Below are 54,234 nucleotides of genomic sequence, written 5' to 3'. Positions count from 1 at the left end.
GAACTGGATAGCCGCCGAGATCGTGGGGTTGCTGGCCCACAGCGTTGTCGGCCAGGTCTGATTGTCGGCCGCCCAGTGGGGGGTGGTGACGATGGTGTTCGACGACATGAGCAGCACGACGATCACGACTTCGGCGAGTACCCACGCTGGTTTGCGACCGAACCCGCGTAAGTAAGCCACCGCGCACGCCGCGCTCCAGCCGATCAGCACCGCGAACAGCACCCAGCCCAGCGCGGGCCGACGCAGATCCGGGTTGATGGCGATCTGGAACCCTGCGGCGTAAATGCAGCTCAGCAGCCGGAACACTTGCGCCGCACGCCATAACGGCGTGGTGGGATCAAGGCTGTTTTTCGCCATCGTGGTCAGCATAAATGTGGGGCCTGATGGCGGTGGGGAAGACTGGCGTGTGACGCAACGTCAGTCGGCCGGCAACCGTGCAACTTCGTGCCGCCAGGCGGCCTCGGCGATGAACGAGGGCCCCAGGTCGGGCAGGTCTTCCCAGTCGGCGTCGTCGATGTCCCGCAGGGTCCCGCCCGCGCCTCGCACCCGCAACGACATTCGGGCCAGCGCGTCGAGGCTGATGGCCTGCAGCACCGCCTCCGGCACGGTGGCGGCCGCGCTGGTGATCCCGTGTCCGCGGCAGATGACCACCGGCCGCCCGCGCATGGCGGCCACCATCTCCTTGCCCAGCGCCGGGGTGCGGATCAGCGCGGCGCGTTCGTAGACGGGCACGCCGCCGCGTGCGAGCCACGCGCCGGGAATGTCGTACGCACCGTAGATCGGCCGGATCGCGATGCCGGCCAGGTCGGCGGCGACCACGGCGGGCGGGTGCAGATGCGCCACGGAACGATGCCGGGGATCGGCCAACATGGTCTCGACGTGGATGGGCAATTCGTTGGGCACGCGATAGCCGTCGAGTTCGCCGTCGGCGCCTGCGCCGCCGTCGAAGGTGACGAGCCGGATGTCGCTGGGCCGGGTGAAAGCCACCCCGGTATCGGTGTCGCTGCGGCAGCGGACGAGCAGGCGCTCGTCGTCGACCCGCATGCTCAGGTGGCCGAGGATGCCGTCGACGAGGCCGCGGGCCGCGGCCACTCGGCAGCCCTGCGCCACCAACGCGCGCTGCTCGTCAAGGGGGGTCATCTTGGCGCACCCAGCCCGAATCCCCCGTCGGGACGGACGGTTTCGCCGGTGATCCCGCGGGCCCGGTCGGAGGCCAGAAACGCGAAGCTCCACGCGTGGTCCTGCCCGGAGAGCGCGACGTTCAGCGGCGTGCGCGCGGCCAGCTGTTGTGCCCGGTCGGCGGTGTCGTCCAGGCGGACGCCCCCGAGCCCCAGGCTGGCAAGCCCACGCAGGTCGGTGCCCAGCGTGCCGCCGGGCGCCACCCCGTTGACCCGGATCTGCGGCGCCAGCTCGTGGGCCAGGGCGGCCACCAGGCCGCGGACGGCGAATTTCGACGACACGTACAGCGCGCCACCACGTCCGGGATAGAACGACGACGCGGACTCGGTCAGGATGATCGAGGATCCCGTTCCGTCCCGCAGCCGGGGGAGCGCCGCCTTGACGGACTGCAGATGGCTGAGCACGTTGGTGCGAAACATCTCGTCGAACGCGCCGGGCAGGTCATCGGCGTCGATGTCGCCGATGCCGCGGTAGAAGTCGAAGACTCCGACGCAGTTGACCAGCGTGTCCAATCCGCCGTAGGCGTCCACCGCGGCGGCGACCGCTTGGTCATTGGCTTCCCGGGTGGTCGCGTCGCCGTCGACGACCGGAACATCGGGCAACTGCCGGCGCAAGTTCTCGCATTTTTCGTGATCACGTTCCAGCGCAGCAACTTTCGCGCCCTCGCTGCGAAACACGTCCACCACGGCCCGGCCGATCCCGGAACCGGCGCCGACGACCAGCGCGCGCTTGCCCTCAAGCCAGCCGGTCATCACCCTCCTCGGCTTCATCGGGCAGCAGCGGCGCGTGGGAATTGCCGACCATTGCCGCCAGGGTGCGACCGTTCTGCCATGTCAGGGCCTCGACCTCGAGCGCGTCCAAGGTGATCCATTGCCCGGATCGCGGTGCGCCGATCAGCAGCCTCGACCCGTTTCGGGTGTCGACCCGGCGCACCACCACCTCGGTGAACTCGTTTGCGACGACGAGGGGTTCGCCGACCGCGCCGTCCAGCAGCCGCTGCAGTTCGTCATTCATAGGAACACCGCCAGGTTTTGCATCCGGAGCACCGACTCGTCGGCGATGATATTGCGCCGGGCCAGCTTCCAGCGATCATCGCACCAGCGCAGCACGTCCTCGCGCCCGCACGACAGCAAGGCGCTTTCGTTCACGTCGCCCCGGCTGCGGAACAGCAGTTCGGCCGATTCGACCCACAGTTGCGCCGGGTCGTCGTGCTCGAAGGTGCGCACGTTGGTGACGAAGTGGCGCAGCCGCGACGGCGGATCCTCGGCCCAGGCGTGTTCGGTGCCCATCCGCGCGACGCGCTGGCTCAGCGAATATCTGTCCTCGTCGAAGTGCGCCATGCCCGGGGAGGCGTCGAACCCGGCTCCGCGCGCGGTGGTGACCCGCACGGGCATCACGTAGCGGACATCGTCGGTCATCGTGTCCAACCACGCTTCGTACTGCTGGGCATCCAGCAGATATGCCTCGTCCACCAGGAACTGGTGCGCCTGCAGGTGCCGGGCGTCATGAAACGGCAAGGACGGCAACGCCTTTCTCATGCGCCAGCCCCCTGCAGGTAATCGGCCCACATGTTCAGCAGCGCGCGCTGGTTGTATTCGTTATAGCCGACCTGCGCGCGGCCCGGCCCGTGGAAAGCATCGGCGGCCAGCGGCTCGACCACCGGGCTGCCATCGGACAGCAGCCCCATCCGGCTGTTCAGCAGCAGCCGCCGGGCCATCGAACCGCCCGCGGTGGTGGTCAGCGACACCCAGTTCTCCACGTCGTCCTGCTCGAACATGCCGGTGGATCCGAAGCACATCAGATATGCCTTGTACGAGTCCTGTTTGTACTGCGGGGGAGCGGCGGAGTCCACCGCGAACCACGAGCAGACCTCGGTCTCGTTCTCGCTGATGGGCTGCCACAGCCGGATCGAGATGAAGGGCAGCACTTGGTCTTCGCGGTCATGCACCTTCGGCCAGTTATGCACGAAGCTCAGATTCGGAAAGCAGGTGGCAGCCGAGATCATGAAACCGTCCTCGCCGACCATCCGCTGCTGCCGCGACGTCCACACGCCTTTGATCCGGCCGATCATCTCGTCGGGATAGCCGACGTAGCGCATCCGTTCGTCGAAGCCACCCGGCGGAAGTTTGTAGGTGGTGCCGCCGCCGCGGTGCGCCCAGTAGGTGGCGCCGTCCTTGCGTTTCTGCGCTTTCGGCTCGCGGAACAGGCCGATGTCCACGATCGACGCGTGCGTGTGCGGCGTGTGGTACATGTCGCCGGCGAAGTTCTCGGCGCCGATCTTCCAGTTGGCCTTGATGCGCCAGCGCTGCGGCCCCCGCACTTCGAGGCCGCCGGCACTCTGTTTGGTGTAGAAGTCCAGATAGAACTTGAAGTCGCCGAGGAAGTCCTCGAGCGGCTCGGCGTTCGGGTCCATGCTGATGAACAGCAGACCGTTGTAGCTCGCGAATTTCGGTGCGGGCAGCAGGGTTTGGGCATTCCTGGCGAACCCGTCCTCGCCGCCGTAGGCCTCCCGATGAAACGGCAGGCCGGTGAGCTGGCCGTCGTTGCGGTAGGTCCAGCCGTGGTAGGGGCAGCGGAAGTTGGAGGCGTTTCCCATCTCCGCGCGGCAGACCTGCATGCCCCGATGCAGGCACATATTGAACAAGGCGCGCACATCGCCCGTCGAGTCGCGAGTGATGATGAAGGAGTCGTCGAGCACCCGGCGCACCACGTAGTCGCCGTCCTGCGGGATCTCGGACTCGTGCGCCGCGAACATCCACGCCCGTCCGAACAGCCGTTCCTTCTCCAGTGCGAACAGTTCACTGTCGTTGTAGATGTAAGCGGGGATCATCCCGTCGCGGACGCTGGCGAACACGCCATCGCGGGCATCGCGATGGGCCGTCATGGTGACCCCCTCACACCCTAATTGTCTGCTGTGCAGAGAAGTATTCCGCTAAGTAGAATCCCGCATCTACCCGCCGCCGGTCAATCGCGACGCTTGCCGGGCCCGCTCCGCGGTCAGGGTTTTACAAGAATGCTTTCTGGTAACTCACAGGTTTCTGACAACTAAGCGGCCAGAAGCCCGGGCTACGGTGGTCACGTCAGCTCCGCTGCGCATGTGAGCGTGCGGTAATCAAGGGGTAAACGGTTCGATTTTGCGTGCGCGGCCGAATTATGGCGACGTATGTGAGGAAGGCGGGTGCAATGGCTGCTCGGTCACTGGATGGTCGATTGCAGAAACTCGGATCGCGAGTGGTGTCCGCCATCGGGCGTCAAGAGTGGCTGGATCGGCCGAGCTACCGGTTCGAACACGTGTTGAGCTTCGCCTTCAACGGCCTGGGCAGCGCCCGCAACACGGTGACCAACGCGCTGCATGGGGTCTGGCTCGGCCACCCGGTGCACCCGCCGCTGGCGTCGTTGACGAGCGGCGCGCTGGGAACCACCGTCGCGTTGGACGCCCTGAGCCTGCTGCCGGGCCAGCCCGCCACCGAAGTCCGCGACGCGTCGAAGTTCGCGTCGCGCGCCCTGGGGGTGGGCATTCTGGCCAGCATCGGGTCGGCCGTCACCGGCGTCACCGATTGGCAGCACACCCACGAATCCGATCGCCGGGTCGGTGCCGTGCACGGTCTGGTGAACCTGGTGGCCACGGGGCTGTACGCGCAGTCGTGGTGGGATCGGCGCCGAGGCCGGCACGGACGCGGCATCGCGCTGACCGCACTGGGTTACGGCATCACCGTCGCGGGCAGCTACCTCGGTGGGGCGCTGGTGTTCGAGTCCGGCATCGGAATCGACCAGTCGGGCGCGCGGCTGCGCACCGCGGAATGGACGCCAGTGCTGCCGGCGGCTTCGCTGAACGGAAAGCCGGTGCGTGTCGAGGTCGACGGGGTGGGGCTGGTGGTGTGCCAGACCCGCCCCGGGGAGGTCGCGGCGTTCGGGGAGTTGTGTCCACACCTGGCCGCCCCGATGGCCGATGGCTGGATCGACCGTGGCCGGCTCGTATGCCCTTGGCACGGTTCGTGGTTCGCGGCCGAGACGGGTGACGTTCGGCGCGGCCCGGCGGCTGCCCCGCTGCCGTGTTACCAGGCGAGGTTGGTCAACGGAATGGTCGAAGTTCGGGGCGAACCCGAGCCCGGGCTCGGTGCAGCGGTGGGAATCGGAGAAGGGAAAGCGCAATGAACGCCTACGACGTGCTGAAGGAACACCACATAGTGATCAAGGGCCTCGGCCGCAAGGTCAGCGAGGCGCCGGTGAATAGCGAAGAGCGGCATGCCCTTTTCGACGACATGCTGATCGAGCTCGACATCCACTTCCGCATCGAGGACGACCTGTACTACCCGGCCCTCAAAGACGCCACCAAGCTGATCGCCGTCGCTCATGCCGAGCACCGCCAGGTGGTCGACCAACTCTCGGTGCTGCTCAGGACCCCGCAGAGCGCCCCGGGTTACGAGGACGAGTGGAACTCCTTCAAGACGGTGCTGGAGGCGCACGCCGACGAAGAGGAGCGCGACATGATCCCGGCTCCCCCCGAGGTCAAGATCACCGACGCGGAGCTCGAGGAACTGGGCAACAAGATGGCCGCGAAAATGGAGCAATACCGCGGGTCCGCCCTCTACAAGATGCGCACCAAGGGGCGGGCCGCGCTCGTGCGCTCGCTCTAAGTCCGGCCGCGTCGCCGATTTGCGCGGCGTGCGGGGTCATCGAGAGTAGCGTCACGGCACATGAACCCCGAGTGTCTCGCGTCCCAGCGGGACATCACGGCCGAGATCGCCAGCATCGCAGCCGAATACCGGGAGAGCGAAGCGCAGCCCCGGCTCGACTACCCGCCCTACCGCAGCACCACCCTGCGCCACCCCAAACAACCCCTGGTGCCGGTCGATCCCGAGGAGGTCGAACGCTGGGCGCCGTGCTTCGGCCACCAGGACGTCGACCCGGTCGAGGCTGACCTGACGGCCGGCCACCCGGGCCAACCCCTCGGAGAACGCGTCGTCGTCGCCGGGCGGGTGCTCGACGGCTCGGGCAAACCGGTGGCGGGTCAGTTGATCGAGATCTGGCAGGCCAATGCCGGCGGCCGGTACCGCCACCAGCGTGACCAGCACCCGGCTCCGCTCGACCCGAACTTCACCGGCGCCGGCCGGTGTCGGACCGGGCCGGACGGGTCGTACCGCTTCCTGACCATCAAGCCCGGCCCGTATCCCTGGCGTAATCACCGCAACGCGTGGCGCCCGGCGCACATCCACTTCTCCCTCTTCGGCACCGCCTTCCCGCAGCGCCTGGTCACCCAGATGTACTTCCCCGGCGACCCGCTGTTCGACCTGGATCCGATCTTCCAGTCGGTCCTCGACCCCGCCGCGCGTCGACGGCTGATCGCCCGCTACGACCACGACCTCACCGAGCCGGAGTATGCGACCGGGTATCGGTGGGAGATCGTGCTCTCCGGTGGCGCCCGAACGCCGGTCGAGGACTTCGATGGCTGAATTCGCTTGTACCCCAGGGCAAACGGTCGGGCCATTCCTGGACCTCGGGCTGCCGTATCCCGGGGACAGCGCCCTGGTCGACGATGGTCATCCGCACGCCGTCCGGCTACACGGTACGGTCTACGACGGCGCAGGCGACGGCGTCCCGGACGCCCTGGTCGAGCTGTGGCAACCCGATGGCACCGGACGAATCCCGCGGCAGGCCGGCTCGCTGCGCCGCAATGTCCCGACGTTCACGGGCTGGGGCCGGTCGGCGACCGACGCCGCCGGTCATTACGGCTTCACCACCGTAACGCCCGGTTCGGCGAGCGTCGGGCGGCCGCCGTTCTTCGCCCTGACCGTCTTCGCGCGGGGCCTGCTGGACCGGTTGTTCACCCGGGCCTACCTGCCCGGCGGCGACGTGAGCGCCGACCCGCTGCTGACGAGCCTCGATGCCGAGCGGCGCGCCAGCTTGCTCTGTGACGCCGAAAGCGGTTGCAGGCAATACCGTTTCGACATCCACCTGCAGGGTCCGCGCGAGACCGTGTTCTTGACGTACCGGGACGGTGGGCGATGACCAACCTGCTGTGGCCCGGCGACCACCGGGCCCGAGACCACATGACGGATCGGGCCCTGCTGGAATCGATGGTCGCGGTGGAGGCCGCCTGGCTGGACGCCCTCGTCGCCGGAGGCCTGGCCCCGGCCGAGTGCGCCGGGATGGACCTGCCAATGCTGTTGACCTTCAACGATTGTGAATCCCTGGCAGCCGCCGCCGAGGACGGCGGCAACCCCGTCATCGGTCTCGTCGCCCTGCTGCGGCAGCGTGCGGCGCCGGCCGTCGCGCCGTGGATCCACCGGGGACTCACCAGCCAGGACGTCCTGGACACCGGCCTGATGCTCGGAGTGCGCGACGTGGTCGGCGAGCTGAAAGCGCAGCTCGCGGAGCAGATCTCGACGCTGACCGAGCTCGCCACCCGGCACCGGGCGACGCCCATGGTGGCCCGCACCCTGACCCAGCACGCGGCACCGACCACGTTCGGCGCGAAGGCGGCCGGCTGGCTGAACGGCGCCGTCGACGCCGTCGAGGGGCTGTCCGCGGTGGTAGCTCCGATCCAGATCGGCGGGGCCGCCGGGACACTGGCGGCCAGCACGGAGCTGGCAGCGCTGCTCACCGGCGCCGACGACCCCGCCGAGGTCTCGATCGGCCTGGTGCAAAGCGCGGCGACGGCTTTGGGTCTGACCGTCCGACCGCCCTGGCACACGACGCGAACGCCGGTCACCGCGGCCGCCGACGCGTTCGTCGGCTGCACCGACTCCTGGGGCCGCATCGCCTCGGACATCGTCACCCTGGCCCGCCCGGAGATCGGCGAACTGAGCGAGCCGGGCGGCGCGAACCGCGGCGGCTCGTCGTCGATGCCGCACAAACGAAACCCGGTGCTGTCCATCCTCATTCGCCGGGCCGCGCTTTCCGCGCCGCAGCTGGCGGCGACCCTGCACACCGCCGCGGCGCTGGCCAACGACGAACGGCCCGACGGCGCCTGGCACGCCGAGTGGGATGCACTGCGTACCTTGGCCCGGCGCACCGTGGTCGCCGGATCCCAATGCGCCGAGCTGCTGGCGGGGCTGGTGGTGCACGCCGATCGGATGTCCGAAAACCTGGCTGCGGCAGACGTTCTGGGGGAGCAGAAGGCGATCGCCGACTTGGCGGGGAGGCCGGCGTCGCCGAGCTACTTGGGAGCGGTGGACCGGCTGATCGACGAGAGCCTGGACCGAGCCCTCCGGGCGCTGGGTCAGCGCTGATAGATGCTGGCCAGCCAGATGTGCAGCAGCGTCTCGATCGCCCGGTCCTCGGGCATCGCCTCGTCCTCGGCGGTGAATGTCGCGGCCATCACCCGCTCGCTCAACATGTTGAGGGCCACCGACAGCTGCTCCGCCGGGACGGTGTCGGGGGCGGCGCCCCGGCCGCGCTCCGCCTTGATGGCCGCCGTGGTCAGCAAGATCCACCTCTGCATGAGCGTGGACCACAATTGCCGCACCTCGGGGTTGGTCGCCTTCGCCGAGGCGCCCGCCACCGCGACCGCCGGGTGAGCGCCCGACACCTCGAAGAACGCCTCGATGCGGGCCCGCCAGAGCTCCGCGGGGTCATCGGTCGATATGCCGCCGAGCGACATGAGGGCCGCATGCGCCTTGGCGTTCATCTGGTCGAGCAGCGACAGCAGCACCGCGTTCTTCGATGGGAAATAGAAGTAGAAGGTGGGACGCGAAATCCCGGCGCCTTTTGCTAGGTCGTCGACGGAAAAGTCCGCGAGCGGCCGTTCCTGCAGCAGGCGTTCGGCCGTGGCCAGTATCGCCTGTTCGCGGTCGTCGCCCGAGTGCGGAGCCGACCGGCGGCCCCGCGAGGCATGCAGGTACTTGGTCTGTGTCGGGAGGTCGGACACGCCCGTTACTGTTGGGCACGACGATATACGCGAACGAAACTGTCGATTAAGCCCAGCAATAATGTCGATTAAGTTCGACATTTTCTTCGTATGCGTCAACGTATTTGCTGGCCGTTTCAACCCACCGACCCGGCGTCGCGGCGGGTCGACGAACGACCTCACGATTCGGGACTTCCGCCCCTACTCGGGCCCTGGCTCGGAATGGTCGCATCTGGTGGTGACAAAGAACGACGACGGCACCAAGACATGCCGCATCGACGTGCTGGTCGAGGATCGCGACGAACGGACCCGGGCGAAGGCGCGGTTGTCCTGGGCGGGCAAGACCCTCGTCGGCGTCGGCCTGGCGCGACTCGACCCGGCAGATCAGCCCGTGGCCGCGATCGGCGACGAGCTCGCGATCGCCCGCGCGCTGTCCGATCTGGCGAATCAGCTGTTCGCTGCGACATCCGTCGACATCCAAACCAGTACCCACGAACCCGTCACGGGTCTGCATCACTGAGCGATCAGCGAAGAAGCAAGAAAGCCACCATGAGACACCGACCCGATTTACCGGGCGCCTTCGACGTCCAGATAACGACGCACGGTCAGCTGCCCGACGCCGAGGAATACGCGCGCACCAAGATCGGCGAGCTCGGCCACCTCGCCCACGAACCGGTGCTGCGCGCCCACGTCAGGTTGGCCGAGCACCGCGACCCCGCGGTGACCCGCCGGGTGATCGCGCAGGCAAGCCTGGACGTCAACGGCCGGCCGGTGCGCGCACAGGTCGAAGGCGTCACCGCGCGCGAAGCCATCGATCGACTCGAAGCGCGACTGCGTCGCCAACTCGAGCGTGCGGCCGAGCACTGGGAAGCCAAGCGAGGCGGCATGCCCCGGCCGCATGAATGGCGGCATGAAACCGAACACAACCACCGGCCCAAGTACTTCCCGCGACCGGAAAGCGAACGCCGGATCATGCGGCACAAGTCCTACAGCCTGCCCACCTGCACAGTCGAAGAGGCCGCGCTGGAGATGGAGCAGCTCGACTACGACTTCCACCTCTTCACCGAGGAGGGCACGCAGCAGGACAGCGTGCTATACCGCGAAGGTCCGACCGAATACCGCCTGGCACAGGTCAATCCGGGCTCTGCTGATCAGCTGGCGCCGTTCCAGTTGCCGCTGACCGTCAGTCCGCAGCCGGCACCGCGGCTGGACGTCCAGCAGGCCATCGAGCGGATCGGCTTGCTCGGCCTGCCGTTCCTGTTCTTCGTCGACACCGCCCGGGATCGTGGCAGCGTGTTGTATCACCGCTACGACGGCCACTACGGACTCATCACGCCGGCGAGCGAACACCAATAGACCAACCGAAGCCGCGGCGGTCCCGGCAATCCCCCCGTCCGGGACCGCCGCTCCAAACCTATTGCAGCGCGGGCGGTTCGCGCCTACGCGCCGCGACGACGAATCCGGTCGCCCGCGGCGTAGCGCAGCAGGGCGCCCACTCCTTCGGCGGGTGCCATCAACTGACCGGCCCGGACCAACGAGGCGCCCACCGCGATGGCGTTGAAAGGCAACGCCTCATCGGCCCGTGCCACCCGTGCCACGGGTTCGCCGAGTTCGGACAGCGCGTCGGCGTCGGCCGCGATGGTGGTCAGTGCCGTGCCGGTGACCACGGTGGCATCGCCGAGCTCGCCGACGATCAGCGTGTCGACGTTACCGTCGCGAAGGGCCCGGCAGACCTCGGCAAGGCCTTCGGTCGCCCGCCCGGATCCGCGGCCGATCTCCGCTTCGAATCGTTGGGCCAGGGCGGACATCTCGATTCCACGACGCCGGGCGAACTCCTCGCCCTTCAGCTCGCTCATCTCTTCGTCGTCGCAATGGCTCTTGCGGGTTCCGGCATGCAACTCCGACACCCGTTCGCCGACCCGCTCGGGCAGTTCGGCAACCAGATCCGCGAGCGAACGCACTTCCCCGCACAAGAACACCACTTCGGGATCCGCGTCGTCCACCAGGCGCGTGAGTTCGTCGGCGACCGCACGGCAATTCATTCGAATGGCTTCCTCGGTCGTGTGCTGAAAATCGCCGTAGCCGTTCCAACCGGCAGTCGTCGGCTTGTGCACCGGATAGCCGCCGCCCTCAACGCTTTCGGAGCTGACGGCACCGCCTCGATACAGGCTGATGTCCGCCCCGGCACGGTCGATCGCGGCGAACACGTAGGTGGGGCGCCGAATTTCCGAATCGATCAACGGCACGAGGTAGGGATACTCCGACACCCGAATCACCGTGGCCGGCGGCGGATTGATCAGGTGCTCGTTGATCAGCACATGTTCGGCGGTCGCGATCACCGCGCGGCCGCGCCGTCCGACAGCCGGTCGATGATGCAGCACCGCATCCTCGAGCATGCCGACGATTGCCCCGTCGGCGCCCATCTCGTGCAAATGCTGACGGATGCCGTTCCATTTCGCTTCGAGCTGCTCGGCGGCGTCCAGGCTGTCGTGCGAGTCGTCGAAATATACCGAGGCGAATGGGCCTTTCACTTTTACCAGCCACCTGAGGCGATCTGATTGCATGCCATCCCTCTTCACTGTTGCCGTTGCCGATATCCGCCCACCGTATGGACGGTGGACGTGGCTCCACGAGAGTCGTTAGCCCCCAGCACCGGGTCTTAGGTCCCGGGCCAAGGCCCGGTTGTCAATGCTCGTAGAGGGCCTCGAGGCGGTCGGAGAATTTGTCGATGACCGCCTTCCGGCGCAGTTTCATGCTCGGCGTCAGATCGCCCGACTCAACGGTCAGTTCGCGGTCGGCGATCGTGAACTTCTTGATCTGTTCCCAGCGATTCAGTTCGGCGTTCAGGGCGTCGATGTATCCGGCGATCAGCTGCTGTGTCTTGTCGTCACGCGCTATCTCGGCGAAGGACTTGCCCGCCAGGCCATTCTTATTGGCCCAGTCGGAGATCGCCTCGCTGTCGAGGCTGACCAGGGCGACACAGTATGGCTTGCCCTCGCCGTAGACCAGCAGCTCGCTCACGTACGGGCATGTGCCTTTGAACCGGGCATCGATCGCCGACGGCGCCACGTACTTGCCCTGGGAGGTCTTGAACATGTCCTTTTTGCGGTCGGTGATCCGCAAAAATCCGTCGGGGTCGACCTCTCCGATGTCGCCGGTGTGGAACCACCCGTCCTCGTCCAGCGCCTCGGAGGTGGCGTCCGGCAGGTCGTGGTAGGCGGTCATCAGGCCCGGCCCTTTGAGCAATACCTCGCCGTCGCCGGCGATCTTCACATCGGTGGCGGGGAATGGCCAGCCCACGGTCCCGAGCCGATAAGCGTTGGGGCGGTTGATGAATGATGCCGCCGCGGTCTCCGTCAGCCCGTAGCCCTCGAGCACGATGATGCCCACGGCGTCGAACCACTGGGCGACGTCGCGGTCCAGCGCGGCGGCGGCGGAGACGAAGAACCGCAGACGTCCGCCGAACCGCTCGCGGATGTTGGTGAACACCAGGCGGTCGGCCACCTTGTAGGCCAGCGATGTCGTAAGCGAGGGCTTTCTACCGGTCTGCCGGGCTTCCGACACCTTGATACCGACCTTGATCGCCCAGTCGAACATCATTTTCGTGAGGCCGCCCTGTTCGGCGACCATGTCCTGGACGCGGGCGTGCGCCTTTTCGAAGATGCGCGGTGCCGCGCCCATCAGGGTGGGCCGCAGGGCGGCCAGGTTGTCGACGATCCGCTCGACGCGGCCGTCGATGGCGGTGGCAAAGCCGATCTGCAGGGGCAGTGCCAGCATCACCTTGCCGAACGCGTGCGCCAGTGGCAGCCAAAGGAAATTCAGGTCGGTGGGGCCGAGGATGTCCAGCGAATCGATGGCCGCGGCGGTGTACGTCCACGCGCCGTGCGTCAGCCGCACGCCCTTGGGCCGCCCCGTGGTGCCGGAGGTGTAGATGAGGCTCGCCAGGTGATCGGGGCCGACGGCTGCGACCCGCTCGTTGACGGCCTCGGGTGAGTCCGCGAGCAGTTGCTTGCCCAACAGATCCAGGTCGGCGAGGGTGATCACCCAGTCGCCGTCGCCGTTGCCGTCGATGACGACGACCTTGCTGACGTCGGGCAGTTCGTCCCGGTGTTCGATCAGCTTGTCGAGCTGGGCCTGGTTTTCGGCGACCACCACCCGGCTCCCGGAATTGGCGACGATATACGCGACATCGGCGGCGTTCGTCGTCGGATACACGGTGGTGGTGGCGGCGCCCGCGCACATGATCGCGAAATCGACGAGCACCCACTCGTAGCGCGTCGCCGAGGCGAGCGCCACCCGGTCCTCATGCTCGATGCCCAGCGCGATCAGACCCGCGGCGAGATTGCTGACGCGTTCACCGACTTGCTGCCAGGTCACGCTCGCCCAGGTGTGGTCTTGCGGATAGCGGAAGGCCTCCGCGTGCGGGGTGGCGGCGACACGGTTGACGAACATCTGTGCCACCGAGGGCGCGCGGTTTTCTATCTTGTGGAAATCGGGCCTCTCCATTGAGGCCAGTGGTGCTTTCATAACGCGATCCATTGCTCCCGAAACGTTTACCGATGACATAGGCGAACCGGTATACCGTTCGATCCTGCGGAGCGCGGTGGCTACTCGGTAGTGACGAAAGTCATGTGGGGATCGGCAAACGTCCCCGGGACGCGGGCCCCCGTGCCGGCCGTCAGTCGGCCAGGGCAATCTCGATGGAGAGGCACTCGCCGAGGGCGTGCGCCGCGGACCAATCGCCGCCTTCGACCGCGCGTTCCAGGTCGTCGACCAAGGGGCTGTGGGCGCCGAGCTCCGCCAACCAAGCGGACACGGTCGCGGGTATCTGATGGGCGGGCACTCGGGCAACATGTCCCTCGTGGAGGCGATCGGTCAACTGATAGATCGTGGCTGTCGACCTGCGCTGCGACCAATGCGGCCGCCACTTCGCTGTATTCATGTTCCCTTCCCGCTAGCCCTAGCGATCCATCCGACCAGCCCTAAAGGTCCGGCCGTAGAGGCCAACAGCACGACTACCGAAAGGCTTTGGTCTTCCTTCCGGCCTGCCGAAGTCCCAGTCCGACAGGGTCTTTTGTCACTACCGTCACCTACTTACTTCTCCGGCGATGGCGGTGCAGGTCGCGTACCGTACATCGGGGAGGGTGCATCGCCACGTTACTCGTTTCGGGGGCACCGGATTACGAAATTGGCGAGATGACCGATTTAGCAATGGATTCGCAATCGGGGCGTGATTCGGGCCGCAGTCTCGGGCTGACGGGTGGGCCGGCGTGAGTGCTATCGGCGCCGAGGAGCTGGCGGCGCTTCCGGTGTTCGCCGACATTGCGGCGGAGGACCTCACGGCGCTGGCCGCCCTGCTCGAGCCCCTGCACGCCGCCGCCGGGGAAGTCCTGATGCGGCAGGGGGAACGAGCGGAGTCCTTCGCGATCATCGCGTCCGGTCGAGTCGTGGTGAGGCACGTCGGTCCGAAGGGCCGGGTCACGACCACCGAGCTGTCATCCGCAATGATCGTCGGCGAGATCGCGTTGCTGCGGCACGCGACCAGAACGGCGACGGTGACCGCGCGGGAGGATGTGCGCGGCTATACCGGATACAGCGCGGCCTTCGACTGCATGCTGGCCATGCCGGCGATCGCCGACCGGATGCTGCGCACCGCGCGGCAGCGGTTGGCCGCGTACATCGCCCCCATCCCGGTGTCGTGCAGGGACGGCGCCGCGCTCTTGCTGCGGCCCGTCCTGCCCGGCGATGCCGAGCGGTTCAAGAGCAGTGGTTCCTTCTCCAAGGAGACGCTGTACCGGCGGTACCAGGGTGGCACCCCAACCGATGCGCGCCTGACGTACCTGTTCGAGGTCGACTATGTCGACCACTTCGTCTGGGTCGTCACCGACGGCCCGGCGGGGCCGGTCGTCGCCGATGCCCGCTTCGTCCGGGATCAAGACGACCCCGTCTCCGCAGAGGTTGCGCTGACCGTGGCGGACGGCTACCAGGGGCGCGGGATCGGTACGCTGCTGCTCGGCGCGCTAGCGGTCGCGGCGCGCGTCGACGGCATCAAACGCTTCCATGGCCGCGTGCTGTCGGAGAATCCGTCCGCGCGCGCGTTGGGCGAGAAGGTGAACGCGCGCTGGGAGCGCGAGGAACCGGGCGTGGTCACCGCGACGGGGGAGATACCGCGCTTTCGCGACCTGCCCCTCGATCGCGGTGTGTACGAGCAGATTCGGCAGGTGGCCCGCCAGGTGATCCAGGCATTCGACTAGCGGCCGAAATGACAAACGCCCCGCCACCTGATGGCTTTGCGCCCTTATCGGAAGGCCGGATTCGGCCGCGGGCGCCGACCATGACCTCGGGCGACAGCTGGGCCGCCGCGGTCGAATGCAGCGCGCCGTGCGAAACGCGGTCCTGGTGCTATCGGGAGAGTTGGACGTCGAATAGCCTGCGGCACCGGTCTATTCGTCGTCGTGCTTGCTTACGGCCTGGCCGGCGCTGCGCACCACGTTGCGGAAGAATTCGATGCGGGCGGTGACCAGGTCGTCAGCCAGGTCCAGTGCGGCGTCGACGACGGTCTTGCGCCGCGACTGCTCGGGGAGGACCGGACTGATCTGGTCGACGAACTTGCGGACGGCCTCGATGGCGTGCTTGCGGCCGGATTCGACGGATTCCAGCACATCGTCGGAGAGCTCGGCCCAACGTGGCTCGGTCTTGTGCGGTGCCTCGGTCATGGTCCCACTCCTAATCGACAAGGGGTTTTCGGAGATGCTTGTGACGGCTCCGAGGTTACGACTGGCCGGACATCGGCGCGAGTGACAAAAGACCCTTCAACCCCGGTCATATGACCCAGACCGGGCGCCTGCCCTCGGCTTGCCGGCCAAGGACTTTCGCGGCCCCGACCGGGCCGTAAGTCCCTAACACGCCGGTTTCGGCACCTGCTAATTTGCCACCATGGCGGTACCGACCAACAACGGCGCTTCCCGGCGTCCGGGCGCTTTGCCGTTGACCCCGCCCGGGGGCGTCGGCCTGGGCAGTGCCGTCAAACCGTTCACGAGCACCGGTCGATATTTCGCCGAGTCTTGGCGCGAATATCTCGGCCAAGCCCCTGACGAGCTTCCGATCGCGCGACCCACCCTCGCGCTGGCGGCCCAGGCGTTCCGCGACGAAGTCGTCCTGATGGGCCTGAAGGCGCGGCGCCCGATCAGCCGCCCGGAAGATTTCGAGCGCATCACGAGCGAGGTGACCGCGGGGCTGAAGTTCTATGGCGACCGGGGATGGCTCACCCATCCGAGGCGATTTTTCGGTGCGCCGCCGCCACTTTCGGACGTCGCGGTGCGAAAGGTCAAAGGGGGCAGGCGCTCCTTCCACCGCATCTTCTTCGACAGCGGATACCGGCCCCGGCCGGGTGAACCCGGCGCAGAGCGGTGGATGGGCTACACCGCGAACGATCGCGAGTACGCCCTGTTGCTCCGCCATCCGCAACCGCGCCCCTGGCTGGTGTGCATCCACGGAACCGAAATGGGTCGGGCCGCACTGGATCTCGCCTTGTTTCGCGCCTGGCGGTTACACGAAGACCTCGGGTTGAACGTCGTCATGCCGGTCCTGCCGATGCACGGACCCCGCGCCCGGGGCCTGCCGAAGGGTGCGGTGTTTCCGGGCGAGGACATCCTCGACGACGTGCACGCGACTGCGCAGGCGGTGTGGGACATCCGCCGGTTGCTGTCCTGGATACGCCGAGAAGAGCCGGAATCGCAGATCGGGTTGAACGGTCTGTCGCTGGGCGGCTACATCACGGCGTTGGTCGCCAGCCTCGAAACCGGGCTCACCTGTGCGATTCTCGGCGTGCCGGTCGCGGACCTGGTCGGGCTGCTGAGTCGGCACTCCGGGCTTGGCCCCGACGATCCGCGCCGTCGGACGATCGAAGCCGCCGAGCCCATCGGACGGATGACGTCGCCGCTGTCGCTCGCCCCGCTCGTGCCTATGCCGGGCCGCTTCATCTACGCCGGCGTCGCCGATCAGGTGGTGCACCCACGCGAGCAGGTGGTCCGCCTCTGGGAACACTGGGGGAAACCGGAGATCGTTTGGTACCGCGGCGGTCATACCGGCTTCTTCCGGGCGCGGCCGGTACAGCGGTTCCTCGAGGCGGCGTTGCAGCAGTCGGGCCTTCTGGATGGGGCGGTGCCCCGGCGCGACCGCCCCGCCTAGTCGGGGAGGTGGAGAATGAACCCGCTGGATCCGCTGGACGCGGCGATGATGACCGCGGAGTGGGTGTCCAACCCGATGCACGTCGGTGCCGTGCTGATCCTGTCGCCGCCTGACGACGCCGGGCCCGGCTACGTCGACGAACTGCACCGGAAGACGCTGGGCGGGAATCATCCGATCGATCCGAGGCTCAGCAGGTATCCGCACCGCGGTGTGGAGACCGGTGGCATGTGGGTCTGGCGGCACATGGATTCCGTTGATGTGAGCCGACATTGCCAGCGCCGCACGGTGTCCGGGGATGGGTTCTGGCGGCTGATCGGGGAGCTGGACGCGATGCGGCTGGACTGGAGCCGGCCGATGTGGATGTCGTATCTGATCGACGGCCTCGACGGGGGCCGCTTCGCGTTCTACATCAAGGTGCATCACAGCGTGACCGACGGGGTGGCCGGTTTTCAGATGATCACCGACGCGCTCAGCAGTGATCCCGACCGCCGGTCGATGCCGCCGTTTTACGCCGACTGCCGGCCCGAGCTCTCGCCGCGGGCTTCGGCCGGGTTGGTGTCTCGTCTGGTCGCGCCGCTGCGGTCGCTGACCGATGCGGCGGCGTCGAGTGCGGGGCTGGTCGGGCGGGTGGCCACCGGCGAGGTTGCGACCGTGCTGGATGCCCTGATCGGGCACACCACGGCGCTGCCCCTGGGGGCGCCCTACATCCGGTTCAACGGCCGCGTGGGCCCCGAGCGCGCGGTCGCCGCGGGCAGCTGGGCGAAAGATCGCATCCAAGCCGTGCGGCAGGCGGCCGGCGTGACCGGCCCCGACGTGCTCACCGCGATGGCGGCCGGCGTGGTGCGGCGGTGGCTGAGTGATCGCGCGGAACTGCCCAACCGGTCACTGGTGGCCGCGTGCCCCATCACGGTGCGCGACCCCGAGCACGAGACGCCAAACGATCAGCACGGCAACAGGTTCGGACTGTGGATGTGTCCGCTGGGCACCAACCTGGATGACCCGCTGGCCCGGCTGGACGCGATCCACCGATCCATGTCCGAGGGCAAGCACTGGGTAGCCAAACGGGGAGCGGCGGCGTCACTGCTGACGAACGCCGGCAGCATCGCAGCGACGGCGATCGGCCCGCTGCTGCCGTTCACGCCGAAAATCCGGACCGGATACAATCTGCCGATTTCCCACGTTCGCGGCCCGGTAGCCGACATGTATTGGAACGGCGCTCGAATCGAGGAGATGTATCCGGTGTCGACGGTCTACGACGGTCACGCGCTCAACATCACGACGTGCGCGTACGCCGACCGGATCGGGTTCGGCTATGCCGCGGGGCGCGACGTGGTGCCCGATATCGAGACGTTCATCCCGTCGACCGAGGAGTGCTTGGCCGAGCTCGAAGCGGCACTGGGCGTTGCCAACTGAGCGTCGGCTACTGGCCGCTGGCACAATCAGCCGCGCGCCCGCTGCGAGGAGCGGCCGACGTGGGCCATGATGCGTTCCAGGACGGTATGGGACAGGTCGCCGTCGTCGGCGACACGCGACAGGCCGCGGCGTCGCAGGAAGGTGTCGAGGCGTCGATCTGGGGACCAGTCGGCATAAATCGGGCCGAGATAATGCGATTGCAGGAATTCCGAAGCCAGGGCGTCCACGTCAGAGTCGGTCAACGACAACGTCGGGGTACCGCCCATAGCCGCCATGCTCCTTCGTTCAGCCGCAACCGCACCAGCCAAGTTACGTCAGACGTCGCCACTATTCCGTCACGCGCAGATTGCGGATAGGGTCCAAAGTCATCACCGGAGCCGGCGCCCGCAATAGCCGTGGTGGGCCCGGGGCGATGCCACCCGGGCCGGCAGCGACATGGTGCGGACGACCCGCCGCCGCCACATTCAGCGGCGGCTGCCTCGGACGCCGGTGCGAATTCTGACCGTGTCCCACGCAGGCCGATTGGCCGCCCGCGCGGGGTCCTAGTGCCCTAGCGGTGGCCGCGGCGGTGTCCTACTTTCGAGCCAGAGGCGGCAGTTGAACCGGCTCTCTTCAATGACTTTGGAGGTTTGACGTGCGCGACGCGATCCCGATAGGGCGGCTCGCCGGATTTCCGGTGAACGTCCACTGGAGCGTGCTGGTCATCCTGTGGTTGTTCACCTGGAGCCTGGCAAGCACGCTGCCCGGAACCGTCAAAGGATATTCGCACGGCGCCTACTGGTTGGCCGGAGCGTGCGGCGCGCTGGTGCTGCTGGCCTCGCTAGTGGCACACGAGCTCGCGCATGCCGTCGTCGCCCGCCGCGCCGGGGTGTCCGTGGGGAGCGTGACGCTCTGGCTGTTCGGCGGCGTGACCACCCTCGGCGGCGAGGCCAAGACGCCCAAGGCGGCCTTCCGGATCGCGATCGCCGGGCCGGCCACCAGCCTGGCGTTGGCCGCCGCCTTCGGCGGGCTCGTTGCGGCGCTGCATACCGTGCGCGCCGCTCCCATCGTGATCGGGGTCGCTTCCTGGTTGGCCGTCATCAATCTGCTGCTGGGCCTGTTCAACCTGTTGCCCGGCGCGCCCCTGGACGGTGGCCGGGTGCTTCGGGCCATCCTGTGGCGCCGCCACGGGGACAGCGTGCGAGCGAGCATCGGCGCGGCGCACGCCGGACGGGTGGTCGCCTTCATCCTCATCGGGCTGGGGCTGGCCGAATTTCTATTGGGCGGTGTGGTCGGCGGTGTCTGGCTGGCGTTCATCGGCTGGTTCATCTTCGCCGCCAGTCGCGAGGAGGAGACCCGGCTATCGACCCAGCAGATGTTCTCCGGCGTCCGCGTCGCCGACGCGATGACCGCGGGGCCGCATACCGCGCCCGGTTGGATCACCGTCGACGATTTCGTCCAGCGCTATGTGCTTGGTGACCGGCATTCGGCGTACCCGGTCGTCGACCGGGGCGGGGCGATCACCGGTCTGATCACGTTGCGTCGGTTGCGTGAGGTCGCGCCAGGCCAGCGCGCCACCGTCACCGTGGGGGAGGTCGCGCAACCGCTGCAAGAGGTGCCGTCCGGTGCACCGCAGGAGCCGCTGACCGCCCTGCTGGAGCGGATGGCACCGGCCGGTCCACGCAGCCGTGCCCTGGTATTCGATGGCGCGCAGGTGGTCGGCATCGTTACGCCCACCGATGTGGCGCGCCTCATCGAGGTTTATCGGCTCGCCCACCCAGAAGACGCGAAACCGGCTTCGGCGCAAAGCATTTAGTCGCACTCGTTTTTACAAGCAATGTTGTGTAAACTCTAGCCCATGACGTACGTGATCGGGAAGCCATGCATCGACGTGATGGATCGCGCCTGTGTGGACGAGTGTCCCGTCGATTGCATCTACGAGGGTGGCCGCGCGCTGTACATACATCCCGATGAATGCGTGGACTGCGGCGCGTGCGAGCCGGTGTGTCCGGTCGACGCCATCTACTACGAAGACGACCTGCCCGAGGAGCTCAGGCCGTACCTGGCCGACAATGAGGCTTTCTTCACCGAAACGCTGCCGGGCCGCGACGCCCCCTTGGGATCCCCGGGTGGGGCGGCCAAGATTGGTCCGCTCGGTGTAGACACGCCTTTGGTGGCCGCTCAGCCGAGGGCTGACCAAGCGGAAGGAGCGTGAAGGTCCCGTGAAGTTGTCGCCGACGTCGATCGGGGAATCCGCCAGCCGCCGCCGCGCGGTCCTGCGGGTGCTGCGGGCGTCACCCGATCCCATGAGCATCGCCGCCATCGCCGACGTGCTGGGCGTGCACCCGAATACCGTCCGCTTCCACCTCGACAGCCTGGTCGGCGACGGGCAAGTGGAGCACGTCGAGCTGGATCGCAAGGGGCCGGGCCGCCCGCCGCTGATGTTCCGCGCGGTCCGGCAGATGGACCGCGGCGGCACGCGGCACTATCGCCTGCTCGCCGAGATCCTGGCCGTGGCGTTCGCCGGAGAGCGTGATGCCGGTGCCAAGGCGTTGGCCGCGGGCCGGGCCTGGGGGCAAAAACTGGAAGCCAGCCTGGAAGCGGTGCCTACGGAACCCGCCAGCGCCGACGACGCGATCGACCACTTGGTCAACATGCTCGACGAGCTCGGCTTCGCGCCCGAACGCCGGGCGACCGACGGGGAGCAACAGGTCGGCCTGCGGCACTGCCCGTTCCTGGAGTTGGCCGAGAACCGGACCGCCGTCGTGTGCCCGGTGCACCTGGGCCTCATGCAGGGCGCCATGGAGGCATGGGGGGCGCCGGTGTCGGTCGACCGGCTCGACGCGTTCGTCGAACCGGACCTGTGCGTGGCGCACCTGGCGCCGCGGACCGCGGCCAAATGAGCACCGGCCCGGCGATCGCCGTTGCGGTCACCTTCGTGTGGCTCGGCATGGTGCTGGCGATCTCGTTCCTGGAAGCTCCGCTGAAATTCCGCGCGCCCAACGTGACGTTGCAGATCGGGCTCGGCATCGGGCGGCTGGTGTTCCGGGCCCTGAACACCGTCGAGGTCTGCTTCGCCCTGGTCCTCGTGGCGCTCGTGGTCGGGGGCCCGACGACGACGGGCGTCACCGTCGCGATTTTCGTCGCAGCCGGCGCGCTGGCCGTCCAGTTGATCGCGGTGCGCCCCCGACTGGCCCGCCGCTCGGACCGGGTGCTCGCCGGGTCAGACGGTCCGCGCTCCCGAGCCCACTACGTGTACGTCGGCTTCGAGGTGGTCAAGGTAATCGCGTTGGTCGTGGCGGGGATACTGCTACTGACGGCCTGATCGTGTCGTTCAACCGCAAAGGACTCTGCTATGGAATCGATCTCGTTGACCAACCTCGCGTCCGAAAAGCTGGCCGAGGCCAAGGAATCGCACAGCGGGCGGGCCGCCCACACCATCCACGGCGGCCACAGCCACGAACTTCGGCAGACCGTGCTGGCTTTGCTTGGCGGCCATGAGCTTTCCGAACACGACGGTCCCGCGGAGGCAACGCTGCAGGTGTTGCAGGGCCACGTGCGCCTGACCATCGGCGGTGACGCCTGGGAGGGCAAAACCGGCGACTACGTCGCGATCCCAACCGAACGGCACGCCCTGCAGGCGGTCGAGGATTCGGTGGTCATGCTGACCGTGCTGAAGACCATTCCGTCGGTTCACTAGCCGGATGCTTTCCACGCCCTGGTCAAGGGAGTTCGGGCTGCGGGTGCCGATCGTCAACGCGCCCATGGGCGGCGTCGCCGGCGGTCGGCTGGCCGCGGCGGTGACCGCGGCCGGCGGCCTGGGCATGGTCGGCATGGGCAGCGTCGCCACCAGGGAACTGCTGCGAACCCAGCTGCAGCACGTGCGGGGTTCGTTCGGCATCGGCCTGGTCGATTGGGTGATGCGCACCGAGGCGGGTCTGCTCGAGGATGCCCTGGCCGCGCGGCCGGCCCTGCTGTCGGTCAGTTTCGGGACCGACTGGTCCTGGGTCGCCAAGGCGCATGACGCCGGGATCCCCACCGCCACACAGGTATACGACGGTGTGGGGGCGCGTCAGGCGGCCGATGCCGGCGTCGACATTCTGGTCGCCCGGGGGTCCGAGGGCGGCGGTCACGGTGAGACGAAGCTCGCGACGCTGCCGTTGCTCGACACCGTGCTCGACGCCGTCTCGGTGCCGGTCCTCGCGGGCGGCGGTGTCGCTTCGGCGCGCAGCCTGGCCGCCGTGCTGGCCGCCGGTGCGAGCGGGGCATGGGTGGGCACCCGCCTGGCCGCTTGTCCGGAGGCGCTATCCGGCGACGGCAGCCGCCGCGCGCTGATCGCGGCCCGGGCCACCGACACCGCGGTCACCCGGGCCTTCGACGTCGCCCAGGCCCGGCCGTGGCCCGCGCGATTTCCGTCCCGGGTGCTGACCAACGACTTCGTCGAGCGCTGGACGGGTAAAGAGGACACGCTCAACCCGCAGGCCTGCGACGACCTCGCGGCCTCCATCGCCGCCGACGACCGCCGGGTCGCGCCTGTGGACGCCGGTCAGGGCGTCGGGATGATCCGCGACGACGCGTCGGTCGCCGAGGTGATCGACGAAATGTGTTCGGGCGCACAGCGTTTGCTGAGTGCCTGGGGCTCCTAGCCTTCGCCGGGGGTGAGCACGACGCAACAGCGGTCGGGCCCGGGGCACAGCTGGGCGTCGGGCCCGTGCGGCGCCAGGGCATCGGCGACACCGGTGATGAGCGCGTGGTTCATGTTGCAGGCCAGCTCGGTCTGCTCCCGCGCAAGCGCGTGGAACGGGCAGTTGGCGAGTTCGATCCTGCGGCCGACGGCGCGAGGTTCGTAGCCGTACCTGCTCAAGACCTTGACGGCAAGCCTCAGTCCCGCTGCCGGGCTGGTGGGCCGGCGCGGCGTGGCGGCGATGGTCTGCCCGTAGTCGTGCGCCACCCCGTTGAGGACCTCGACAACGGGCGCACCGGTGGAGGAGGACTCGGCGATGGCTTTTGCCATCAGGCGTCCCGCCAATTCGTACTCACGCTGGGGGAGGCTGACCGCGATGTCGCGGCCCGCCCGGCGATACAGCTTGGACGTCCGCCCCGCGCCCGGCCCGGATCGGCCGGTCACGCGCGCGTAGTCGCTTTCCAGCAGGCCCTCGGCGGTCAACCGATCCAAGTGAAACTTGGCCTGGTGGTTCGCAATCCCGACCGCGTCGGCCGCCTGGTCGCGGCTCACCGGCGCCGACTGGGCGCAGACGAACCGGTAGAGCTCGCGGCGCACGGGGTCGGCGAGCGCCCCGATGCCCGCGGCGTCGCGTTCCAGAGAGTCGTCGTCCACGTCAACGGTCATTTCTAACGGATAAAAGTCTTGACGCTACAGTCTACAGATTCTAACGTTCAGATTATTATCTGTTAGAAGGAGGAATTCATGAGCACCACCAACGCCACCCCAGCGCTCACCGCCCAATTGAAGGACCCGGCGCTGTCGGCCTACTACGCGCTGCGCACCGTTTTCACCATCGCGCCCATAGTCTTCGGGCTGGACAAGTTCTTGAATGTGCTGACCCACCCGCATCACTGGAGCATGTACCTGGCCGGCTGGATCAACGACCTGGTGCCCGGTACCGCCGACCAATGCATGTATCTGGTGGGCGTCATCGAGATCGTGGCCGGCGTGCTGGTCGCCGTGGTGCCGCGGTTCGGCGCATGGGTGGTCGCGGCCTGGCTGGCCGGGATCATCGTCGACCTGCTCACCGGGCCGGGCTTCTACGACGTGGCACTGCGCGACTTCGGTCTGCTGGTCGGCGCCATCGCGCTCGCCCGGCTGGCGCAGGGCGTGCACACCGGCAGCATCGGGCGCCGATAGCCTCCCTGGCTCAGACCCCGCGTAGATAGCGTTTGGCGATGACGCGCTGCGCCACCGACACCACCGGCCTCGCGGCTTTACTCCACCAGGTGGCGGGCCGCGAGAACGCCGTCACCTCCGCGAACACCGCGGACGTGACGGGGTCGCGCCGGACGACGAAGCGCTCCTCGCCGGACTCCGGATGTCCCGGCAACGTGCCGTAGGCGAATCCACGGATGTCGGGCTCGTCGACGACGTACACCACGCGGCATGGCGCGGGCAGAAAACCCATGCGCACCACCACAACTGTGCCGACCTCCGCAACGTCGGAGCTGGCCCGCACCCCCAGCCCGGCCCCGTGCTGCATACCCCAGCGCATGACGGCGTCGGCGGCCTGCTCGAAGCGCTGCTGACCCGTGCCGATCTGGGTCTCCGTGTGTAGGTGGTCGTATCCCGCGGGCAAGTTGCCGGATGCGGTCGCCCCCACTTCGGGATAGGTCAGCGGGAGTTCCTCGAGCGCTGCTAAGTCCACCCGCTCAGCTTGCCACGCCGAGATACGCGGCGACATTTCCGGCGTACGGTCGTAAAAGTGACCGCACAAAACTCGAAAACTGTTGCAGAAGCGTCCGGAACCTTCAGCCTCGGCGGCGACCTGACCATCAACCGGCTCGGGTTCGGCGCCATGCGCCTGACCGGCAAGGGTGTCTGGGGGCCGCCGGCCGATCGTGACGAGGCCGTCCGGGTGCTGCGCCGCGCGGTCGAGCTCGGCGTGAACTTCATCGACACCGCGGATTCCTACGGCCCCTACATCGCCGAGGACATCATTCGCGAGGCGCTGCACCCCTACGACGGGTTGGTCATCGCAACCAAGGCGGGGCTGCTGCGCACCGGACCGGACGTCTGGATCCCGCTGGGCAACCCGAGTTATCTGCGGCAGGAATGTGAGATGAGCCTGCGCCGCCTGGGCGTCGACACCATCGACCTGTTCCAGCTGCACCGCATCGACCGGGACTTCCCGCTGGCCGACCAGGTGGGCGAGCTGCTGACGCTGAAGAACGAGGGCAAGATCCGCCACATCGGCCTGTCCGAGATCACCGTCGACCAACTCACCGAGGCCCAGCGGACCACCGAGATCGTCTCGGTGCAGAACATGTACAACCTGTCCGCCCGGGGCGCCGAACCGCTGCTGGACGCCGCGACCCAGCAGGGCATCGGCTTCATCCCGTGGTTCCCGCTGGCCGCCGGGCCGCTGGCCGCCCCCGACGGCCCGCTGCAGCGCATCGCCGGCGAGCACCACGCGACTCCGTCGCAACTGGCGCTGGCCTGGTTGCTGAAACGGTCGCCGGTGATGCTGCCGATTCCGGGCACCTCGAAGGTGGCGCACCTGGAGGAAAACGTGGCCGCCGCCGAGATCACACTGACCGACGACGAGTTCGAAACCCTCTCAGCGGCCGGGGCTCAACAGACGGTCTGACCGCGCCGCCCCTTCTGCCGCGCAATACGGTGTGCTGGTGGCGGAACATCAGCAGCACCGCGGCGGCGGGTTCAACCCACCGGAGCCGACGACCAAGGGCGGGCCCGACTACGGCAGGTTCATCGATGCCGTGCGCACCCTGCAGGACCACGCCCGCGCCGTCGACGCGCCCGACGCGGTGATCACCGAGGCCGCCAACCTGCTGGACAAGGTGTCGGCGCTGCTGAGCCCGTTCGACGCCGACGAGTGGGAGTCCCCGTCGGGGCGCCGCATGGACCTGCCGATGCGCGGCAACATCCTGTCCGTGCCCATGAAGGCCCGCAAGACCGACGACGGCCGCATCCAGGGCTCGGCCCGGTTCGCCCGGTTTCACCTGGGCCGCAACGGTGCCGTGCACGGCGGCTGCCTGGGCATGCTGTTCGACAGCGTGCTCGGGTTGACGTCCTCGGTGCTCACCGGGGGGCCCTACCAGCGCACTGCCTACCTGAAGATCGACTACCGCCGCATCGTGCCGATCGAAAAGGAATTGCAGTTCGACGCCGGCATCGACCGGGTGGACGGGCGCAAGATCTTCGTGTCCGGCCGGTTGACCGACGGCGACACCCCGCTGACCGAGGCCGACGCCCTGTTCGTGCGGCTCAAGCCGGGTCAGCCCTGACGGCCCAGCCGGCTGCCGCGAACACGGATCGGCGTTGGGTACGGCACAGGTCGACCACCGCGTCGGGGACGTCGTCGAGACGCAGGTCAGCGGCCCACCCGGCCAACCGTTCGATGGTGGTAACCACGCTGGCACGGTAGGCGCACTCCGATCGAGGGGTCAATCAGTGGTGGCCCGGCGGTGTGGGGTGGTGGTCGGCCACACGGATAGCATGGTCGCGATCGTTCCGACATGTCCAAGCCTGGAGAATTGACCCAATGAGTGCCGCCGCGCAGCCCACCCCGCAGGCCGATGGAGCCCCGATCCGGGTTCCTGCCGGCACCACCGCGGCGGCCGCGGTGCGGGAGGCGGGGCTGCCGGGCCGGGGTTCCCCGGACGCGGTCGTGGTGGTGCGCGACGCCGGCGGCAGGTTGCGCGACCTGAGTTGGGTGCCCGAATCCGACGTCGAGGTCGCCCCGATCGCCGCCAACACCGACGAGGGCCGCAGCGTCATCCGGCATTCGGCCGCGCACGTGCTGGCCCAGGCCGTCCAGGGTCTGTTCCCGCACGCCAAGTTGGGCATCGGGCCGCCCATCACCGACGGCTTCTATTACGACTTCGATGTGGCGGAGCCGTTCACCCCCGAGGACCTGGCGGCGCTGGAAAAGCGGATGCGCCAGATCGTCAAAGAGGGACAGCTGTTCTCCCGGCGCGTCTATGAGTCCAAAGACGAGGCCCGCTCGGAGTTGGCCAACGAGCCGTACAAGCTCGAACTCGTCGACGACAAGTCCGGCGACCCCGACATCATGGAGGTCGGTGGCGACGAGCTCACCGCCTACGACAACCTCAATCCCCGCAGCCGGGAAAGGGTTTGGGGCGACCTGTGCCGCGGTCCGCACATCCCAACCACCAAGCACATCCCGGCGTTCAAGCTGACCCGAAGTTCCGCCGCCTACTGGCGGGGCGACCAGAAAAACGCCAGCCTGCAACGCATCTACGGCACCGCGTGGGAGTCCCAGGAGGCGCTGGATCGCCACCTCGAGCTGATTGAGGAAGCCCAGCGCCGCGACCACCGCAAGCTGGGCACCGAACTGGACCTGTTCAGCTTCCCCGACGAAATCGGTTCCGGGCTGGCGGTTTTCCACCCCAAGGGCGGCGTCGTGCGCAGGGAGCTGGAGGAGTACTCGCGGCGCAAGCACATCGAGGCCGGGTACGAGTTCGTCAACACTCCGCACATCACCAAGGCGCAGCTGTACGTCACGTCGGGTCACCTGGAGTGGTACGCCGACGGAATGTACCCGCCGATGCATCTCGACGCCGAGTTCAACGAGGACGGCACGGTGCGCAAGCCGGGCCAGGACTACTACCTCAAGCCGATGAACTGCCCGATGCACCACCTGATCTACCGGTCGCGCGGACGGTCGTATCGCGAACTTCCGTTGCGGCTCTTCGAGTTCGGCAGCGTGTATCGCTACGAGAAATCCGGCGTGGTGCATGGCCTGACCCGGGTGCGCGGCATGACTCAGGATGACGCGCACATCTACTGCACGCGTGAGCAGATGCGTGACGAGCTGGCGTCGGTGCTGCACTTCGTGCTCGACCTGCTGGCCGACTACGGGCTCAACGACTTCTACCTCGAGCTGTCCACCAAGGACCCGGAGAAGTACTCCGGGTCTGACGAGATATGGGACGAGGCCACCGAGGTCCTGCGCGACGTCGGCTTGGCCTCCGGGCTGGAGCTGATCCCCGACCCAGGCGGCGCGGCGTTTTACGGCCCGAAGATCTCGGTGCAGGTCAAGGACGCGCTGGGCCGGAGCTGGCAGATGTCGACCATCCAGCTCGACTTCAACATGCCGGACCGCTTCGAGCTGGAATACACCGCCGCCGACGGTTCGCGTCAGCGTCCGGTGCTGATCCACCGCGCGCTGTTCGGGTCCATCGAGCGGTTCTTCGGCATCCTCACCGAGCACTACGCCGGCGCGTTCCCGGCGTGGCTGGCGCCCGTGCAGGTGGTCGGCATCCCCGTCGCCGACGAACACGTGCCCTACCTGGAAAGCATTGCCGCGCAGCTCAAATCGCACGGTGTGCGGGTGGAGGTGGATGCCAGTGACGACCGGATGGCCAAGAAGATCGTCCACCACACCAACCAGCGCGTCCCGTTTATGTTGCTGGCCGGTGACCGCGACGTCGAGGCCGGTGCCGTCAGCTTCCGCTTCGGTGACCGCACGCAGATCAACGGTGTGCCACGGGACAGCGCCGTCGACGCCATCGTGGCTTGGATCGCCGATCGCCAAAATGCTGCTCCCACAGCCGAACTCGTAAAGGTGACCGGCGGTGAGTAAACAGTGACCGAAGAGGAGCACGCCGACGACACCATCCTGGACACGGGCGTCGGCGAAAGTGACCACCTGCAACGTCTCTGGACGCCGTACCGGATGAACTATCTGGCCGAGGCGCCGATGAAGCGCGACCCCAACTCCGCGGGCAAGACCGAGCAGCCGTTCACCGACATCCCGCGACTGTCCGACGAGGAAGGCCTGGTGGTCGCCCGCGGCGAGCTCGTCTACGCCGTCCTCAACCTCTACCCGTACAACCCCGGGCACCTGATGGTGGTGCCGTACCGGCGAGTGTCCGAGCTCGAGGACCTCACCGAGGACGAGAGCGCGGAGTTGATGGCCTTCATACAGAAGGCAATTCGCGTCATCAAGAACGTTTCGCGGCCGCACGGCTTCAACGTCGGGCTGAACCTGGGGACCTCGGCGGGCGGTTCACTGGCCGAACACCTGCACGTGCACGTCGTGCCGCGCTGGGGCGGCGACGCGAACTTCATCACCATCATCGGCGGCTCGAAGGTGATCCCGCAGTTGCTGCGCGAAACCCGGCGGTTGCTGGCCACGGAGTGGACAAAGCAGCCATGAGGCTCGGGCGCACATGAGTCGCGGCGGCGACGATGCAGAGCGTAGCGATGAGGAGGAGCGGCGCACATGAGTAAGGTGCCGTTCCTGTCGCGGGCGGCGTTCGCGCGGCTCACCACTCCGACCGCCAGGGCGTGTCTGCGGCTGGGTTTGACCCCCGACGCGGTCACCATCCTGGGCACAGCCGGATCTGTGGCGGGTGCGCTCACGCTCTTCCCGATGGGCAAGCTGTTCGTCGGTGGCTGCGTGGTCTGGTTTTTCGTGCTGTTCGACATGCTCGATGGGGCGATGGCCCGGGAGCGCGGGGGCGGCACCCGCTTCGGCGCCGTGCTGGACGCCACGTGCGACCGGGTCAGCGACGGCGCGGTGTTCTGCGGACTGCTCTGGTGGATCGCCTTCGGCCTGCACGACAAGCTGCTGACGGTGGCGACGTTGATCTGCCTCGTCACGTCGCAGGTCATCTCTTACATCAAGGCGCGGGCCGAAGCCAGCGGACTGCGCGGCGACGGTGGCATCATCGAGCGGCCGGAAAGGTTGATCATCGTGCTGGTAGGTGCGGGCGTGTCCGACTTCCCCTTCGTCGCCTGGCCACCCGCCTTGGCGGTGGCGATGTGGCTGCTGGCGGCGGCCAGCGTGGTCACCTGCGTACAGCGGTTGCGCACCGTGTGGACCTCGCCGGGCGCGACGGAGCGTATGCCGTGATCCCGGGCATGGGTTTGATCGCCACCCCCCGCCGCCTGGCATCCGGCACCGCGAGCGACTGGGGGTACGCCGCCGGCTGGATGGCCGTGCGCGCGATGCCGGAATTCGCCGCGCGCACCGCTTTCGGGGCGGGCGCCCGCTATGCGGCCCGCGGCGGCGGCCCGGACCAACTGCGCAAGAACCTGGCCCGCGTCATCGGCGTGCCGCCCGCCGAGGTGCCCGACGCGCTGATGCGGGCCTCGCTGGCCTCCTACGCCCGCTACTGGCGTGAGGCGTTTCGCCTGCCGGGGATGGATCTTCGCGCGGTCGCCCGCCAACTCGACGAGACATTCAAGGGGGCAGACAACCTGGACGCGGCGCTGGCGAAGGGCCGCGGGGCGGTCTGCGCGTTGCCGCACAGCGGCAACTGGGACATGGCCGGGGTGTGGCTGGCGCAGACGCGCGGCACCTTCACTACCGTCGCCGAGCGGCTCAAACCCGAATCGCTGTATCGGCGTTTCATCGACTACCGGGAAAGCCTCGGCTTCGAGGTGCTGCCGCTGTCCGGCGGCGACCGGCCGCCCTTCGAGGTGCTGTGTGACCGGCTGCGCGACAACCGGGTGGTCTGCCTGATGGCCGAACGTGACCTCACCCGCTCCGGCGTCGAGGTCGAGTTCTTCGGTGAACCCACCCGGATGCCGGCCGGGCCGGCGAAGCTGGCGATCGAGACCGGGGCGGCGCTGCTGCCCTCGCATTGCTGGTTCGCCGACGACGGTTCGCGGGTCTGGATCCAGCCGCCGCTGGACTGCAGCAGCGGCGACGTGCAGGCCATCACCCAGGCGCTGGCCGACCGGTTCGCCGAGAACATCGCCGCCCACCCCGAGGACTGGCACATGCTGCAACCCCAGTGGCTGGCCGACCTGTCGGACGCCAAACGGGCGCGGCTTAGGGAGACCTGATGCGGATCGGGATGGTCTGCCCATACTCGTTCGACGTTCCGGGCGGGGTGCAGTCGCACGTCCTGCAGCTGGCCGAGGTGATGCGCAGGCGCGGCCACGACGTCAGCGTCCTCGCTCCGGCTTCGCCGCACGCGGCCCTGCCCGACTACGTCGTCTCCGCCGGCAAGGCCGTCCCCATTCCCTACAACGGCTCGGTGGCCCGGCTGCGGTTCGGCCCGGCGACGCACCGCAAGGTCAAAAAGTGGCTTGCCGAAGGCGATTTCGACGTCCTTCACCTGCACGAGCCGAACGCGCCGAGCCTGTCGATGCTGGCCCTCAACATCGCCGCGGGGCCGATCGTTGCGACGTTTCACACCTCAACCACCAAGTCGCTGACGCTGACGGTGTTTCAGGGCATCCTGCGCCCGATGCACGAGAAGATCGTCGGCCGGATCGCCGTATCCGACCTGGCCCGCCGCTGGCAGATGGAGGCGCTCGGCACCGACGCGGTCGAGATCCCCAACGGGGTAGACGTCGACTCGTTCGCCTCGGCGCCGCCGCTGGACGGCTACCCGCGGCCGGGCAAGACGGTACTGTTCCTGGGCCGCTACGACGAGCCGCGCAAGGGCATGTCGGTCCTGCTCGACGCCCTGCCCGGGGTGGTCCAGCGCTTGCCGGATGTGCAGCTGCTCATCGTCGGCCGCGGCGACGAGGACGAATTGCGCGGCCAGGCAGGCGAATTGGTGAAGCATATTCGCTTTCTGGGTCAGGTCGACGACGCCGGGAAGGCCTCGGCGATGCGCAGCGCCGACGTGTACTGCGCGCCGCACCTCGGCGGCGAGAGCTTCGGCATCGTCCTCGTCGAGGCGATGGCCGCCGGCACCGCGGTGGTCGCCAGCGACCTCGACGCCTTCCGGCGCGTGTTGTGTGACGGCGAAGTCGGGTGCCTGGTGCCAGTCGGCGACGGCGTAGCGCTCGCGGATGCCCTTGTCTCGGTGCTAGAAAACGATGTGCTGCGCGAACGCTACGTGGCGGCCGGTTCGGCCGCGGTCCAGCGCTACGACTGGTCGGTGGTGGCCAGCCAGATCACACGCGTATACGAGACGGTCGCCGCGGCCGGCGCCAAGGTCAAGGTGGCGAGCTGATGACGTGGCTGATCGTTCCCATCGCGATACTGGTGGGGCTCCTGGCGATATTGGGTGCCTGGGCGTATCAGACGGCCAACCGGCTGGACCGGCTGCACGTCCGCTACGACCTGTCGTGGCAGGCGCTCGACGGTGCGCTGGCGCGGCGCGCGGTCGTCGCGCGTGCGGTCGCCATCGACGCCTACGGCGGTGCCTCCGAGGGCAGGCGGCTGGCCGCGCTGGCCGACGCCGCCGAGGCCGCGCCGCGGCAGGCGCGTGAGTCGTGCGAGAACGAGCTTTCGGCCGCGCTGGCGATCGTCGATCCGGCGTCGCTGCCGGCCGGGCTGATCGCCGAGCTGGCCGACGCGGAGGCCAGGGTGGTGCTGGCCCGCCGCTTCCACAACGACGCCGTGCGGGACACCCTGGCACTGCGCGAACGATTCCTGGTGCGGACGCTCCGTCTCGGCGGAACCGCCGCGCTGCCCAGCTATTTCGAGATCGTCGAGCGGCCGCACGCGCTGGCCCACGGAGACCACGGGGTGCTCAGCCACCGCACGTCCGCGCGCGTGGTGCTGCTCGACGAGACCGGCGCGGTGCTGCTGCTGCGCGGTTCGGATCCGGCGATCGCCCGCGATCACGCGCCGAGGTGGTGGATCACCGTGGGCGGCGAGGTGCGCAAGGGGGAGCGGCTGGCCGAGGCGGCCGCCCGGGAGTTGGCCGAAGAGACCGGGTTACGAGTGGCGCCGGCGGAGATGATCGGCCCCGTGTGGCGGCGTGACGAGGTGTTCGAGTTCAACGGCGCCTTGATCGACAGCGAAGAGTTCTACTTCGTACACCGCACCCACCGCTTCGAGCCGTCCGCTGCGGACCGAACGGACTTGGAACGCAGCTACATCCACGGCCACCGCTGGTGTGATTCCGCTGAGATCGCCCGACTGGGCGCGGCCGGTGAGACGGTGTACCCGATGCAGCTGTCCGAACTGCTCACCGACGCGGCCGCGCTGGCCGGCGGCCGCGCGCCGGGCCCGCTGCAATCGATCCGCTGACGCGGTCAGAACCCGCTCGGTAGACCGTTGGAGACCAACGGCGGCAATCCCGCAAACAGCGGGTTCCCAATTCCGGACGCGACGCCTGGGCCGAGATACCCCGCAATGCTCACCGGACCCGGGAAGAGCCCGGGCGCATAGCCCAGGTCGACGATCGGCTTGAGGAACGGTTGCAGCAAGTCTGCCAACGGATTTCCGATGATGGGCAGGAACATGCGCAGCGGATCGAGCAGCGGCAATTGTGTGGTGGGCATGAAATAGAAGGTCAGGTTGCCGATCTGCTCGTGCAGGGCGCTGGCGACTTGTGCCGCGGAGAGGAAGGGGACCGTGTGGTGCAGATCCAGGAACCCGAAAAGGGCGTTGAGGTCCGACGGGAGCCACAAGGGATGCAGCGGGAAGTCGGCAATCGCGTCGTATTGCAGCGTGAAAATGGAGGTCGCGTAGGACGTCGTCAGCGGGGTGGCGAAGTGAAACGCACCGAAGCCCGGAATGAAGTGCGTCAAGATGCCGCCCATCGGATTGTTCGGGTCGGCGAGCAATACGAAGTTCAGCAGGTCCTGACTCGGCCGTAGGGCGGCCGGCAGAGCCTGAAGGTAGCGCATTTCCATGCTGGCAATGGTCGCGCTCTGCGAATAACCGACGACGACAACGTGATTGCCGGCGGCGGTCTGAGTCAGGATTGCACTGTTCAGCGTTGCCACACCCTGGTAGACCGACTTGCCGAAGGTTTCGCTGCCGAGCCCGGTGATCGGCCAAAACTGTTCAGGCGTACGCAAACTCACCAGGGTGTACCCGGAGTAATTCTGGGCGAGATACGCCTGTTCGATGGACGTCATGTACCTGAGGTCCGGCGACGGGTTGCCGGTGCCGCCCATGATCAGCGCGATCTTGTCCGACCCCGTCGACGACTGCATGGCGGCCGCGTTCGTGGCCTCTGATTCGGCGTACGCGGTCTTTGCCGTGATCAGGGTCTCCACGAACTGGTTGTGAAACAGTTCCGCCTGCGCGCTGAGCGCCTGGTACTGCTGGGCATGCGTGTCCAGCATCGCCGCCACGCGCACCGACACCGAATCCGTAGCCGGCGGTAGCACTCCCGTCGTGGGGCGGCCACGGCCGCGTTCGTCGCCTCCATGGACGAGCCGATCGCTTGCAGCTCGTCGGCGGCCGCCGCCATGGCGTCGGGGTCGGTGATCACGAACGACATCGCCGCTCCTGACTAACTCGGCACCGCGCGCGGTGTCAGGCCTTCGCGCGTTCCGGCGATCGAATGCGTGGCCGTGGCCGTCCCCCGCCCGGGGATGCCCGTGGAGGGCAGGTGCGGCGTGGTGGGCAGGCTCGCCGAAATGGGGCTGACCGGGGCACTGGGTGCCACCGTGGCCGCGGGAGTCGGGGCCGCCGCCGGCGCCGCGCCGGCCCAGCTCGCCGGGACGGACAGCGCCCCAATCGAACCGGCCCGGCCCGTACTGGCCGAGACCACGCGCCCGGCGAGCTGCGCGGTCATGGGGCCGCCGGTGCCGGGGCTGACCGTCGACGCCACGACCGGATCCATCGCGGGGACGCTGCCCGCGCCGCTCAGCAACGGATTGGTGCCGGACATCAGCTGGCCCACCATCATGTTCATGGGCTCCATCGCGAACTGGGCGGGCGTCGAGAGCATCTGCAGCTGCGACATCGGGTTCATCAGCTGCTGGGTCAGCGTCTGGGTCAGGGCCTGAAAAAGCTGCTCCCCGAACGAGGTGAAGGTCGGGGTGGGCAGGCTCGTCAGGGTGAGGGGTGGGTTGCTGAACGGGGTCCACGTCGCCTCGGCCGCCCGGGTACTGGCGTCGTAGGCGGTCATCGCCGTCACGTCCTGGGCCCACATCTCGGCGTACTGGGCTTCGGTCGCCGCGATAGCCGCGGTGTTCTGGCCCAGGAGGTTGGTCGCGATGAGCGATGCCAGCAGCGCCCGGTTGGCCGCAACCACCTCCGGGGCACCGTCGCGGTGAACGCCGCCTCGAACGCGGCTGCCGACAACCGGGTTTGGTTGGCCACCGACTCTGCCTGCGCCGACGTCGCGGTCATCCACTGCACGTACGGTGCGGCGGCCGTCGCCATCGTCATCGACGCGGGACCCTGCCATGCCCCACCCGTCAGGGTCGACACCGTCGACTGGAAGGAACTTGCCGCGGAGCCCAACTGGGCGGCCAACGCGTCCCACGCCGCCGCCGCTGCCCACATCGAACCCGAGCGCGGTCCCGCATACATCCGCGCGGAGTTGATCTCCGGCGGCAAGAGCACGAAATCCGGCAACATCCTGACCCCTCCTCAGCCAGGTCGGCGGCCGCCATCCCCGGTGCGAGGCGGCCCGCTATTCGTCGTGTTCGAATCCGCGATGTGAGCAAACTAACCATGAAGTGTGTAGCAAGGGGTCGATTTACGGGCCTAGGGCCAATCGGCCCCTTTTGTGGGTCCACAGTGGGAAAACTCGTCTCCCGCCCCCACTAGACTGGGGTGACAACGGTTGAAGGAGATCAGCAGTGGATACCGCCGCGTCACCCAACGGCAGCGGAACCGGCACCGCGCGCGTCAAGCGCGGCATGGCCGAGATGCTCAAGGGCGGCGTCATCATGGACGTCGTCACCCCGGAGCAGGCCCGCATCGCGGAGGGCGCCGGCGCCGTCGCGGTGATGGCGCTGGAGCGGGTGCCCGCCGACATCCGCGCCCAGGGCGGCGTGTCGCGGATGAGCGACCCCGACATGATCGAGGGCATCATCGCTGCGGTGACGATCCCGGTGATGGCCAAGGCGCGCATCGGGCACTTCGTCGAGGCCCAGATCCTGCAGAGCCTCGGCGTCGACTACGTCGACGAGTCCGAGGTGCTGACCCCCGCGGACTACACCCACCACATCGACAAGTGGAAGTTCACCGTGCCGTTCGTGTGCGGGGCCACCAATCTGGGCGAGGCCCTGCGCCGCATCAGCGAGGGCGCGGCGATGATCCGGTCCAAGGGCGAGGCCGGTACCGGCGACGTCTCCAACGCGACCACGCACATGCGGGCGATCGGTGGCGAGATCAGGCGGCTGATGTCGATGTCGGACGACGAATTGTTCGTCGCCGCAAAGGAATTGCGGGCGCCCTACGACCTGGTCGTCGAGGTGGCCCGGGCCGGCAAGCTGCCGGTCACCCTGTTCACCGCGGGCGGCATCGCCACGCCGGCCGACGCGGCGATGATGATGCAGCTCGGAGCCGAGGGCGTGTTCGTCGGCTCGGGGATCTTCAAGTCGGGGGATCCCGCGCAGCGCGCCGCCGCCATCGTCAAGGCCACCACGTTCTACGACGACCCGGACGTGTTGGCCAAGGTGTCGCGCGGGCTGGGCGAGGCCATGGTGGGGATCAACGTCGAGCAGATCGCGCAGCCCCACCGGCTTGCCGAACGCGGCTGGTAAAAACAGTCCGTGGCGATCGAAGAGATCCTTGATCTCGAGCAACTCGAGGTCAACATCTACCGCGGTCGGGTGTTCAGCCCGGAGTCGGGATATTTCCAGCGCACGTTCGGTGGCCACGTGGCCGGGCAGTCACTGGTGTCGGCGGTGCGCACGGTCGACCCGCGCTACCAGGTGCACTCGCTGCACGGTTACTTCCTGCGACCCGGGGACGCCAACGAGCCCACGGTCTTCATCGTCGAGCGCACCCGCGACGGCGGCTCGTTTGCCACCCGGCGCGTCAATGCCATTCAGCACGGCGAAATCATCTTCAGCATGGGGGCGTCCTTCCAGACCGACCAGGAGGGCATCCACCACCAGGACGTCATGCCGGCGGCGCCGCCGCCAGACGGGCTGCCCGGTCTGGACTCGATCAAGGTGTTCGACGACGCCGGCTTCAAGCAGTTCGAGGAGTGGGACGTCTGCATCGTGCCGCGCGAGCGCTTGCAGCTGTCGCCCGGCAAGGCATCCCAGCAGCAGGTGTGGTTTCGCCACCGCGACCCGCTGCCGGACGACCCGGTGCTGCACATCTGCGCGCTGGCCTACATGAGCGACCTCACGCTCCTGGGGTCGGCGCAGGTCAACCACCTCGATGTCCGCCAGCATCTGCAGGTCGCGTCGCTGGATCACGCGATGTGGTTCATGCGGGCGTTCCGGGCCGACGAGTGGCTGCTCTACGACCAGTCCTCGCCGTCGGCCAGCGGCGGTCGCTCGCTGTGCCAGGGCAAGATCTTCACCCAGTCCGGCGAGATGGTGGCGGCGGTCATGCAGGAGGGGCTGACCCGCTTCCAGCGCGGATTCCAGCCGTGAGCCGTCCCCTGATCGGGGTGCTGGCGCTGCAGGGCGATACCCGCGAGCACCTGGCGGCGCTGCGCGAAGCCGGGGCCGAGTCGATGCCGGTGCGGCGCCGCGCGGAGCTGGAGAAGGTCGACGGTCTGGTGATTCCCGGTGGCGAATCCACCACCATGAGCCACCTGCTGCTCGACCTCGACCTGTTGGAGCCGCTACGCGGGCTGCTGGCCGACGGGCTGCCGGCCTATGGCGCGTGCGCCGGGATGATCCTGCTGGCCAGCGAAATCCTCGACGCCGGCGCGGGCGGCCGGGAGGCGCTGCCGCTGCGTGCGATCGATATGACCGTGCGACGCAACGCCTTTGGGCGGCAGGTCGACTCGTTCGAGGGCGACATACCGTTCGCCGGTTTGGACGGTCCGGTGCGCGCGGTGTTCATCCGCGCCCCCTGGGTGGAGCGCGCCGGCGCCGACGTGCAGGCGCTGGCCGAAGCGTCCGGGCACACGGTCGCGGTGCGGCAAGGCGCGAAGCTGGCGACGGCGTTTCACCCCGAGATGACCGGCGACCGGCGCGTCCACCAGCTCTTCGTGGACATTGTCAACGGCAACGCCTGACGCACCGGTCACATCCGCACCAGTTTTCGGGTGGTGCTGCGATCCCGGAAATTGATAGCGCGCGCGATATCAATTTCGGGAAGGCGCATATCCCTGGGTCCTTGTGACTGCTGAGGCGGCTGGGCCGCTAGGGGAGCGGCCGGGCGATCGCCGCCACCCGCCCACGTAGACTCGTCTGGCGAAACTTCGAAGACAGAAGAGGTAAGAGACACCAATGAGCGGCCATTCCAAGTGGGCCACCACCAAGCATCAGAAGGCCGTCAAAGACGCGCGCCGCGGCAAGGAGTTCGCCCGGCTCATCAAGAACATCGAGGTCGCCGCGCGGACCGGCGGTGGGGACCCGGCGGGCAATCCGACGCTCTACGACGCCATCCAGAAGGCGAAGAAGACCTCGGTGCCCAACGACAACATCGAGCGTGCCCGCAAGCGCGGCGCCGGCGAGGAAGCCGGCGGCGCCGACTACCAGACGATCATGTACGAGGGCTACGGGCCCAACGGCGTGGCGGTGCTGATCGAATGCCTGACCGACAACCGCAACCGCGCCGCCGGCGAGGTCCGGGTGGCGGTGACCCGCAACGGCGGCACCATGGCCGATCCGGGCTCGGTCTCGTATCTGTTCACCCGCAAGGGGGTCGTCACGCTGGAGAAGAACGGGCTCACTGAAGACGACGTGCTGACGGCGGTTCTCGACGCCGGCGCCGAGGACGTCAACGACCTCGGTGAGAGCTTCGAGATCATCTCGGAGCCAACCGATCTGGTCGCGGTGCGCACCGCGTTGCAGGACGCCGGTATCGACTACGAGTCCGCCGAGGCCAGCTTCCAGCCTTCGGTCAGCGTGCCGGTGGACGTCGACGGCGCCCGGAAGGTGTTCAAGCTCGTCGACGCCCTCGAGGACAGCGACGATGTGCAGAACGTCTGGACCAACGTCGATCTGTCGGACGAGGTGCTGGCCGCTCTCGACGACGAGTAACCGCCTCTAGTCGTAGCCGTGCCGCATGTCCTCGACGATGCGTGGATTGTCCAGCGTCGAGGGCTCGAGCGGGCGGGGGCGGGTGTCGTCGGGGAACACCGTGGCGGCGTCGAGGACGTGCTGGTTCAGGAAACGCAGCGGGGGTGCGTTGGGCGGCACGGTGGGCGTGGGTGCGCCGCCCCCGCGGCGGGCCAGCGCGAAACCCCAGTCACCGAACGTCGGCACATAGACGTGGTAGGGCGTCACCGCGTAGCCGGCCGCGCGGATGGACGAGGCGGTGCGCCAGAATGCGGTCTGCGTCGAGAACGGACTGCCCGCCTGCACGACCATCAGGCCATCTTCGGCGAGCGCGTGCCCGACGAGGCCGTAGAACTCGGTCGAATACAGCCGCCCCAGGACCGGGGTGTCGGGGTCGGGCAGGTCGACGATGACCGCGTCGAAGCCCCCGGGCGGGACGACGTCCGGGTGCGGCGAGCGCAACCAGCGCATCGCGTCGTCGATGACCACCTTGACCCGCGGGCTGTCCAGCGAGCCGCCGTTGGCCCGGCGCATCGTGGTGCGCGCCAACTGAATCACCGCGGCGTCGAGCTCCACCTGCACGATCTTCGTGATGCCCGGCTGACGCAGTAACTCGCGGGCCACCAGCCCGTCGCCGCCACCGAGGACGAGGACCGATCGCGCGCTCGCCCCGAGCGCGGGGTAGACCAGGCTTTCGGTGTAGCGGTACTCGTCCCGGGTGGAGAATTGCAGGCCCCCGTCGAGGTAAAGGCGCATGTCGTTACCGCGCTGGGTGACCACGATCTCCTGGTAGGCCGAGTGTTGATAGGCGATGATCGGGTCGGCGTAGAGGCGCTGCCTGCTCGTGGTTTCGATGTCGGCCGACCGCGCCAGCAGTGTGACCAGGAGGGCGAGCGCTGCGGCGAGCGCGCACAGCGCCGTCGCCAGTTGGCGGGCCGAAACCGCCCGGCGCAGCACGAAGATCGCCACGACGGCCGCCGCCAGGAGATTGACGATGCCGGTGGCCGCCGCGCCGCGGATCATGCCCAGGTGGGGCAAGAGCAGGAACGGCCACACCAGCCCGCCCAGCAGCGCGCCGAGGTAGTCGGCGGCGTTGAGGTTGGCCAGCGTCCGGCCGGTGTCGGGCGCCTCGCCACTGCGACCGCGCTGCAGCATCGTCATCAGCAGCGGCACCTCGGCGCCGACCAGCCCACCGATCAGGGCGGTGCCCACCGCCAGCATCCACATCGATTCGTCGTCGATGAAGGCGAACACCGTGTACAGGGCCGCCGCGGACAACCCGCCGACGATGCTCAGCAGCACCTCCACCGCGATGAACGCGATCGCCGCGTGCGCCAGCAGCGGCTTGACCACCAGGGCCCCCACCCCGAGCGCGGCGATGTAGCCCGCGACGATCAGTGACGTGGCGACGATGCCGCCGCCGTTGAGGCTCGCCGCCAGGGTGAGCAGCGCGAGTTCGTAGACGATGCCGGACGCCGCACATGCCGCAACGGCGGCCAGCAGCACGGCGCGCCAGCGCACCGAGGGCTCCGCGGGCCGGCTCACCTCTGGCACCGGCAGATCAACGGAGGTCATGACACCGCAGCGGCCGTGACCCCTCCCACGGCGAGCAATATCAGCGCCACCGCGAACGATCCCGGATGCAGCTCCGGCTCGTCGATGTGCTCGTGGAAACTTCCCGGTATCAGCAGGTGCATCGTGAGCAGCGCTATGCCCAGCAGGATCACGCCCATCAGCCCGTACACCGCCACACCGACGAGCCCCTGACCCAGCTGGCTATAGCTGTTCGCGATGGCGGTGATGATGACCACGGTCAGGGCGATGTACATCGCGCCCGCGACCATGACGGCGTTGGGGCGGCGGTCGATGAACACCAGCCGGCGCAGATTGCCCGGGGTCAACACGTCGACCGCGTAGAACCCGATAAGCAGCACTGCCATGCCGACCAGGAAGTACAGGATGGTTGCGACTGCGCCCTTCAGGACGGGATTGAGATCGACGGTGCCGATCTCGACGGCGAGGTACATGGTTTTCTCCTTTGTGGTGGTGAGCCGTCACTTGGTTCCGCCGGGGCCGCCGGGCGTACCCCCGGCGCCGCCCGAGGGTGAGCCGGGGCTGAATCCGGGGCCCAGGAAGATGAAAGCGCCGTGGCTGTATCCGGCGTTCAGGCCTTCCAGGCGGATGCTGCACGGGCGATTGCCGTCGGGGCCGACGATCACGATGTTGCTGCTGTAGCGCAGGTACTCGCTGTCGCCGTTGGCGGCCCGCGCCTCGGGGGCCTGATACTCGGCGAGCGCGTCGGCCACGTCGTCGGGAGGCCCGCTGCATTCGTAGCGCTTCCCGTTCGCGTCGTGGGAGTACTCGTGATAGTGGCTCGCGATGTAGGAAGCAATGTTCTTCTGCGACAGAATGATTCCGGGCACCAGGCAGGCGACGGCCGCGACGGCCAGCGCACCGGCGATCACGAACAGGCGATTGCGGCTCACGGGTGCCACCGGCTCACCGTGTGCACCACGTCGCCGCCCGAGCCAAAAGGGCTGCGCGGGTAGAGGTGCCAGGTCTGCCAATACCAGCCGGCGCCGTCGGGTTCGGCGGCCAGCGCGGTCAGCGCGGCGTCGTCGCCGGGGAAAGTGCCACCGAGCCAGCCCTTTTCCCGCGCGCACCGGTCACGAAGGTCGCGCGCCATCCGGCGGAAGGCCGCCTCGTCGTAGGAGTCGGTGCGGGATTGCAGGGAGTAGCCGGGCGCGGCCGTGTGCTCCGGCAGGTCGACGCCGAGGCCGCGTGCCGTGCAGGAGACCTCCTCGGAGAACCGGCCCGCGCCGTGCTCGACGGTGACGACGTGCGATGCGCCCAGGACCCCCAGCCGCAGGGCGCCGCCGCCGGGGTGGTGCAGAAGGCAGGTCGCCAGCGGCGGCGGTGCGGGCGCGTTGAGCGCGAGGCCGAGCTTTTGGCCGGAGACGTCCGAAGGGGCCACGACGAGTTGATGAAGGGGCACCGACGCGCCCTAGGGGGAGGAGGGCGGGGGTGCCGGATACACGGTCAGCTCGCCCGTGAGCACGGGCTTGCCGGTCGAAACCTCCCACGGCATGCCCGGCGCCCAGCGCTCGAACGAGAGCAGCGCGGACTCGTCGGAGTTGGCGCAGTCGACGAACTCCATCTCGCCGCCCGCCGGCAGGCCCGTGGTGCCCTCGGTCGTGAACGAGGCGCGACCGCGTTCGGACTCGTGAAACGTCACCCCGTCGACGACGTAAGAGTCACCCGGCTGCAGTTGGATGTCCTTGCGGCTGACCCACATCGCCAGCTCGAGGCGCCCGTCGTCCTCTTCGACGCTGAACCAGATCGGCTGGTCGCCGCCCTCCAGCAGATGCTCCCACCACACGAACGGGCCCTCGCGATACGTCACCGATCCGCGGACCACGTAGTCGACGCCGCCGTAGCTGACGATCGCGCCGGGGCCGAGTTGGCGGGGGCCGAATTCCGGCATCGCGTTGAACGAGAGGGGATCCTGGCGTCCGCGCGGCGGGGCCGGTTGCTTGGGGCGCCGCAAAGCGATGACCAACACCACGATTGACGCGATGAACAGCACGATCGCGATAATGACCAGCAGTGATCCCACGCAAACCCTTCCGTTGCCACATTGCTTGAGCGAACGTGGGGTAAAAGCTAACAGCTTTTGCGTGGGTTCGGCGCTGTAACGTCCCGAGCCGGGAATCGGCGGCGCCGCCGCGTGTCGTCCGCGGAGCCGTCGCCCCCGGCCGCTAGGGTATCGAACAGCTGTTCTACAGGTGGGAGCGGGCAATGCGCGTGATGGGCGTCGACCCCGGACTGACCCGATGCGGACTTTCGGTGGTGGAAAGTGGGAGCGGGCGTAGCGTGGTCGCGCTCGACGTCGACGTGGTTCGGACCCCGTCTGATGCGCCGCTGGCCCACAGGCTGCTGGCCATCAGCGATGCCGTCGAGCACTGGCTGGCCACCCATCAGCCGGATGTGGTGGCCATCGAGCGGGTGTTCTCCCAGCTGAACGTCTCGACGGTGATGGGCACCGCGCAGGCCGGCGGGGTCGTCGCGCTGGCGGCCGCCAAGCGCGGCATCGACGTGCACTTTCACACCCCGAGCGAGGTGAAGGCCGCGGTGACGGGCAACGGCGCCGCCGACAAGGCTCAGGTCACCGCGATGGTCACCAAAATCCTTGCGCTGCAAGCCAAACCGACCCCGGCCGACGCCGCCGACGCGCTGGCGCTGGCGATCTGTCACTGCTGGCGGGCGCCGATGATGGCCCGGATGGCCGCGGCCGAGGCGCTGGCCGAGCAGCAGCGGCACAAGTATCTGGCCAAGCTCAAGGCCGCGCGATGATCGCGTCGGTGCGCGGCGAGGTGCTCGAGGTGGCGCTCGACCATGCGGTGATCGAGGCCGCCGGCGTCGGCTACCGGGTGAACGCGACACCGTCGACGTTGGCGACCCTGCGCACCGGGACCGAGGCCCGGCTGATCACCGCGATGGTGGTCCGCGAGGACTCGATGACGCTGTACGGGTTTCCAGACTCCGACACCCGCGACCTCTTCCTCACGCTGCTGACGGTGTCGGGCGTGGGGCCACGGTTGGCCATGGCGACGCTGGCGGTTCACGACGCCGCGGCGCTGCGGCAGGTACTGCACGACAGCGACGTCACCGCGCTGACCCGGGTGCCTGGGATCGGCAAACGCGGCGCCGAGCGGATGGTGCTCGAGCTGCGGGACAAGGTCGGCGCCGTCACCGCGGGCGCACCGGGCGGCGCATCAGTGGTCAACGGGCACGCGGTCCGGGGCCCGGTGGTGGAGGCCCTGGTCGGTCTGGGCTTCGCCGTCAAGCAGGCCGAGGAGGCCACCGACAAGGTGCTGGCCACCGAGCAGGACGCGACGACGTCCGGCGCCCTGCGGGCCGCCCTGTCGCTGCTGGGTAAGTCGCGATGACCCGCGCCGGCGACGATGCAGAGCGAAGCGATGAGGTGGGGGCACCACCCGCTTGCGGGGGAGAGCGGCGCAAATGACCGACGACTACGCCGACCGCGAGCTCTCCCCGGCGCTTTCCGTCGGGGAGGGTGACATCGACGTCAGCCTGCGGCCGCGTTCGCTGCAAGAGTTCATCGGCCAGCCGCGGGTGCGCGAACAGCTCCAACTGGTGATCGAGGGGGCCAAGAACCGCGGCGGCACGCCTGATCACATCCTGCTGTCGGGTCCGCCCGGGCTCGGCAAGACGTCGCTGGCCATGATCATCGCGGCCGAACTCGGGACGTCGTTGCGGGTGACGTCGGGCCCCGCGCTGGAACGCGCCGGCGACCTCGCCGCCATGCTGTCCAATCTGGTCGAGCACGACGTGCTGTTCATCGACGAGATCCACCGCATCGCCCGGCCGGCGGAGGAAATGTTGTACCTGGCCATGGAGGACTTCCGGGTCGACGTGGTGGTGGGTAAGGGTCCCGGGGCGACGTCGATCCCCCTGGAGGTGGCGCCCTTCACCCTGGTCGGCGCGACCACCCGGTCCGGCGCGCTGACCGGACCGCTGCGCGACCGGTTCGGTTTCACCGCGCACATGGACTTTTACGAGCCCGCCGAGCTGGAGCGGGTGCTGGCCCGCTCCGCCGGCATTCTGGGTATCGGGCTGGGCGCCGAGGCGGCCCAGGAGATCGCCCGGCGCTCGCGCGGCACGCCGCGCATCGCCAACCGGCTGCTGCGCCGGGTCCGGGACTTCGCCGAGGTCCGCGCCGACGGGGTGATCACCCGTGACGTGGCCAAGTCCGCGCTGGCGGTCTACGACGTCGACGAACTCGGCCTGGACCGGTTGGACCGGGCGGTGCTCTCGGCGCTGACCCGCAGTTTCGGCGGCGGGCCGGTCGGGGTTTCGACGCTGGCGGTGGCGGTCGGCGAGGAGGCGACCACCGTCGAGGAGGTCTGCGAGCCGTTCCTGGTTCGCGCCGGAATGGTGGCCCGCACCCCCCGGGGCCGGGTGGCCACCGCTCAGGCGTGGACTCACCTGGGCATGAGCCCACCGGCGGGCGCGGCCGGTTTGGGCCAACCCGGTCTGTTCGACTAGGGGCGTAGGCGGGCGAAGCGGACCGCCACCGTCGGCGGCCCGGCCGATTGCGGCCAAATCGTGACCTTTCCGCCGAGCCGGTGCGCGCACGCGCGCCGGCGGGATCCGGCCTGCTCAGAGGGCCGCCACCGGCGCGGCGGGCATCTGGGTGAAGGTTCGCAGCAAACCACATGCGCGGCCCGCAGCAGGTTATACGTGGGCGCCGTCGGGTAACCAAGCTCACAACAGCAATACCTGTTGAAGGAGATTCTGATGAGGACCACGCGCTACGACTATGAACGCCCTCGCGCGCTGTACATGCCGCGCACCCGCGGCGCGCTGACCGGCCTGCTCCTGATTCTGTTGGGCGCCTGGGGCGCATTGGTGCCGTTCTTCGGGCCCAACATCGATTGGGCGTACATGTCCGACCCGGCCTGGACGTGGACGACGACCAAGGGCTGGCTCGAGGTGCTTCCCGGGGCCGCTACCGCACTGGGCGGCCTGCTCGTGCTGTTGTCCGGTAACCGGGCCAGCGCCGTGTTCGGCGGCTGGCTGGCGGTCGCCGGCGGCGCGTGGTTCGTGGTGGGCCGCGCGTTCGCGTCGACGCTGGGCATCGGGGGCCTCGGTCAACCGGTGGCGTCCACGGACCTGAAGCGAGCCCTGCTCGAGATCACCTACTTCACCGGTCTGGGCGCCTTGATCGTGTTCCTGGGCGGGGCGGCCGTCGCGCGCCTGGCCGTTCGGCACGCACGCGATGTCGTGGTGAGGGAACCGGCGCCGGTGGCGGGCGACGCCGTACCGGCGGGTGAGCCCGGCATGTACGACGAGACTCGCGGCGTGACGGCGGCTCGGGCGGACGCAACGGCAGCCGAGCCGGAGCCGCGCGGGCGTGGCCTGTTCGGCCGGCGCGCGGGCGGCGGCCTGTTCCACCGCCACCACCACGCCGGCGTGTAGGCGGTAACCGCCAACTCGGGAGGCGCCGGTAGCCGATTGGCTACCGGCGCCCTTTCGCGTCACGGCACTCCGCCACCCGCAGGTCGGTAGAGTCACCGGCGCCGGGGACATGCGGGCCTCGACGAGCGAGGAGGAGCGATGATCGCCGCCGGGTTGGTATTCGCCGCATTGGCGGCGTTATTGCACGTGTACATCTTCGTGATGGAATCGTTGACCTGGACCTCGCCGCGCACCCGTGCCACGTTCAGCACCACGGCCGAGGAAGCCGAGACCACCAAGCTGCTGGCCTTCAACCAGGGCTTCTACAACTTGTTCCTGGCGGTGGTCAGCGGCCTGGGCATTGCCGCGATCATGTTGCGGCACAACGCAGTTGGCGCGGCGCTGATTTTCGCCGGCGTCGGTTCGATGGCGGCGGCCGCCGTGGTGCTGCTCTTGTCCGCGCCGGAGAAGGCGCGCGCCGCGGTGACGCAGGGTGCCTTCCCGGTGATCGCGATCGTGCTGCTGCTGCTCGGACTTCAGCAGTAACAGCAGCCTCACCAGCCCCAATCGTCACCGGGAGCGGTGGTGTTCACGTGCCCGATGGGTTACGACTGGAAACCGCCGGGTACCCATCTCCGGCCGGAAATAGGCCCGGTATTCAACGAGGGGAAATCATGAAATACGCAGAAGACGGCCAAACCCGCGGGCTGAGCATGCCGCGTTCGCGTGGCGCGGTCAGCGGATTGCTCCTGGTCATCTTGGGAGCTTGGGGGGCGTTAATACCGTTTGTCGGACCGCGCTTCAATTTCGCCTACTCACCCGACCGGGAGTGGGCGTGGAGTTCGGCTCGTGGGTGGCTCGAGGTCCTGCCGGGAGCCGCGACCGTGCTGGGCGGTCTGTTGTTGATCATCGCCGGAAATCGGGTGGCGGCCATGCTGGGCGGATGGCTGGCGGTGCTGTCCGGCGCCTGGTTCATCGTCGGTGGTCAGCTCGCGCCGCTGCTGGGAATCGGCTCCGCCGGTGACCCCGTCGCCGCCACCGAGCGCAAGCGTGCGGTGCTCGAAGTCAGCTATTTCTCCGGACTGGGTGCGCTGATCGTCTTCGTCGGCGGTGTGGTGCTCGCCCGCACGGCCGTGCGGCTGGCGCGGGACGTCCAGCCCGTAGCGCCGGCGACAGCCGTGTCGGCGCCTGGCGTCGAGCCTTACCGCGACTCGGCGTACGAGCCCGCCGAGGTGTCCTCGGGCGCGTTGACCAAGCCGCGTACGGCTGCCGACCCGGAGCCGAAGCGGGGGTGGCGTCGCCATCGCCCGGCGTCGGGCGCCAACGCCGCGTACCTGCGCTGGCCACACCCACAGCAGTAACCGGTTCAGCTAGAAACAGCGATCGCCCAGTCCGTCACGGACTGGGCGATCGCTGTCTTGTGCTTACAGCAGTCCGAGCAGCTGCAGGTCCGTGATGTACTTGACGATGATCGGCGCCGAGACATGTGGAATGTCTTTGTCGGGGCCGATTTTCGCCTCCTGCACCGCGGCGCGGAAGCGGTCGGTCGGGGCCATCGATCCGTTGATCGGCTGCTCGGGCCGCTGGTAGTTGTGCAGCAGTGGTAGCAGCGAATACTGGCGTTGCCGCTCGGGCAGGCCCCGCATCGTCTGATCGAACCGCCGCAGCCATTCGCCGTAGTCGGCGATCCGCTGGATCCCATAGCCGGCGTCGATCAGCCAGTCGACGTACTCGTCGAGGCCGATGCCGTCGTCGTACGGGTTCATCACGTGGTACGTCTGGAAGCCGTCCCCGGTGTCCAGCACCTGCATCCCCAGCGTCGAGATCGCCGCGGCGATGAACTCGACCGGCAGGCCGTCGTAGTGCGAACGCTGACGGTTGCCCTCGGCGTCCAGCTCGTAGAACGAACCGGGTGCGACACCGGTGGCGACCAGGCTCAGCATCAGCCGGGTGAACATGTCCGGCAGGTTGAGCTGGCCGGCGTAGGTGGTGTCGGCCAGGATCATGTCGCACCGGAAGACCGCGACGGGCAGGCCACACAGGTCGTGTGCCTCGCGCAGCAGCACCTCGCCGGCCCACTTGCTGTTGCCGTAGCCGTTGGCGTAGTTGTCGTTGATCGCCCGGGTTGCGCTGATCTGCCGGACGTCGGCATCCTCGACGAACTCGCCCGGCTTGATCTGGTCACCGACGCCGATCGTCGACACGTAGGTGTACGGCTTCAGCTTGGTGGTGAGCGCGATCCGGATCAGTTCGGCGGTGCCGAGCGCGTTGGGGCCGAACAGCTCGCTGTAGGGCAGGACGTGGTTGACCAGAGCGGCCGGGTCGACGATCAGGTCGACGGTGTCGGCCAGCCGCTGCCAGGTCTGCTGCTCCAGACCGAGGTTGGCCTCGCCCTTGTCACCGGCGATCACTTCGAGGTGGTCGGCGGCCAGCTCCTGATAGTGCGCCACCAACGCTGGGTCGCTGTGCGCGGAGCCCACGCCGAAGGTCTTGTCCAGCCGGGCGCGCGCCTCGTCGTCGGATTTGGCGCGCACCAAGGCGATGACCTTGCCGTCGACCATGTCCATCCGCTCGAGCCACTCCAGGGCCAGGTAGCGGCCCAGGAAGCCGGTCGCGCCGGTCAGCAACACCGTCCGCACCTCGGTGGTGGGCTTGGGCAGGCTGGGCGCGGCGGCCAGCGTCTCGGCCTCGAGGAACTTGTCCAGGGTGAGGTCGCCGGCGTGCACCGTGGTCGCTTGATCTTTGGGGCGACCGTGCACCGCGGCGAAGGTGGGCCGCTTGGTGCCCTGGCGCTCGCCCTCGATGTAGTTGGCGATGGCCTGCAGGTCGCTGGCCGGGCTGACGATGACGCCCACCGGGACGTCGATGTCGAAGATCTCGCGCAGCAGGTTGCCGAACGTCAACGCCGACAACGAGTCTCCGCCCAGATCGGTGAAGTGCGCGTCGGGGGTCAGCTCGGTGCTCGCCGTGCCCAGCATCGCGGCCGCTGCCCGGCTCACCGTCTGCAGCACCGGCGCGCTCGCGCCGTTGCGGCGCAATTCGGCGAGCTCGTTGGCCTGCCCCTCGGCGAGCTCGGCGTAGAGCTGCTCGAGCCGCTCGCCGTAGTGCTGCTTCAGCTTCGGCCACGCCAGCTTGCGGATCCCGGTCAGCAGACCGTTCTCCAGGCTGAACGGTGTGGTCTCGATGATGAAGTCGCGGGGCACCTCGTAGGACTGCAGGCCCACCTGACGGGCGACGTTCTGGAGCGAGTCGGCGATCTTCGGCTTGAGCGTCTCGAGGTCGCCCGAGGCCAGCGCCTCCTCGGTGGGCACCACGACGGCCAGCAGGTAGGGCTGGGCGCTGTTGCCGTAGACGTAGATCTGGCGCACCAGCGGGCTGTTGCCGAACTCGGCCTCCAGCTTGGCCAGGGTGACGAACTCGCCCTGCGCCAGCTTGAGCACGTTGTTGCGGCGGTCGACGTACACCAGCTTGTCGGGCGCGATCTCGGCGAACACGTCGCCGGTCCGGTAGTAGCCGTCCTCGTCGAACACGTTGGCGGTGGTCTCGGCCCGCTTGTAGTAGCCCGGGAACATGTTCTCGGTGCGCAGCAACAGCTCACCGCGCGGGTGCGGCCGGTCGGTGCTGAAGTAGCCCAGGTCCGGCACGTCGACGAGCTTGTAATCGATCACCGGCGGACGCTGGATCTCGCCGTCGAACAGCACCATCCCGGCCTCGGTCGAGCCGTAGCCGTCCATCAGGTGCATCTCGAGCAGGGACTCGACCCAGGCGCGCAGCTCCGGCGAGGTCGGGGCCGAGCCCGTCATCGCGAAGATGAACCGCCCGCCCAGCAGATACTGGCGCTGCTCGGCCAGCACCTGAGCCGCCACAGCCTCGCGGTCGCCGCCCTCGGACAGCCGCCGCTCCACCTGGCGCTGGAATTCGCCGAACAGGGTCTCCCAGATGCGCGGCACGAAGTTCAGCTCGGTCGGCCGCACCAGCTCGAGGTCCTCCAGCAGCGTGGAGAGGTCGCTCTTGGCGGCGAAGTAGGCGGTGCCGCCGTTGCCCAGCGTGCCGTACAGGATGCCGCGGCCCATGACGTGGCTCATCGGCATGAAGTTGAGGGTGATCGACGCGGCGCTTTCGCCGAACCAGTTCCTGCTGCCCCGGCGCCAGATCTTGGCGACGTTGCTCTGCGGGTACATCGCGCCCTTGGGTGCGCCGGTGCTGCCGGAGGTGTAGATCAGCAGGGCCAGCGGGTCGGATTCCTCGCTGGCGGGGATGACCGTTTCCGGCAGCGCCTTGCCGCGCCCGAGCACCTCGGCCAGGGTCTCCACCAGCACGTCGGCCTCTGCCAACCGCGTGCGCGCGGTTTCCACGGCCTCGCGCTCGTCGTCGACCTCGGGGTGGTAGTCGAACGCGACCAGCTTGGCGGGCCGGTGGCCGCTCAGAATCAACTCCACGGCCTCGGGCAGCTGATTCACGCTCGCCGCTATCACGGTGGGCTCGGTCTCGGTCACGATCGGCTGCAGCGACGTAAGCGACGCGCTGGTCTGCAGCGGCACCGACACCGCGCTGATGACGGCCAGCGCCATGTCGATGGTGGCGTAGTCGACGCTGTTGAAGCCCAACACACAGACCCGGTCACCGACGTGTACCTCGTCGTTGGCCCAGGCGCGGCCGAGCGCTTCGACGCGGTCGGCCAGCTGGCCGTACGTGATGGTTTCGTAGCGGGGGATCAGCTCCAGCCTGGTGCGTCCGGTCGCCGCGTCCTCGACATACTCCACCGCGCGGTGCGCGAGGGCCGGCCGGTCCGCATACCCCTTGAGCACGGTGCGGATGACGTGCGGGAGTGGCATCCCGGGCTTCTCGACGGCGGCCTCGACGGCCGGGTCGGGACGCGCGGCGGCGAACTGCGGGTCGTTGGCGGTCAGGTCCTCGATGCGGCGCTCGAGCCGCTCGTCGCGATTGATGGTCGACATAAACAAATTCCCTTGCAATGAAAGATAGTGAGTCGTTTTCGCGCCGATGCGCTGACGTTTAGAACGTTAGCTAAAGTAACGGTATTCCACCATGGGCGCGCCGCCGCGGTCGTTGTGAGATTGCCCACGCGAGCCGATGAGTCCCCGGGTCTTACCGGTCTTACAGGTCGCCCAGGAGCCGGCCGAGGATGTCGAGCCCCTCGTTGAGCAGCTCGTCGCTGATCGGCAGCGGCGGCAGCAGCCGGATGATGTTGCCGAACATGCCGCAGGTCAACACGACGACCCCGGCGGCGTGGGCCGCGGTGGACAATTTCTGAGTCAGCTCCGCGTCGGGTTCCGAGGTCCCTGACTTCACCAACTCGATGGCGATCATGGCGCCGCGGCCACGCACATCGCCGATCCGGTCATCGCCGGCCTGCAGACGCAACAACGGTTCGGTGATCAGCCGTTCCAATTGCTGAGCGCGCTCGATCAACCCGTCACTTTCGATCGTGGTGATGGTGGCCAGTGCTGCCGCGCAAGCGATCGGGTTACCGCCGAAGGTGCCGCCCAAACCGCCGACGTGCGATGCGTCCATGATCGGCGCGCGGCCGGTGACCGCCGACAGCGGCAGCCCGTCGGCAATGCCCTTGGCGGTGCAGATCAGGTCGGGTTCTATGCCCTCGTGCTCGCAGGCGAACATCGCGCCGGTGCGCGCGAAGCCGGTCTGCACCTCGTCGGCGATGAACACCACGTCGTTGCTGCGGCACCAGTCGAGCAGGGCGGGCAGGAACCCTTCGGCGGGCACGATGAATCCGCCCTCGCCCGCGATCGGTTCGATGATCACGGCGGCGAGGCTGTCGGCACCGACCTGACTCTCGATCACGTCGATCGCCCGCGCGGCGGCCTTCTCCCCGTCGGTGGCCAGCTCCTTATCGGTCAGGCCGTCCCGGTAGGGGTAGGACATCGGGGCGCGGTAGACCTCCGGCGCGAACGGGCCGAAGCCGCTCTTGTAGGGCTTGGACTTGGCGGTCAGCGCCATCGCCAGGTTGGTGCGGCCGTGATAGGCGTGGTTGAACGCCACGACAGCGGGCTTGCGCGTGTAGGTGCGTGCGACCTTGACGGCGTTCTCGACCGCCTCGGCGCCGGAGTTGAACAACACCGAACGCTTCTCGCCGGAGCCCGGCGTGATCCGGTTGAGCTCCTCGGCGACGGCGATGTACTGCTCGTACGGCGCGACCATGAAACAGGTGTGAGTGAACTCCGCGACCTGCGCGCGCACGGCCTCCACCACCCGGGGTGCGGAATTGCCGATGGTGGTCACCGCGATGCCCGACGCCAGGTCGATGAGCCGGTTGCCGTCGACGTCCTCGATGATGCCGCCGGAGGCGCGCGCGACGAACACCGGCAGCGAGACGTTGACCCCATGGGACACCGCCGCGGCGCGCCGTTTGGTCAGTTCCAGCGAAGCGGGACCGGGGATTTCGGTGACCAGCTGGCGAGTCTGCTCGAGGCCGGCCACGATCTTCTCCTCACCGCGGCGCGCCTGTCACGTCGCCACTAAAGCCTATCCGGCGCGGCGGCGTCGGGCCTCCCGCGCACCGCGGCGGTCGGGAGCGACCTGCGGCAATGGCACACTGGCCGGTACGAGGTGCGCGGCCCGCGGGTCGTTCCGGCACCCGGCGACAAGAAGTGCCTTAAATGCCACTACGAAAGACAGGCCCGTCATGGAGAGTTTGATCCTGTTCCTGCCCTTCCTGCTCATCATGGGTGGGTTCATGTACTTCGCGTCGCGCCGCCAGAAGCGCGCGATGCAGGCCACCATCGACCTGCACGAGTCACTGCAGCCGGGGGACCGCGTGCACACGACGTCCGGTCTGCAGGCGACGGTCGTCGCGTTCACGGAGGACACCGTGGATCTGGAGATCGCCCCCGGCGTGGTGACCACGTGGATGAAGCTGGCCATCCGCGACCGGATCCTGCCCGACGACGATGAAGACCTGGCCGACGGTGACGACGCCGACGACTTGGCAGAATCCGACGAGGGCCGGGTTATCAAGGATTCCTGACGGAAGATCGGTCCGCCGCGGCGGACCGCTTGCGCAACGGGCGCGTGCGCGGCACTAGGCTCTGTTGCGGGCTCTGTCCGGGGTAAGAACCGCTACTCGAGGAGATAGAAGGAACGTGGCATCGTCTTCGGCGCCGGTGCACCCTGCCCGCTACCTGTCGGTTTTCTTGTTGCTGCTCGTCGGCGTCTACCTGTTGGTCTTCCTGACCGGGGACAAGCGCGCCGCCCCCAAGCTCGGCATCGACCTGCAGGGCGGTACCCGCGTCACGTTGACCGCGCGCACCCCGGACGGGTCGCGCCCGAGCCGCGATGCGCTGGCACAGGCGCAGCAGATCATCAGTGCGCGCGTCAACGGGCTTGGCGTGTCCGGTTCCGAAGTGGTTGTCGACGGCGACAACCTGGTCATCACCGTGCCCGGCAATGACGGCAACGAGGCCCGCAACCTGGGCCAGACAGCCCGCCTCTACATCCGCCCGGTGCTGAACTCGATGCCCGCGCAGGCCGTCCAGCCCAAGCCCGCCCCGAAGGCACCGCCCCCGGGCCAGGCGCCGCCCCCGGGCCAGGCGCCGCCGCCGGGCCAGGCGCCCGCGTCGGGCCAGGTGCCGCCGCCGTCCGGCCAGCCAGCACCGGCTCAGCCCGCGCCGCCCGGCGGCCGACCGCCGGCTCAGCCGCGGCCCTATCCCCAGGACCCGCCGCCGCGGGGCGGAATTGCACGTCCACGACGTAACCGATGCCGCGCTGGTTCATGCCGGACGTGGCGTCCTGGATCTGGTCGCCGCTGATGATCGACGGCGCCAGCAGGTAGGCCACCTTGTGGTCGGTCGAGCACGTCACCAGCGGCAGGTTCGGATCGTCGTTGCCGGCCAGGATGTCCTCTTTGTCGCAGCGGGTCGCCTGGAACTGCAAAGCGAGGAACTGGACGCCCTGGCGGGTGCTCTGCCGCCACTTCTTCTCATCGGCGATGCGGTCGGCGAGCTCCTTGCGCGGATCGGGCGGCGCCGGCTGCTCGGCCGGGGGTACGTCGGCCGGTGGGGCGTTGCCCGCGGGCGCCGCCCGAGCCGCGCCAGGCGCCGCCGCCCGCATCGCCGATGAGAAGAAGTGGCGGCAGAGCACCCGCCAGGGCGTG

60 protein-coding genes and 4 pseudogenes (1 of these 64 only partly in view) are annotated in these 54,234 nt (G+C 68.4%); 37 read left to right on the top strand and 27 right to left on the bottom strand.

Going from position 1 to position 54,234, the window contains the following annotated elements; genetic code table 11:
- The 6 genes in view from macS to A5756_RS07960 are tightly spaced (at most 48 nt apart) and all read right to left on the bottom strand, a layout consistent with a single transcriptional unit that may run on beyond the window.
- A protein-coding gene (macS, locus tag A5756_RS07985; protein ID WP_066950150.1) for a MacS family sensor histidine kinase crosses the window boundary here: on the bottom strand, positions 1–369 show its beginning. The gene continues 792 nt to the left of window position 1, outside the view; the window shows 369 of its 1,161 coding nt (coding positions 1–369); it begins with the start codon at positions 367–369; its stop codon lies off the left edge, out of view.
- Between the two features lie 48 nt (positions 370–417).
- Positions 418–1,140 (bottom strand): class II aldolase/adducin family protein, encoded by a 723-nt coding sequence (locus A5756_RS07980; protein WP_066950147.1) that lies wholly within the window; start codon positions 1,138–1,140, stop codon positions 418–420.
- On the bottom strand, positions 1,137–1,931 hold the full coding sequence (hcaB, locus tag A5756_RS07975) for a 3-(cis-5,6-dihydroxycyclohexa-1,3-dien-1-yl)propanoate dehydrogenase (protein WP_066950144.1): 795 nt from the start codon (positions 1,929–1,931) through the stop codon (positions 1,137–1,139). Before hcaB ends, A5756_RS07980 begins: the two co-directional genes overlap by 4 nt.
- Complete coding sequence (locus A5756_RS07970; RefSeq protein WP_066950141.1) at positions 1,915–2,193, bottom strand: dihydrodiol dehydrogenase; 279 nt, start codon at positions 2,191–2,193, stop codon at positions 1,915–1,917. Before A5756_RS07970 ends, hcaB begins: the two co-directional genes overlap by 17 nt.
- Positions 2,190–2,717 (bottom strand): 3-phenylpropionate/cinnamic acid dioxygenase subunit beta, encoded by a 528-nt coding sequence (locus tag A5756_RS07965; protein WP_066950137.1) that lies wholly within the window; start codon positions 2,715–2,717, stop codon positions 2,190–2,192. Before A5756_RS07965 ends, A5756_RS07970 begins: the two co-directional genes overlap by 4 nt.
- Positions 2,714–4,063 carry an aromatic ring-hydroxylating dioxygenase subunit alpha gene (locus tag A5756_RS07960; RefSeq protein WP_066950134.1) on the bottom strand — a complete coding sequence of 450 codons (1,350 nt, stop codon included), beginning with the start codon at positions 4,061–4,063 and terminating at the stop codon, positions 2,714–2,716. Before A5756_RS07960 ends, A5756_RS07965 begins: the two co-directional genes overlap by 4 nt.
- Positions 4,064–4,362: 299 nt before the next feature.
- Here A5756_RS07960 and A5756_RS07955 point away from each other — a divergent pair, with 299 nt between their 5' ends.
- Genes A5756_RS07955 through A5756_RS07935 form a run of 5 tightly spaced genes read left to right on the top strand, consistent with a single transcriptional unit; the run spans position 4,363 to position 8,411 of the window.
- The gene (locus A5756_RS07955) at positions 4,363–5,334 is read left to right on the top strand and encodes a Rieske 2Fe-2S domain-containing protein (protein ID WP_066950592.1); all 972 of its coding nucleotides are present in this window, start codon (positions 4,363–4,365) and stop codon (positions 5,332–5,334) included.
- Complete coding sequence (locus A5756_RS07950) at positions 5,331–5,816, top strand: hemerythrin domain-containing protein (RefSeq protein WP_066950130.1); 486 nt, start codon at positions 5,331–5,333, stop codon at positions 5,814–5,816. The genes A5756_RS07955 and A5756_RS07950 overlap by 4 nt, the downstream gene beginning before the upstream one ends.
- 60 nt (positions 5,817–5,876) lie before the next feature.
- Entirely contained in the window at positions 5,877–6,632 is a 756-nt protein-coding gene (pcaH, locus tag A5756_RS07945) for a protocatechuate 3,4-dioxygenase subunit beta (RefSeq protein WP_066950117.1), read from the top strand.
- A complete protein-coding gene (pcaG, locus tag A5756_RS07940; RefSeq protein WP_066950114.1) occupies positions 6,625–7,188 on the top strand; it encodes a protocatechuate 3,4-dioxygenase subunit alpha in 564 nt (187 codons plus the stop codon). Before pcaH ends, pcaG begins: the two co-directional genes overlap by 8 nt.
- Complete coding sequence (locus A5756_RS07935) at positions 7,185–8,411, top strand: lyase family protein (RefSeq protein ID WP_066950111.1); 1,227 nt, start codon at positions 7,185–7,187, stop codon at positions 8,409–8,411. Before pcaG ends, A5756_RS07935 begins: the two co-directional genes overlap by 4 nt.
- Here the strand turns inward: A5756_RS07935 and A5756_RS07930 are convergent.
- Complete coding sequence (locus tag A5756_RS07930; RefSeq protein ID WP_066950108.1) at positions 8,402–9,049, bottom strand: TetR/AcrR family transcriptional regulator; 648 nt, start codon at positions 9,047–9,049, stop codon at positions 8,402–8,404. The two genes, A5756_RS07935 and A5756_RS07930, sit on opposite strands and share 10 nt — an antisense overlap.
- Positions 9,050–9,266: 217 nt before the next feature.
- On the opposite strand from A5756_RS07930, the gene A5756_RS07925 reads away from it, so the two are divergent.
- Together A5756_RS07925 and A5756_RS07920 are read left to right on the top strand one after the other, a co-directional pair.
- A complete protein-coding gene (locus A5756_RS07925; protein ID WP_066950588.1) occupies positions 9,267–9,548 on the top strand; it encodes a DUF1876 domain-containing protein in 282 nt (93 codons plus the stop codon).
- Between the two features lie 29 nt (positions 9,549–9,577).
- The gene (locus A5756_RS07920; RefSeq protein ID WP_066950105.1) at positions 9,578–10,384 is read left to right on the top strand and encodes an HPF/RaiA family ribosome-associated protein; all 807 of its coding nucleotides are present in this window, start codon (positions 9,578–9,580) and stop codon (positions 10,382–10,384) included.
- An 83-nt stretch (positions 10,385–10,467) separates the two neighbouring features.
- Here the strand turns inward: A5756_RS07920 and A5756_RS07915 are convergent, their stop codons facing one another.
- The 3 genes from A5756_RS07915 to A5756_RS07905 all read right to left on the bottom strand — a co-directional run bounded on the left by A5756_RS07915 (position 10,468) and on the right by A5756_RS07905 (position 13,970).
- A complete protein-coding gene (locus A5756_RS07915) occupies positions 10,468–11,592 on the bottom strand; it encodes a Vms1/Ankzf1 family peptidyl-tRNA hydrolase (protein WP_066950102.1) in 1,125 nt (374 codons plus the stop codon).
- Positions 11,593–11,713: 121 nt separating this feature from the next.
- Complete coding sequence (locus A5756_RS07910; RefSeq protein WP_066950099.1) at positions 11,714–13,555, bottom strand: long-chain fatty acid--CoA ligase; 1,842 nt, start codon at positions 13,553–13,555, stop codon at positions 11,714–11,716.
- A gap of 151 nt (positions 13,556–13,706) precedes the next feature.
- Entirely contained in the window at positions 13,707–13,970 is a 264-nt protein-coding gene (locus tag A5756_RS07905; RefSeq protein WP_066950096.1) for a hypothetical protein, read from the bottom strand.
- A gap of 328 nt (positions 13,971–14,298) precedes the next feature.
- On the opposite strand from A5756_RS07905, the gene A5756_RS07900 reads away from it, so the two are divergent.
- Positions 14,299–15,282 carry a GNAT family N-acetyltransferase gene (locus tag A5756_RS07900; protein WP_066950093.1) on the top strand — a complete coding sequence of 328 codons (984 nt, stop codon included), beginning with the start codon at positions 14,299–14,301 and terminating at the stop codon, positions 15,280–15,282.
- 189 nt (positions 15,283–15,471) lie between these two features.
- Here the strand turns inward: A5756_RS07900 and A5756_RS07895 are convergent, their stop codons facing one another.
- The gene (locus A5756_RS07895) at positions 15,472–15,744 is read right to left on the bottom strand and encodes a hypothetical protein (RefSeq protein WP_066950090.1); all 273 of its coding nucleotides are present in this window, start codon (positions 15,742–15,744) and stop codon (positions 15,472–15,474) included.
- A gap of 220 nt (positions 15,745–15,964) precedes the next feature.
- Between A5756_RS07895 and A5756_RS07890 the strand changes: the two genes are divergently transcribed.
- Positions 15,965–17,218: a S9 family peptidase gene (locus A5756_RS07890; protein ID WP_066950087.1), complete on the top strand. Its 1,254-nt coding sequence runs from the start codon at positions 15,965–15,967 to the stop codon at positions 17,216–17,218.
- A 15-nt stretch (positions 17,219–17,233) separates the two neighbouring features.
- Complete coding sequence (locus A5756_RS07885) at positions 17,234–18,631, top strand: wax ester/triacylglycerol synthase family O-acyltransferase (RefSeq protein ID WP_066950083.1); 1,398 nt, start codon at positions 17,234–17,236, stop codon at positions 18,629–18,631.
- A 26-nt stretch (positions 18,632–18,657) separates the two neighbouring features.
- On the opposite strand, the gene A5756_RS07880 is transcribed toward A5756_RS07885, so the two are convergent.
- Positions 18,658–18,873, bottom strand: coding sequence for a hypothetical protein (locus A5756_RS07880; protein ID WP_197505398.1), 216 nt, complete (start codon positions 18,871–18,873; stop codon positions 18,658–18,660).
- Between the two features lie 392 nt (positions 18,874–19,265).
- On the opposite strand from A5756_RS07880, the gene A5756_RS07875 reads away from it, so the two are divergent.
- The 6 genes from A5756_RS07875 to A5756_RS07850 are packed head-to-tail and all read left to right on the top strand — an operon-like array spanning position 19,266 to position 23,256.
- Positions 19,266–20,426, top strand: coding sequence for a site-2 protease family protein (locus A5756_RS07875; protein ID WP_066950077.1), 1,161 nt, complete (start codon positions 19,266–19,268; stop codon positions 20,424–20,426).
- A gap of 42 nt (positions 20,427–20,468) precedes the next feature.
- Positions 20,469–20,825 carry a ferredoxin gene (gene fdxA, locus A5756_RS07870; RefSeq protein ID WP_066950074.1) on the top strand — a complete coding sequence of 119 codons (357 nt, stop codon included), beginning with the start codon at positions 20,469–20,471 and terminating at the stop codon, positions 20,823–20,825.
- A gap of 7 nt (positions 20,826–20,832) precedes the next feature.
- Positions 20,833–21,513, top strand: coding sequence for a metalloregulator ArsR/SmtB family transcription factor (locus A5756_RS07865; protein WP_156659328.1), 681 nt, complete (start codon positions 20,833–20,835; stop codon positions 21,511–21,513).
- A complete protein-coding gene (locus A5756_RS07860; protein ID WP_066950585.1) occupies positions 21,510–21,935 on the top strand; it encodes a hypothetical protein in 426 nt (141 codons plus the stop codon). Before A5756_RS07865 ends, A5756_RS07860 begins: the two co-directional genes overlap by 4 nt.
- A gap of 30 nt (positions 21,936–21,965) precedes the next feature.
- Entirely contained in the window at positions 21,966–22,310 is a 345-nt protein-coding gene (locus tag A5756_RS07855) for a cupin domain-containing protein (RefSeq protein WP_066950069.1), read from the top strand.
- A 4-nt stretch (positions 22,311–22,314) separates the two neighbouring features.
- Complete coding sequence (locus tag A5756_RS07850; protein ID WP_066950066.1) at positions 22,315–23,256, top strand: nitronate monooxygenase family protein; 942 nt, start codon at positions 22,315–22,317, stop codon at positions 23,254–23,256.
- Here A5756_RS07850 and A5756_RS07845 read toward each other — a convergent pair.
- Positions 23,253–23,960 (bottom strand): metalloregulator ArsR/SmtB family transcription factor, encoded by a 708-nt coding sequence (locus A5756_RS07845; RefSeq protein ID WP_156659325.1) that lies wholly within the window; start codon positions 23,958–23,960, stop codon positions 23,253–23,255. The genes A5756_RS07850 and A5756_RS07845 overlap by 4 nt on opposite strands.
- A 78-nt stretch (positions 23,961–24,038) precedes the next feature.
- Here A5756_RS07845 and A5756_RS07840 point away from each other — a divergent pair, with 78 nt between their 5' ends.
- On the top strand, positions 24,039–24,476 hold the full coding sequence (locus A5756_RS07840; RefSeq protein WP_066950065.1) for a DoxX family membrane protein: 438 nt from the start codon (positions 24,039–24,041) through the stop codon (positions 24,474–24,476).
- A gap of 10 nt (positions 24,477–24,486) precedes the next feature.
- On the opposite strand, the gene A5756_RS07835 is transcribed toward A5756_RS07840, so the two are convergent.
- A complete protein-coding gene (locus tag A5756_RS07835) occupies positions 24,487–24,987 on the bottom strand; it encodes a DUF1990 family protein (protein ID WP_066950062.1) in 501 nt (166 codons plus the stop codon).
- Between the two features lie 57 nt (positions 24,988–25,044).
- Here A5756_RS07835 and A5756_RS07830 point away from each other — a divergent pair, with 57 nt between their 5' ends.
- Together A5756_RS07830 and A5756_RS07825 are read left to right on the top strand one after the other, a co-directional pair.
- Positions 25,045–25,929, top strand: a complete 885-nt coding sequence (locus A5756_RS07830; protein ID WP_066950059.1) for an aldo/keto reductase — start codon at positions 25,045–25,047, stop codon at positions 25,927–25,929.
- A gap of 31 nt (positions 25,930–25,960) precedes the next feature.
- The gene (locus tag A5756_RS07825; RefSeq protein WP_066950057.1) at positions 25,961–26,587 is read left to right on the top strand and encodes a PaaI family thioesterase; all 627 of its coding nucleotides are present in this window, start codon (positions 25,961–25,963) and stop codon (positions 26,585–26,587) included.
- On the opposite strand, the gene A5756_RS25820 is transcribed toward A5756_RS07825, so the two are convergent.
- On the bottom strand, positions 26,568–26,714 hold the full coding sequence (locus A5756_RS25820) for a hypothetical protein (RefSeq protein ID WP_156659322.1): 147 nt from the start codon (positions 26,712–26,714) through the stop codon (positions 26,568–26,570). The genes A5756_RS07825 and A5756_RS25820 overlap by 20 nt on opposite strands.
- Before the next feature lie 130 nt (positions 26,715–26,844).
- Here A5756_RS25820 and thrS point away from each other — a divergent pair, with 130 nt between their 5' ends.
- From thrS to A5756_RS07795, 6 genes are all read left to right on the top strand, one after another.
- Complete coding sequence (gene thrS / locus A5756_RS07820; RefSeq protein WP_066950054.1) at positions 26,845–28,908, top strand: threonine--tRNA ligase; 2,064 nt, start codon at positions 26,845–26,847, stop codon at positions 28,906–28,908.
- Positions 28,909–28,911: 3 nt separating this feature from the next.
- Positions 28,912–29,484, top strand: a complete 573-nt coding sequence (locus A5756_RS07815) for an HIT domain-containing protein (protein ID WP_066950050.1) — start codon at positions 28,912–28,914, stop codon at positions 29,482–29,484.
- A gap of 66 nt (positions 29,485–29,550) precedes the next feature.
- The gene (gene pgsA / locus A5756_RS07810; protein ID WP_066950047.1) at positions 29,551–30,183 is read left to right on the top strand and encodes a phosphatidylinositol phosphate synthase; all 633 of its coding nucleotides are present in this window, start codon (positions 29,551–29,553) and stop codon (positions 30,181–30,183) included.
- An 8-nt stretch (positions 30,184–30,191) separates the two neighbouring features.
- A complete protein-coding gene (locus A5756_RS07805) occupies positions 30,192–31,121 on the top strand; it encodes a phosphatidylinositol mannoside acyltransferase (RefSeq protein WP_066950578.1) in 930 nt (309 codons plus the stop codon).
- The gene (locus A5756_RS07800) at positions 31,121–32,245 is read left to right on the top strand and encodes a glycosyltransferase family 4 protein (RefSeq protein ID WP_066950045.1); all 1,125 of its coding nucleotides are present in this window, start codon (positions 31,121–31,123) and stop codon (positions 32,243–32,245) included. Before A5756_RS07805 ends, A5756_RS07800 begins: the two co-directional genes overlap by 1 nt.
- Positions 32,245–33,270: an NUDIX hydrolase gene (locus tag A5756_RS07795; RefSeq protein WP_066950042.1), complete on the top strand. Its 1,026-nt coding sequence runs from the start codon at positions 32,245–32,247 to the stop codon at positions 33,268–33,270. Before A5756_RS07800 ends, A5756_RS07795 begins: the two co-directional genes overlap by 1 nt.
- A gap of 5 nt (positions 33,271–33,275) precedes the next feature.
- Here the strand turns inward: A5756_RS07795 and A5756_RS07790 are convergent, their stop codons facing one another.
- The 4 genes and pseudogenes from A5756_RS07790 to A5756_RS25335 form a co-directional block, all read right to left on the bottom strand.
- A complete protein-coding gene (locus tag A5756_RS07790; protein ID WP_231989163.1) occupies positions 33,276–34,106 on the bottom strand; it encodes a PE-PPE domain-containing protein in 831 nt (276 codons plus the stop codon).
- Between the two features lie 147 nt (positions 34,107–34,253).
- Positions 34,254–34,444, bottom strand: a pseudogene (locus A5756_RS25340) (PE family protein); the annotation flags it as partial.
- Between the two features lie 42 nt (positions 34,445–34,486).
- A complete protein-coding gene (locus A5756_RS26430) occupies positions 34,487–34,771 on the bottom strand; it encodes a hypothetical protein (RefSeq protein ID WP_232005333.1) in 285 nt (94 codons plus the stop codon).
- A gap of 363 nt (positions 34,772–35,134) precedes the next feature.
- Positions 35,135–35,487, bottom strand: a pseudogene (locus A5756_RS25335) (PPE family protein); the annotation flags it as partial.
- 359 nt (positions 35,488–35,846) lie between these two features.
- Here A5756_RS25335 and pdxS point away from each other — a divergent pair.
- From pdxS to A5756_RS07760, 4 genes are all read left to right on the top strand, one after another.
- Positions 35,847–36,695 carry a pyridoxal 5'-phosphate synthase lyase subunit PdxS gene (gene pdxS, locus A5756_RS07775; protein ID WP_231989162.1) on the top strand — a complete coding sequence of 283 codons (849 nt, stop codon included), beginning with the start codon at positions 35,847–35,849 and terminating at the stop codon, positions 36,693–36,695.
- 9 nt (positions 36,696–36,704) lie between these two features.
- The gene (gene tesB / locus A5756_RS07770) at positions 36,705–37,541 is read left to right on the top strand and encodes an acyl-CoA thioesterase II (RefSeq protein ID WP_066950025.1); all 837 of its coding nucleotides are present in this window, start codon (positions 36,705–36,707) and stop codon (positions 37,539–37,541) included.
- Positions 37,538–38,134, top strand: coding sequence for a pyridoxal 5'-phosphate synthase glutaminase subunit PdxT (gene pdxT, locus A5756_RS07765; RefSeq protein ID WP_066950022.1), 597 nt, complete (start codon positions 37,538–37,540; stop codon positions 38,132–38,134). Before tesB ends, pdxT begins: the two co-directional genes overlap by 4 nt.
- Positions 38,135–38,348: 214 nt before the next feature.
- A complete protein-coding gene (locus A5756_RS07760) occupies positions 38,349–39,104 on the top strand; it encodes a YebC/PmpR family DNA-binding transcriptional regulator (RefSeq protein ID WP_066950019.1) in 756 nt (251 codons plus the stop codon).
- Positions 39,105–39,110: 6 nt separating this feature from the next.
- Here the strand turns inward: A5756_RS07760 and A5756_RS07755 are convergent, their stop codons facing one another.
- From A5756_RS07755 to A5756_RS07735, 5 genes are read right to left on the bottom strand one after another with little or no spacing between them, the layout of a single operon-like run.
- On the bottom strand, positions 39,111–40,697 hold the full coding sequence (locus tag A5756_RS07755; protein WP_066950016.1) for a polyamine aminopropyltransferase: 1,587 nt from the start codon (positions 40,695–40,697) through the stop codon (positions 39,111–39,113).
- Positions 40,694–41,149 carry a DUF350 domain-containing protein gene (locus tag A5756_RS07750; RefSeq protein WP_066950014.1) on the bottom strand — a complete coding sequence of 152 codons (456 nt, stop codon included), beginning with the start codon at positions 41,147–41,149 and terminating at the stop codon, positions 40,694–40,696. Before A5756_RS07750 ends, A5756_RS07755 begins: the two co-directional genes overlap by 4 nt.
- 27 nt (positions 41,150–41,176) lie before the next feature.
- Positions 41,177–41,608 (bottom strand): DUF4247 domain-containing protein, encoded by a 432-nt coding sequence (locus A5756_RS07745; protein ID WP_066950575.1) that lies wholly within the window; start codon positions 41,606–41,608, stop codon positions 41,177–41,179.
- Positions 41,605–42,117, bottom strand: coding sequence for a DUF2617 family protein (locus A5756_RS07740; protein WP_066950010.1), 513 nt, complete (start codon positions 42,115–42,117; stop codon positions 41,605–41,607). The genes A5756_RS07745 and A5756_RS07740 overlap by 4 nt, the downstream gene beginning before the upstream one ends.
- 9 nt (positions 42,118–42,126) lie before the next feature.
- Complete coding sequence (locus A5756_RS07735; RefSeq protein ID WP_066950007.1) at positions 42,127–42,738, bottom strand: DUF4178 domain-containing protein; 612 nt, start codon at positions 42,736–42,738, stop codon at positions 42,127–42,129.
- A 182-nt stretch (positions 42,739–42,920) separates the two neighbouring features.
- On the opposite strand from A5756_RS07735, the gene ruvC reads away from it, so the two are divergent.
- From ruvC to A5756_RS07705, 6 genes are all read left to right on the top strand, one after another.
- Positions 42,921–43,475, top strand: coding sequence for a crossover junction endodeoxyribonuclease RuvC (gene ruvC, locus A5756_RS07730; protein ID WP_066950004.1), 555 nt, complete (start codon positions 42,921–42,923; stop codon positions 43,473–43,475).
- Positions 43,472–44,071, top strand: coding sequence for a Holliday junction branch migration protein RuvA (gene ruvA / locus A5756_RS07725; protein WP_066950001.1), 600 nt, complete (start codon positions 43,472–43,474; stop codon positions 44,069–44,071). Before ruvC ends, ruvA begins: the two co-directional genes overlap by 4 nt.
- Before the next feature lie 73 nt (positions 44,072–44,144).
- Entirely contained in the window at positions 44,145–45,191 is a 1,047-nt protein-coding gene (gene ruvB / locus A5756_RS07720; RefSeq protein ID WP_066949997.1) for a Holliday junction branch migration DNA helicase RuvB, read from the top strand.
- A 252-nt stretch (positions 45,192–45,443) separates the two neighbouring features.
- Positions 45,444–46,124 carry a hypothetical protein gene (locus tag A5756_RS07715; RefSeq protein WP_066949994.1) on the top strand — a complete coding sequence of 227 codons (681 nt, stop codon included), beginning with the start codon at positions 45,444–45,446 and terminating at the stop codon, positions 46,122–46,124.
- A 138-nt stretch (positions 46,125–46,262) separates the two neighbouring features.
- Complete coding sequence (locus tag A5756_RS07710; protein ID WP_066949991.1) at positions 46,263–46,649, top strand: DUF1304 domain-containing protein; 387 nt, start codon at positions 46,263–46,265, stop codon at positions 46,647–46,649.
- A 128-nt stretch (positions 46,650–46,777) separates the two neighbouring features.
- Entirely contained in the window at positions 46,778–47,464 is a 687-nt protein-coding gene (locus A5756_RS07705; protein ID WP_066949988.1) for a hypothetical protein, read from the top strand.
- A gap of 63 nt (positions 47,465–47,527) precedes the next feature.
- Here the strand turns inward: A5756_RS07705 and car are convergent, their stop codons facing one another.
- Together car and gabT are read right to left on the bottom strand one after the other, a co-directional pair.
- Complete coding sequence (gene car / locus A5756_RS07700; RefSeq protein ID WP_066949985.1) at positions 47,528–51,061, bottom strand: carboxylic acid reductase; 3,534 nt, start codon at positions 51,059–51,061, stop codon at positions 47,528–47,530.
- 160 nt (positions 51,062–51,221) lie between these two features.
- A complete protein-coding gene (gene gabT / locus A5756_RS07695) occupies positions 51,222–52,562 on the bottom strand; it encodes a 4-aminobutyrate--2-oxoglutarate transaminase (RefSeq protein ID WP_066949982.1) in 1,341 nt (446 codons plus the stop codon).
- A gap of 205 nt (positions 52,563–52,767) precedes the next feature.
- On the opposite strand from gabT, the gene yajC reads away from it, so the two are divergent.
- The gene (gene yajC / locus A5756_RS07690; protein ID WP_066949979.1) at positions 52,768–53,109 is read left to right on the top strand and encodes a preprotein translocase subunit YajC; all 342 of its coding nucleotides are present in this window, start codon (positions 52,768–52,770) and stop codon (positions 53,107–53,109) included.
- A 115-nt stretch (positions 53,110–53,224) separates the two neighbouring features.
- Positions 53,225–53,806, top strand: a pseudogene (locus A5756_RS07685) (protein translocase subunit SecD); the annotation flags it as partial.
- On the opposite strand, the pseudogene A5756_RS26425 reads toward A5756_RS07685, so the two are convergent.
- Positions 53,799–54,234: pseudogene (locus A5756_RS26425) on the bottom strand (protein translocase subunit SecD); the annotation flags it as partial. The pseudogenes A5756_RS07685 and A5756_RS26425 sit on opposite strands and share 8 nt — an antisense overlap.

The sequence above is a fragment of the Mycobacterium sp. 852002-53434_SCH5985345 genome, assembly GCF_001667155.1.
In the GTDB taxonomy this organism is placed as follows: Bacteria; Actinomycetota; Actinomycetes; order Mycobacteriales; family Mycobacteriaceae; genus Mycobacterium.
Note: the sequence above shows the minus strand (reverse complement) of the source record. Positions and strands in the feature narration are given on the sequence as shown.

Coding starts and splice junctions, on each gene's coding strand:
- A5756_RS07980 (WP_066950147.1), bottom strand. CDS start 1,140: ATGACCCCCCTTGACGAGCAGCGCGCGTTGGTGGCGCAGGGCTGCCGA.
- hcaB (WP_066950144.1), bottom strand. CDS start 1,931: ATGACCGGCTGGCTTGAGGGCAAGCGCGCGCTGGTCGTCGGCGCCGGT.
- A5756_RS07970 (WP_066950141.1), bottom strand. CDS start 2,193: ATGAATGACGAACTGCAGCGGCTGCTGGACGGCGCGGTCGGCGAACCC.
- A5756_RS07965 (WP_066950137.1), bottom strand. CDS start 2,717: ATGAGAAAGGCGTTGCCGTCCTTGCCGTTTCATGACGCCCGGCACCTG.
- A5756_RS07960 (WP_066950134.1), bottom strand. CDS start 4,063: ATGACGGCCCATCGCGATGCCCGCGATGGCGTGTTCGCCAGCGTCCGC.
- A5756_RS07955 (WP_066950592.1), top strand. CDS start 4,363: ATGGCTGCTCGGTCACTGGATGGTCGATTGCAGAAACTCGGATCGCGA.
- A5756_RS07950 (WP_066950130.1), top strand. CDS start 5,331: ATGAACGCCTACGACGTGCTGAAGGAACACCACATAGTGATCAAGGGC.
- pcaH (WP_066950117.1), top strand. CDS start 5,877: ATGAACCCCGAGTGTCTCGCGTCCCAGCGGGACATCACGGCCGAGATC.
- pcaG (WP_066950114.1), top strand. CDS start 6,625: ATGGCTGAATTCGCTTGTACCCCAGGGCAAACGGTCGGGCCATTCCTG.
- A5756_RS07935 (WP_066950111.1), top strand. CDS start 7,185: ATGACCAACCTGCTGTGGCCCGGCGACCACCGGGCCCGAGACCACATG.
- A5756_RS07920 (WP_066950105.1), top strand. CDS start 9,578: ATGAGACACCGACCCGATTTACCGGGCGCCTTCGACGTCCAGATAACG.
- A5756_RS07915 (WP_066950102.1), bottom strand. CDS start 11,592: ATGCAATCAGATCGCCTCAGGTGGCTGGTAAAAGTGAAAGGCCCATTC.
- A5756_RS07910 (WP_066950099.1), bottom strand. CDS start 13,555: ATGAAAGCACCACTGGCCTCAATGGAGAGGCCCGATTTCCACAAGATA.
- A5756_RS07905 (WP_066950096.1), bottom strand. CDS start 13,970: ATGAATACAGCGAAGTGGCGGCCGCATTGGTCGCAGCGCAGGTCGACA.
- A5756_RS07895 (WP_066950090.1), bottom strand. CDS start 15,744: ATGACCGAGGCACCGCACAAGACCGAGCCACGTTGGGCCGAGCTCTCC.
- A5756_RS07890 (WP_066950087.1), top strand. CDS start 15,965: ATGGCGGTACCGACCAACAACGGCGCTTCCCGGCGTCCGGGCGCTTTG.
- A5756_RS07885 (WP_066950083.1), top strand. CDS start 17,234: ATGAACCCGCTGGATCCGCTGGACGCGGCGATGATGACCGCGGAGTGG.
- fdxA (WP_066950074.1), top strand. CDS start 20,469: ATGACGTACGTGATCGGGAAGCCATGCATCGACGTGATGGATCGCGCC.
- A5756_RS07860 (WP_066950585.1), top strand. CDS start 21,510: ATGAGCACCGGCCCGGCGATCGCCGTTGCGGTCACCTTCGTGTGGCTC.
- A5756_RS07855 (WP_066950069.1), top strand. CDS start 21,966: ATGGAATCGATCTCGTTGACCAACCTCGCGTCCGAAAAGCTGGCCGAG.
- A5756_RS07850 (WP_066950066.1), top strand. CDS start 22,315: ATGCTTTCCACGCCCTGGTCAAGGGAGTTCGGGCTGCGGGTGCCGATC.
- A5756_RS07845 (WP_156659325.1), bottom strand. CDS start 23,960: ATGACCGTTGACGTGGACGACGACTCTCTGGAACGCGACGCCGCGGGC.
- A5756_RS07840 (WP_066950065.1), top strand. CDS start 24,039: ATGAGCACCACCAACGCCACCCCAGCGCTCACCGCCCAATTGAAGGAC.
- thrS (WP_066950054.1), top strand. CDS start 26,845: ATGAGTGCCGCCGCGCAGCCCACCCCGCAGGCCGATGGAGCCCCGATC.
- pgsA (WP_066950047.1), top strand. CDS start 29,551: ATGAGTAAGGTGCCGTTCCTGTCGCGGGCGGCGTTCGCGCGGCTCACC.
- A5756_RS07805 (WP_066950578.1), top strand. CDS start 30,192: ATGGGTTTGATCGCCACCCCCCGCCGCCTGGCATCCGGCACCGCGAGC.
- A5756_RS07800 (WP_066950045.1), top strand. CDS start 31,121: ATGCGGATCGGGATGGTCTGCCCATACTCGTTCGACGTTCCGGGCGGG.
- A5756_RS07795 (WP_066950042.1), top strand. CDS start 32,245: ATGACGTGGCTGATCGTTCCCATCGCGATACTGGTGGGGCTCCTGGCG.
- A5756_RS07790 (WP_231989163.1), bottom strand. CDS start 34,106: ATGACGTCCATCGAACAGGCGTATCTCGCCCAGAATTACTCCGGGTAC.
- A5756_RS26430 (WP_232005333.1), bottom strand. CDS start 34,771: ATGACCGCGCAGCTCGCCGGGCGCGTGGTCTCGGCCAGTACGGGCCGG.
- pdxS (WP_231989162.1), top strand. CDS start 35,847: ATGGCCGAGATGCTCAAGGGCGGCGTCATCATGGACGTCGTCACCCCG.
- A5756_RS07760 (WP_066950019.1), top strand. CDS start 38,349: ATGAGCGGCCATTCCAAGTGGGCCACCACCAAGCATCAGAAGGCCGTC.
- A5756_RS07755 (WP_066950016.1), bottom strand. CDS start 40,697: ATGACCTCCGTTGATCTGCCGGTGCCAGAGGTGAGCCGGCCCGCGGAG.
- A5756_RS07750 (WP_066950014.1), bottom strand. CDS start 41,149: ATGTACCTCGCCGTCGAGATCGGCACCGTCGATCTCAATCCCGTCCTG.
- ruvC (WP_066950004.1), top strand. CDS start 42,921: ATGCGCGTGATGGGCGTCGACCCCGGACTGACCCGATGCGGACTTTCG.
- ruvA (WP_066950001.1), top strand. CDS start 43,472: ATGATCGCGTCGGTGCGCGGCGAGGTGCTCGAGGTGGCGCTCGACCAT.
- ruvB (WP_066949997.1), top strand. CDS start 44,145: ATGACCGACGACTACGCCGACCGCGAGCTCTCCCCGGCGCTTTCCGTC.
- A5756_RS07715 (WP_066949994.1), top strand. CDS start 45,444: ATGAGGACCACGCGCTACGACTATGAACGCCCTCGCGCGCTGTACATG.
- A5756_RS07710 (WP_066949991.1), top strand. CDS start 46,263: ATGATCGCCGCCGGGTTGGTATTCGCCGCATTGGCGGCGTTATTGCAC.
- A5756_RS07705 (WP_066949988.1), top strand. CDS start 46,778: ATGAAATACGCAGAAGACGGCCAAACCCGCGGGCTGAGCATGCCGCGT.
- car (WP_066949985.1), bottom strand. CDS start 51,061: ATGTCGACCATCAATCGCGACGAGCGGCTCGAGCGCCGCATCGAGGAC.
- yajC (WP_066949979.1), top strand. CDS start 52,768: ATGGAGAGTTTGATCCTGTTCCTGCCCTTCCTGCTCATCATGGGTGGG.